The sequence below is a fragment of the Mesorhizobium sp. B2-4-14 genome, from assembly GCF_006442155.1.
In the GTDB taxonomy this organism is placed as follows: Bacteria; Pseudomonadota; Alphaproteobacteria; order Rhizobiales; family Rhizobiaceae; genus Mesorhizobium.
In genome coordinates, this window is record NZ_VFVA01000004.1 from 54,921 (window position 1) to 109,998 (window position 55,078).

General features: G+C 63.9%; 57 protein-coding genes, 1 tRNA gene and 1 pseudogene (2 of these 59 only partly in view). 28 read left to right on the forward strand and 31 right to left on the reverse strand.

The features are described from left to right. Together FJ938_RS05005 and FJ938_RS05010 are read left to right on the forward strand one after the other, a co-directional pair. Positions 1-40: the 3' portion of an aldo/keto reductase gene (locus tag FJ938_RS05005; RefSeq protein ID WP_140691708.1), read on the forward strand. It extends 908 nt beyond the left edge of the window; only the last 40 of its 948 coding nucleotides appear in the window; its start codon lies beyond the left edge, outside the window; the stop codon is at positions 38-40. An 89-nt stretch (positions 41-129) separates the two neighbouring features. Beyond that, positions 130-756, forward strand: coding sequence for a LysE family translocator (locus FJ938_RS05010; protein ID WP_140691710.1), 627 nt, complete (start codon positions 130-132; stop codon positions 754-756). A gap of 20 nt (positions 757-776) precedes the next feature. Here FJ938_RS05010 and FJ938_RS05015 read toward each other — a convergent pair whose 3' ends face one another. Both FJ938_RS05015 and FJ938_RS05020 read right to left on the reverse strand, forming a co-directional pair. After that, entirely contained in the window at positions 777-1,565 is a 789-nt protein-coding gene (locus FJ938_RS05015; RefSeq protein WP_140691713.1) for a 1-acyl-sn-glycerol-3-phosphate acyltransferase, read from the reverse strand. Between the two features lie 123 nt (positions 1,566-1,688). Next, positions 1,689-2,591 carry a LysR family transcriptional regulator gene (locus tag FJ938_RS05020; RefSeq protein ID WP_140691716.1) on the reverse strand — a complete coding sequence of 301 codons (903 nt, stop codon included), beginning with the start codon at positions 2,589-2,591 and terminating at the stop codon, positions 1,689-1,691. A gap of 120 nt (positions 2,592-2,711) precedes the next feature. On the opposite strand from FJ938_RS05020, the gene FJ938_RS05025 reads away from it, so the two are divergent. Both FJ938_RS05025 and FJ938_RS05030 read left to right on the forward strand, forming a co-directional pair. Continuing rightward, entirely contained in the window at positions 2,712-3,182 is a 471-nt protein-coding gene (locus FJ938_RS05025; protein WP_140691719.1) for a DUF1348 family protein, read from the forward strand. Between the two features lie 85 nt (positions 3,183-3,267). After that, entirely contained in the window at positions 3,268-3,897 is a 630-nt protein-coding gene (locus tag FJ938_RS05030; RefSeq protein ID WP_140691721.1) for a pyridoxamine 5'-phosphate oxidase family protein, read from the forward strand. An 18-nt stretch (positions 3,898-3,915) separates the two neighbouring features. Here the strand turns inward: FJ938_RS05030 and FJ938_RS05035 are convergent, their stop codons facing one another. From FJ938_RS05035 to ftsE, 3 genes are all read right to left on the reverse strand, one after another. Further along, entirely contained in the window at positions 3,916-4,638 is a 723-nt protein-coding gene (locus tag FJ938_RS05035) for a YdcF family protein (RefSeq protein WP_140691723.1), read from the reverse strand. A 122-nt stretch (positions 4,639-4,760) separates the two neighbouring features. Beyond that, positions 4,761-5,747 (reverse strand): ABC transporter permease, encoded by a 987-nt coding sequence (locus FJ938_RS05040; RefSeq protein WP_140691726.1) that lies wholly within the window; start codon positions 5,745-5,747, stop codon positions 4,761-4,763. Further along, complete coding sequence (ftsE, locus tag FJ938_RS05045; protein ID WP_027041732.1) at positions 5,740-6,399, reverse strand: cell division ATP-binding protein FtsE; 660 nt, start codon at positions 6,397-6,399, stop codon at positions 5,740-5,742. Before ftsE ends, FJ938_RS05040 begins: the two co-directional genes overlap by 8 nt. 252 nt (positions 6,400-6,651) lie before the next feature. Here ftsE and FJ938_RS05050 point away from each other — a divergent pair, with 252 nt between their 5' ends. The 3 genes from FJ938_RS05050 (at position 6,652) to FJ938_RS05060 (ending at position 8,375) form a co-directional block, all read left to right on the forward strand. After that, positions 6,652-7,296, forward strand: coding sequence for a hypothetical protein (locus tag FJ938_RS05050; protein ID WP_140692068.1), 645 nt, complete (start codon positions 6,652-6,654; stop codon positions 7,294-7,296). A gap of 22 nt (positions 7,297-7,318) precedes the next feature. Continuing rightward, positions 7,319-7,861, forward strand: a complete 543-nt coding sequence (gene hpt, locus FJ938_RS05055; RefSeq protein ID WP_140613087.1) for a hypoxanthine phosphoribosyltransferase — start codon at positions 7,319-7,321, stop codon at positions 7,859-7,861. A 142-nt stretch (positions 7,862-8,003) separates the two neighbouring features. After that, entirely contained in the window at positions 8,004-8,375 is a 372-nt protein-coding gene (locus FJ938_RS05060; protein ID WP_181165763.1) for a response regulator, read from the forward strand. Here the strand turns inward: FJ938_RS05060 and FJ938_RS05065 are convergent, their stop codons facing one another. Next, positions 8,376-9,323 (reverse strand): DMT family transporter, encoded by a 948-nt coding sequence (locus FJ938_RS05065; protein WP_140691729.1) that lies wholly within the window; start codon positions 9,321-9,323, stop codon positions 8,376-8,378. A gap of 224 nt (positions 9,324-9,547) precedes the next feature. Here FJ938_RS05065 and FJ938_RS05070 point away from each other — a divergent pair, with 224 nt between their 5' ends. Further along, positions 9,548-10,408 carry a LysR substrate-binding domain-containing protein gene (locus FJ938_RS05070; protein ID WP_140613084.1) on the forward strand — a complete coding sequence of 287 codons (861 nt, stop codon included), beginning with the start codon at positions 9,548-9,550 and terminating at the stop codon, positions 10,406-10,408. 107 nt (positions 10,409-10,515) lie between these two features. Continuing rightward, a complete protein-coding gene (locus FJ938_RS05075; protein WP_140691732.1) occupies positions 10,516-11,295 on the forward strand; it encodes a glutathione S-transferase family protein in 780 nt (259 codons plus the stop codon). Here FJ938_RS05075 and FJ938_RS05080 read toward each other — a convergent pair. The 5 genes from FJ938_RS05080 to argH form a co-directional block, all read right to left on the reverse strand. Continuing rightward, complete coding sequence (locus tag FJ938_RS05080) at positions 11,265-13,859, reverse strand: TIGR02302 family protein (protein ID WP_140691734.1); 2,595 nt, start codon at positions 13,857-13,859, stop codon at positions 11,265-11,267. The genes FJ938_RS05075 and FJ938_RS05080 overlap by 31 nt on opposite strands. A 212-nt stretch (positions 13,860-14,071) precedes the next feature. Continuing rightward, on the reverse strand, positions 14,072-15,010 hold the full coding sequence (locus FJ938_RS05085) for a threonine/serine dehydratase (RefSeq protein WP_140691736.1): 939 nt from the start codon (positions 15,008-15,010) through the stop codon (positions 14,072-14,074). 34 nt (positions 15,011-15,044) lie between these two features. Further along, positions 15,045-16,313, reverse strand: a complete 1,269-nt coding sequence (gene lysA / locus FJ938_RS05090; RefSeq protein WP_140691739.1) for a diaminopimelate decarboxylase — start codon at positions 16,311-16,313, stop codon at positions 15,045-15,047. A gap of 69 nt (positions 16,314-16,382) precedes the next feature. Further along, positions 16,383-16,589: a lipoprotein gene (locus tag FJ938_RS05095; RefSeq protein WP_140613079.1), complete on the reverse strand. Its 207-nt coding sequence runs from the start codon at positions 16,587-16,589 to the stop codon at positions 16,383-16,385. A gap of 115 nt (positions 16,590-16,704) precedes the next feature. Further along, on the reverse strand, positions 16,705-18,105 hold the full coding sequence (gene argH / locus FJ938_RS05100) for an argininosuccinate lyase (protein WP_140691741.1): 1,401 nt from the start codon (positions 18,103-18,105) through the stop codon (positions 16,705-16,707). A gap of 36 nt (positions 18,106-18,141) precedes the next feature. Here argH and FJ938_RS05105 point away from each other — a divergent pair, with 36 nt between their 5' ends. Beyond that, positions 18,142-18,822, forward strand: a complete 681-nt coding sequence (locus tag FJ938_RS05105) for a TlpA disulfide reductase family protein (RefSeq protein WP_140691743.1) — start codon at positions 18,142-18,144, stop codon at positions 18,820-18,822. Between the two features lie 8 nt (positions 18,823-18,830). Here FJ938_RS05105 and FJ938_RS05110 read toward each other — a convergent pair. Next, positions 18,831-19,103 (reverse strand): annotated as a pseudogene (locus FJ938_RS05110) (bifunctional diguanylate cyclase/phosphodiesterase); the annotation flags it as partial. A gap of 266 nt (positions 19,104-19,369) precedes the next feature. On the opposite strand from FJ938_RS05110, the gene FJ938_RS05115 reads away from it, so the two are divergent. The 4 genes from FJ938_RS05115 to FJ938_RS05130 all read left to right on the forward strand — a co-directional run bounded on the left by FJ938_RS05115 (position 19,370) and on the right by FJ938_RS05130 (position 23,768). After that, complete coding sequence (locus FJ938_RS05115) at positions 19,370-20,722, forward strand: extracellular solute-binding protein (protein WP_140610519.1); 1,353 nt, start codon at positions 19,370-19,372, stop codon at positions 20,720-20,722. A 125-nt stretch (positions 20,723-20,847) separates the two neighbouring features. Beyond that, positions 20,848-21,732 (forward strand): sugar ABC transporter permease, encoded by an 885-nt coding sequence (locus FJ938_RS05120; protein WP_140691747.1) that lies wholly within the window; start codon positions 20,848-20,850, stop codon positions 21,730-21,732. 7 nt (positions 21,733-21,739) lie between these two features. After that, positions 21,740-22,654, forward strand: a complete 915-nt coding sequence (locus tag FJ938_RS05125; protein WP_140691749.1) for an ABC transporter permease subunit — start codon at positions 21,740-21,742, stop codon at positions 22,652-22,654. A 13-nt stretch (positions 22,655-22,667) separates the two neighbouring features. Beyond that, positions 22,668-23,768: a sn-glycerol-3-phosphate import ATP-binding protein UgpC gene (locus FJ938_RS05130; RefSeq protein WP_140691751.1), complete on the forward strand. Its 1,101-nt coding sequence runs from the start codon at positions 22,668-22,670 to the stop codon at positions 23,766-23,768. A 67-nt stretch (positions 23,769-23,835) separates the two neighbouring features. Here the strand turns inward: FJ938_RS05130 and FJ938_RS05135 are convergent, their stop codons facing one another. From FJ938_RS05135 to FJ938_RS05145, 3 genes are all read right to left on the reverse strand, one after another. After that, positions 23,836-24,918, reverse strand: a complete 1,083-nt coding sequence (locus FJ938_RS05135; RefSeq protein WP_140610523.1) for an ABC transporter ATP-binding protein — start codon at positions 24,916-24,918, stop codon at positions 23,836-23,838. Then, a complete protein-coding gene (locus FJ938_RS05140) occupies positions 24,915-26,495 on the reverse strand; it encodes an iron ABC transporter permease (protein WP_181169008.1) in 1,581 nt (526 codons plus the stop codon). The genes FJ938_RS05135 and FJ938_RS05140 overlap by 4 nt, the downstream gene beginning before the upstream one ends. 174 nt (positions 26,496-26,669) lie before the next feature. After that, positions 26,670-27,677: an iron ABC transporter substrate-binding protein gene (locus FJ938_RS05145; protein WP_140691756.1), complete on the reverse strand. Its 1,008-nt coding sequence runs from the start codon at positions 27,675-27,677 to the stop codon at positions 26,670-26,672. Positions 27,678-28,005: 328 nt separating this feature from the next. Here FJ938_RS05145 and FJ938_RS05150 point away from each other — a divergent pair, with 328 nt between their 5' ends. The 3 genes from FJ938_RS05150 to FJ938_RS05160 all read left to right on the forward strand — a co-directional run bounded on the left by FJ938_RS05150 (position 28,006) and on the right by FJ938_RS05160 (position 31,343). Continuing rightward, positions 28,006-28,557 carry a sigma-70 family RNA polymerase sigma factor gene (locus FJ938_RS05150; protein WP_140610526.1) on the forward strand — a complete coding sequence of 184 codons (552 nt, stop codon included), beginning with the start codon at positions 28,006-28,008 and terminating at the stop codon, positions 28,555-28,557. Between the two features lies 1 nt (position 28,558). Further along, positions 28,559-29,197 carry an NrsF family protein gene (locus FJ938_RS05155; RefSeq protein ID WP_140691758.1) on the forward strand — a complete coding sequence of 213 codons (639 nt, stop codon included), beginning with the start codon at positions 28,559-28,561 and terminating at the stop codon, positions 29,195-29,197. Positions 29,198-29,336: 139 nt separating this feature from the next. Continuing rightward, positions 29,337-31,343 (forward strand): PAS domain S-box protein, encoded by a 2,007-nt coding sequence (locus FJ938_RS05160; protein ID WP_226890415.1) that lies wholly within the window; start codon positions 29,337-29,339, stop codon positions 31,341-31,343. A gap of 68 nt (positions 31,344-31,411) precedes the next feature. On the opposite strand, the gene FJ938_RS05165 is transcribed toward FJ938_RS05160, so the two are convergent. The 7 genes from FJ938_RS05165 to FJ938_RS05195 form a co-directional block, all read right to left on the reverse strand. After that, a complete protein-coding gene (locus FJ938_RS05165; RefSeq protein WP_140610529.1) occupies positions 31,412-32,290 on the reverse strand; it encodes a 3-hydroxybutyryl-CoA dehydrogenase in 879 nt (292 codons plus the stop codon). Between the two features lie 207 nt (positions 32,291-32,497). Then, complete coding sequence (locus tag FJ938_RS05170; RefSeq protein ID WP_140691763.1) at positions 32,498-33,427, reverse strand: electron transfer flavoprotein subunit alpha/FixB family protein; 930 nt, start codon at positions 33,425-33,427, stop codon at positions 32,498-32,500. A 24-nt stretch (positions 33,428-33,451) separates the two neighbouring features. Continuing rightward, complete coding sequence (locus tag FJ938_RS05175; RefSeq protein WP_140691765.1) at positions 33,452-34,201, reverse strand: electron transfer flavoprotein subunit beta/FixA family protein; 750 nt, start codon at positions 34,199-34,201, stop codon at positions 33,452-33,454. A gap of 181 nt (positions 34,202-34,382) precedes the next feature. Then, complete coding sequence (locus tag FJ938_RS05180) at positions 34,383-35,183, reverse strand: rhomboid family intramembrane serine protease (protein ID WP_140691767.1); 801 nt, start codon at positions 35,181-35,183, stop codon at positions 34,383-34,385. 32 nt (positions 35,184-35,215) lie between these two features. After that, positions 35,216-35,797 carry a cob(I)yrinic acid a,c-diamide adenosyltransferase gene (locus tag FJ938_RS05185; RefSeq protein ID WP_140691769.1) on the reverse strand — a complete coding sequence of 194 codons (582 nt, stop codon included), beginning with the start codon at positions 35,795-35,797 and terminating at the stop codon, positions 35,216-35,218. 19 nt (positions 35,798-35,816) lie between these two features. Further along, entirely contained in the window at positions 35,817-36,008 is a 192-nt protein-coding gene (locus FJ938_RS05190; protein ID WP_140610534.1) for a twin transmembrane helix small protein, read from the reverse strand. A gap of 26 nt (positions 36,009-36,034) precedes the next feature. Next, the gene (locus tag FJ938_RS05195; RefSeq protein ID WP_140691771.1) at positions 36,035-36,901 is read right to left on the reverse strand and encodes an SDR family oxidoreductase; all 867 of its coding nucleotides are present in this window, start codon (positions 36,899-36,901) and stop codon (positions 36,035-36,037) included. A gap of 58 nt (positions 36,902-36,959) precedes the next feature. Here FJ938_RS05195 and FJ938_RS05200 point away from each other — a divergent pair, with 58 nt between their 5' ends. Further along, a complete protein-coding gene (locus FJ938_RS05200) occupies positions 36,960-37,811 on the forward strand; it encodes a YihY/virulence factor BrkB family protein (RefSeq protein ID WP_140691773.1) in 852 nt (283 codons plus the stop codon). Between the two features lie 44 nt (positions 37,812-37,855). On the opposite strand, the gene FJ938_RS05205 is transcribed toward FJ938_RS05200, so the two are convergent. Further along, a complete protein-coding gene (locus FJ938_RS05205; RefSeq protein ID WP_140691775.1) occupies positions 37,856-38,752 on the reverse strand; it encodes an EamA family transporter in 897 nt (298 codons plus the stop codon). A 151-nt stretch (positions 38,753-38,903) separates the two neighbouring features. After that, on the reverse strand, positions 38,904-39,779 hold the full coding sequence (gene gluQRS, locus FJ938_RS05210; protein ID WP_140691778.1) for a tRNA glutamyl-Q(34) synthetase GluQRS: 876 nt from the start codon (positions 39,777-39,779) through the stop codon (positions 38,904-38,906). A 75-nt stretch (positions 39,780-39,854) separates the two neighbouring features. On the opposite strand from gluQRS, the gene FJ938_RS05215 reads away from it, so the two are divergent. Then, complete coding sequence (locus FJ938_RS05215; RefSeq protein WP_140691780.1) at positions 39,855-40,496, forward strand: DNA-3-methyladenine glycosylase; 642 nt, start codon at positions 39,855-39,857, stop codon at positions 40,494-40,496. Positions 40,497-40,684: 188 nt separating this feature from the next. Further along, positions 40,685-41,242 (forward strand): HNH endonuclease, encoded by a 558-nt coding sequence (locus FJ938_RS05220; protein ID WP_140691782.1) that lies wholly within the window; start codon positions 40,685-40,687, stop codon positions 41,240-41,242. Positions 41,243-41,405: 163 nt separating this feature from the next. Here FJ938_RS05220 and FJ938_RS05225 read toward each other — a convergent pair whose 3' ends face one another. Further along, complete coding sequence (locus tag FJ938_RS05225; protein ID WP_140692070.1) at positions 41,406-41,924, reverse strand: disulfide bond formation protein B; 519 nt, start codon at positions 41,922-41,924, stop codon at positions 41,406-41,408. Positions 41,925-42,005: 81 nt separating this feature from the next. Beyond that, positions 42,006-42,599 (reverse strand): YqaA family protein, encoded by a 594-nt coding sequence (locus tag FJ938_RS05230; RefSeq protein ID WP_140691784.1) that lies wholly within the window; start codon positions 42,597-42,599, stop codon positions 42,006-42,008. A 180-nt stretch (positions 42,600-42,779) separates the two neighbouring features. Between FJ938_RS05230 and FJ938_RS05235 the strand changes: the two genes are divergently transcribed. Then, positions 42,780-42,864, forward strand: a tRNA-Leu gene (locus tag FJ938_RS05235). 35 nt (positions 42,865-42,899) lie between these two features. Here the strand turns inward: FJ938_RS05235 and FJ938_RS05240 are convergent. The 3 genes from FJ938_RS05240 to secA form a co-directional block, all read right to left on the reverse strand. After that, a complete protein-coding gene (locus FJ938_RS05240; protein ID WP_140610543.1) occupies positions 42,900-44,180 on the reverse strand; it encodes a GNAT family N-acetyltransferase in 1,281 nt (426 codons plus the stop codon). Then, positions 44,180-45,580, reverse strand: a complete 1,401-nt coding sequence (locus FJ938_RS05245) for a lipopolysaccharide biosynthesis protein (RefSeq protein WP_140691786.1) — start codon at positions 45,578-45,580, stop codon at positions 44,180-44,182. The genes FJ938_RS05240 and FJ938_RS05245 overlap by 1 nt, the downstream gene beginning before the upstream one ends. A 333-nt stretch (positions 45,581-45,913) precedes the next feature. After that, positions 45,914-48,646 (reverse strand): preprotein translocase subunit SecA, encoded by a 2,733-nt coding sequence (gene secA / locus FJ938_RS05250; protein ID WP_140691788.1) that lies wholly within the window; start codon positions 48,644-48,646, stop codon positions 45,914-45,916. 261 nt (positions 48,647-48,907) lie between these two features. Here secA and FJ938_RS05255 point away from each other — a divergent pair, with 261 nt between their 5' ends. Then, positions 48,908-49,828, forward strand: coding sequence for a peptidylprolyl isomerase (locus FJ938_RS05255; RefSeq protein WP_140691790.1), 921 nt, complete (start codon positions 48,908-48,910; stop codon positions 49,826-49,828). Between the two features lie 55 nt (positions 49,829-49,883). Here FJ938_RS05255 and FJ938_RS05260 read toward each other — a convergent pair whose 3' ends face one another. Beyond that, positions 49,884-50,480: a TetR/AcrR family transcriptional regulator gene (locus FJ938_RS05260; protein WP_140691792.1), complete on the reverse strand. Its 597-nt coding sequence runs from the start codon at positions 50,478-50,480 to the stop codon at positions 49,884-49,886. 267 nt (positions 50,481-50,747) lie between these two features. On the opposite strand from FJ938_RS05260, the gene argJ reads away from it, so the two are divergent. The 5 genes from argJ to FJ938_RS05285 all read left to right on the forward strand — a co-directional run bounded on the left by argJ (position 50,748) and on the right by FJ938_RS05285 (position 53,918). After that, on the forward strand, positions 50,748-51,989 hold the full coding sequence (gene argJ / locus FJ938_RS05265) for a bifunctional glutamate N-acetyltransferase/amino-acid acetyltransferase ArgJ (protein ID WP_140691795.1): 1,242 nt from the start codon (positions 50,748-50,750) through the stop codon (positions 51,987-51,989). A 29-nt stretch (positions 51,990-52,018) separates the two neighbouring features. Next, on the forward strand, positions 52,019-52,771 hold the full coding sequence (locus tag FJ938_RS05270) for a GNAT family N-acetyltransferase (RefSeq protein WP_140692072.1): 753 nt from the start codon (positions 52,019-52,021) through the stop codon (positions 52,769-52,771). After that, a complete protein-coding gene (locus tag FJ938_RS05275; RefSeq protein WP_140691797.1) occupies positions 52,764-53,186 on the forward strand; it encodes a (deoxy)nucleoside triphosphate pyrophosphohydrolase in 423 nt (140 codons plus the stop codon). The genes FJ938_RS05270 and FJ938_RS05275 overlap by 8 nt, the downstream gene beginning before the upstream one ends. Positions 53,187-53,313: 127 nt before the next feature. Next, complete coding sequence (locus FJ938_RS05280) at positions 53,314-53,628, forward strand: hypothetical protein (RefSeq protein ID WP_140691799.1); 315 nt, start codon at positions 53,314-53,316, stop codon at positions 53,626-53,628. 110 nt (positions 53,629-53,738) lie between these two features. Continuing rightward, entirely contained in the window at positions 53,739-53,918 is a 180-nt protein-coding gene (locus FJ938_RS05285) for a Flp family type IVb pilin (protein WP_140691801.1), read from the forward strand. Between the two features lie 26 nt (positions 53,919-53,944). Here the strand turns inward: FJ938_RS05285 and FJ938_RS05290 are convergent, their stop codons facing one another. Further along, positions 53,945-54,817: a methyltransferase domain-containing protein gene (locus FJ938_RS05290; protein WP_140691803.1), complete on the reverse strand. Its 873-nt coding sequence runs from the start codon at positions 54,815-54,817 to the stop codon at positions 53,945-53,947. Between the two features lie 70 nt (positions 54,818-54,887). Between FJ938_RS05290 and FJ938_RS05295 the strand changes: the two genes are divergently transcribed. After that, positions 54,888-55,078 carry the start of a ComF family protein gene (locus tag FJ938_RS05295; protein WP_140692074.1) on the forward strand. 610 nt of this gene lie beyond the right edge of the window, so only the first 191 of its 801 coding nucleotides appear in the window; the start codon lies at positions 54,888-54,890; its stop codon lies beyond the right edge, outside the window.

A 55,078-nucleotide genomic window follows, 5' to 3' on the forward strand; every position in this document is an offset into this window, starting at 1 on the left:
CGCCGACGATATCGCCGAACTCGACAAGGCCAGCGGCTGAAGCTTCCCGCGCCGCCGCGCACGAACGTCCAAGACCACCCTCAAGTCTTGCCATACCGTCCTTCGCACACAGGGCAGGATGAGGTGCAAATGTTCGAACCGCTTCTTTCGCAGCCGGCCCCTTGGCGCCCGCTTCTGGCGCTTGTGCTTGCATCGACCGTCGTCATGGGCAGCCCGGGGCCGGCAACGATAAGCGTCACCGCCGCTGGCGCCGCCTTCGGCCTGCGCCACTCGCTGCGCTACACCTGCGGGATCGTGCTTGGCACGATCGCCGTGCTGCTGGTCGTGGCGACCGGGTTCATGGCGGCGCTTGCTTCGATGCCGGGGCTGGCGCCGTTGCTGGCTGCCGCGTCGGCGGCCTACATTCTCTATCTCGCTTTCAGGATCGCCACGGCGCCGCCGCTCGCGGCACGCACTGCCAAGGTGTCGCGCCCGACATGGCTGGCCGGGTTTCTGCTGGCGATCGCCAACCCGAAGGCCTATGTGGCGATCGCCGCCGTGTTCGCCGGTGCTTCTTCGAGCGAGGGCGATGCCGGGCTTGGCCTCTGGACAAAGCTCGGTGTTCTCGCCTTGATGATCGTTGCCATCCACGCCCTCTGGCTTGCCGCCGGGGCGGCGTTCGCCGGCATGTTGCGCAGGCCGGCGGCCTCGCGGATCATCAATCTGGTCTTTGCCGCGACGCTGGTGCTGACCACGGCGCTGGCGGTTTACGGCTGATTGCCAGCCGGGGCGTTCGCTTAAGCCTTGACGCCAAGTTCCCCCAGCCGCTTGATCGCCGCAGGCGGCAGGGCCGGAGGGTTTGGAGCGCGCGATGCGTCGACAAGAAGCTGGTCGCAGGCGGCTTCGGTCTCGCCGATCAGCCGCGCCATGAACTCATCCTTGGCCAGGCCCGGCGGTATGGGCGGCAGGAAACGCGCCTTGATGGTGCCGGGATAGCGCAGGAACTTGCGGCGCGGCCAATAGAGGCCGGCGACATGGGCGACCGGTACCACCGGAACGCCAAGCTGCGTATAGATTTCGACGATGCCGTATTTGTAGGCCGGCTCGTCGCCCGGCGCCCGGCGCGTGCCCTCGGGATAGATGATCAGCTGGCGTGGGTTGCGCGCCATCTCTTCCTTGGTCGCCGCGACCACCGCCTTCAAGGCTTTGGAGCGGCTGCCGCGATCAACCGGGATCATGCGCATCTTCATGATGTACCAGCCGAAGAAGGGGATCCAGGTCAACTCGCGCTTGAGAATGTAGAGCGGGTCCTGAAGGAAAGGGAAGAAGGCGATCGCGTCCCAGAACGACTGGTGCTTGGGTGCCAGGATAAAAGAGCCCTCAGGCAGGTTTTCCTGCCCGGTGATGTCGTTTTTGGTGCCGGCGATCTTGTCATAGAGCCACATGCAGCTGCGCGACCAGAATTTTGGTACGAACCAGGCACGGTGACGGGGGGACAGGAAATAGTAGGGCGTCCAGAGGATCATCTGGACGATCAGATTGACGTAGAAAGCGAAGTTGAACGCCAGCGATCTGACATAGAGCATCGGGGAGGTCCGGTGAGGAAGTGTGCGTTGGTTACACCAAGCGCGGGGAAAAAGGAAATGGCCCAGGCCTGTCCCGACCGATGCTGAAGCAAGGTCCGCAAACGCGGCCTTGATCCGGTCACGCTATCCCAATCGGGCCAGTCGCTCCTTCAGACGCGGGGCGGCGAAGTCGAGAAAGGCACGCAGCTTGACCGGCAACAGGCCGTGGCCCGCATGCACCAGGCTGACGGGCCACGGTTCCGGCTCGAATTCCCGCAGCAGGATACGCAACATGCCTGACCGCACCGCGGCATCGACCTGATAGGAGAGCACCTTCGTCGGCCCAACGCCGGCAATCGCGGCGTCGATCGCCGCTTCGGCGGTGTTGACCTGAAGCCGCGAACGGACCTGCACCGCGACTTCCCTCTTGCCGCTTGCGAAGGTCCATTGGGCGGCGGAGGCAAGCCCCTCGAAGGTGACGCAACTGTGCGCGTCCAGGTCATCCAAGCTCATGGGCGTGCCGTGCTCGGCCAGATAGGCAGGGCTGGCACAGACGACGCGGCGGATCGCGCCGACCCCAAGGGCAACAAGGCTCGAGTCTGGCAATTGTCCGATGCGAAGCGCCAGATCGAAATGGTCCTCGACCAGCTGGGTTACGCGGTCGGCCAGGGTGAGCCGGATGTTGACGTCGGGATAAGCGGCGAGAAAGCCGGTGACGACCGGCAGCACATGAAGGCGGCCGAAGACGACCGGGGCGGTGATGGCAAGCTCACCGGTCGGGGCGCTGTACTCGCCCGCCGCCGTGCGTTCCGCCTCATCGATATCGTCGAGGATACGTCGGCAGGCCGCAAGATAGGCTTCGCCGGCATTGGTCGGTGTCAGCCGGCGAGGCGAGCGGTTCAGTAGACGGGTGTTCAGATGGCGCTCCAGATCTGAAACCTTGCGGCTGACGGTCGCAAGCGGAATGCCGAAGCGGCGGGCCGCGGCGGAAAGGCTGCCTGCCTCCACCACGGCTACAAAGAGTGACATGGCCTCGAGACGATCCATTGCGGCTTCCAGAAAATGGAAGGATGGATTGCGAATATGCCATCTGCATTTAAATCGTGGAAGACCTTACATCTGATGAAACGGCTCGCACATGGCGGCCCTGTCAATGAAGGAACCGCGATGTCCGAGAGCCGTCCTCCGCTTCCCCCTTTCACCGCCGAAACGGCAGCACAGAAGGCGCGCATGGCGGAGGATGCCTGGAATTCGCGTGACCCGGCACGTGTCGCGCTCGCCTATACGACCGACAGCCGCTGGCGCAACCGCTCCGAGTTCCTGCAGGGGCGCGATGCGATCCAGGCTTTCCTGACACGCAAATGGACACGTGAACTCGACTACCGGCTGATCAAGGAGGTCTGGGCTTTCCATGGCAACCGCATCGCCGTGCGCTTCGCCTATGAATGGCACGACGACAGCGGCTCCTGGTTCCGCAGCTATGGCAATGAGAACTGGGAGTTCGACGAACATGGGCTGATGCGCCTGCGCATCGCCAGCATCAACGACCTGCCGATCAGCGAGGCCGACCGCAAGTATCACTGGCCGCTCGGGCGCCGCCCGGACGACCATCCAGCATTGTCTGAGCTCGGGCTTTAGAGCAACTCCAGGAAAAGTTTGAAACGGTTTCGGTCCGGAGTCGCGTCAACTGCCATAGGTCCCGTTGCGGGCAAGGAGGCTTTCGATGAACGCGCATGCATTCACCAGCGACGTCGCCTTTACGCCGACCGTCAAGGCGATCCAGGCGCGCAAAGGCTCGCGCCAGTCTTACGCCCGAGTTGAGGAGCGCGGCAGCTGGCAGGCTAATATCACGCCGGACCTTGCCGCCTTCATCGAAGCGCAGACCAGCGTGTTTCTGTCGACGGCCAACGGCGATGGCCAGCCCTACATCCAGCATCGCGGCGGGCCGGCCGGTTTTCTCAAGGTGCTGGACGAGAAGACGATCGGCTTCGCCGATTTTTCGGGCAACAGGCAGTTCATCACGCAGGGCAACCTGGCCGATAACCCGCGCGCCTTCCTGTTCCTAATCGACTACATGCTGCGCCAGCGTATCAAGGTTTGGGGCACGGCGCGCGTCGTCGAAAACGATGCCGAGCTGACGGCGAGACTGATGCCGCAGGATTACAGGGCGCGTCCCGAGCAGGTCATCCTGTTCACGGTTTCGGCCTGGGACGCCAATTGCCCGCAACATATTCCGCAGCGTTTCGAGGCAGCGGATGTGACGGCGGCCCTCGGTGAACGGGACAGGCGTATTCAACAGCTCGAGCAGGAGATTATGCGCCTGAAGGCGTCGAAAGGGAGAGACGAAGCGTGATGATGCAGCGCCGAGGGCTTAGCCGCCAGCCGCGGTCTCGGCCAGTGCGAGGCCGTCGGGCGTCTGCTTCACCGGCACGATGCCGCGTGCCAGCGCCAGCAGATATTTGTTGTACTCGGTGAACAGCACGCGCAGGGCCTGCGGCTTGGTCAGCCAGCCACCATTGTCGAGATTGGAATTGACCACCGGGTAGGGTTCCAGCTTGGCGCCATGCAGCAGCCGGCCCATTTCCAGGAGGCTGCGCGGCATATGGTAGTTGTTGGTGACGAGGATCACCGTGTTGTAGGCATGGCTTTCGACCCATTTGGCGCTTTCCTCGGCATTGCCGATCGTGTCGAGCGCGGCGCGGTCGATGTCGACGCAGCAGGAAAACAGCTTCTTGTCGCCACCGGTCGCGGCCTGCAGCTGGCGACGGCTGGCGGACGGGTGCACGCCACTGATCAGGAGACGCTCGCCCTTGCCGGACGCCAGCAGGTCCATCGCGGCGTCGAGGCGGGACTGGCCGCCGGTCAGCACGATAATGGCATCGGCCTTGGCCGGGTTGGCTGGCGTGGTCAAGTGGCTGACCTTGTTGGCAAACCAGCCGAAGCCGCCGGCAAACAATGTTGCGAGGATTAGGAGGGAGAGGGCGGAGAAACGCAGGGCGCTCCGTAAACGGCTGACCCTGCCGTGGGCGCGCGAACGAGCCACCAACGGCATCTGTCCAACCGTCCCGGTCGAATCCCGCACGTCCATAGCCATATGGTTAATCCCGAAATGGGGCCTTTGGTAGGTAAAAGTCGCACTTTGCGTTACGCAAATTCTCCATCCGTGATCGTTCTGCGTTCATCCCGGCCGTCGACCCAAAAGCGCGTCCCCTTTTTTCATGCATCGGGTTGGCGAACGTCGATGTCACTGAGATAGGCTACGACCGTGGCATGCGAGGTCGCCGCCGTCAGCGCGCCGATCACCAGCACCATCATGAGCACCCCGAGATAGCCTGCCGAGCCGATGGCGAAATTGCCGAACAGGGCGGTTGCCTGATCGGCTTGGGGCGTCGCCATGTTGCGCGACGACCACCAGGAAAAGACGACGAAGACCAGCACCGCCGCCGCGCCGCCGGCGGCCGCGCCCCTCATGCCGGTGACCAGGAAATGCCGGCGGAATTCGCGCGCGATGAACCGCGCCTCGGCACCGACGAAATGCAGCACCTCGATGATGTGACCATTGCCGGCCATGGCGCCGCGGGTTGCGAACACCACGGTCAGCACGGTCGCCGACAGCATCAAGACCAGCACGGCGATGCCGATGGTCACCGTGGTGCGGGCCATAGCCACCAGCCGGTCGACCCAGGTGCGGTGATCGTCGAGCGATGCGCTCGGCAGCTTCGGGGCGATCGCGGCGCGCATGGCGGCGAAGTCGGGTGGGCTGTTCTCGTCAATGGTGACGATGATCAGGCGCGGCACCGGCAGGTCGTCGATGTTGAGGCCCGAACCCAGCCACGGTTCGAGAAGCCTTGCCGTGGCTTCACGGTCGATGATCTTTGTCGACTGCACGCCGGGGAATTCGCCGGCGATCCGCGAAGCCTGGGCAAGCGCTGCTTCCATGTCGAGACCATCGACCGGTTTGATCTGGATCGTCGCCTCGCGCGAGATCTGGTTCTCCCAGACCGAGGCGGTGTCGCGCACCAGCGTCACCGCGCCGAAGGTGAGGCAGGACAGGAAGGTCATGATGGCGATGACCAGGACCAGCGCACGGCCGGCGATGTTTTGCGCCGGCACGATCGGCGCCATCCGGCGCTGGGCGCGCGGCCTTGCCTCGGCCAACTCGGCGTCACGGTCTTCCAGGTGTTCTGCGGACAGCTCAGTCATAGACATCCAGCCTTCCGCCAGCCAGGATCATGCGGCGTGCGTCGACCTGTTCCATCAGGCCAAGATCGTGGGTGGCGATGACCACGGCGGTGCCGAGCCGGTTGAGCTCGATGAACAGCCGCAGCAGGCGCCGCGCCAGGGGCGGATCGACATTGCCGGTCGGCTCGTCCGCCAGCAGGATCTCGGGCTGTTCGATCAGGGCGCGGGCGATCGCGGCGCGCTGCTTCTCGCCGCCCGACAGGACCGGCGGCAGCACATGCATGCGCTCGCCCAGCCCAACCCATTTCAACAGCTCGGTGACATCGGTGCGGTAGCTCGCTTCCTCGCGCCCGCGCACGCGCAGCGGCAGCGCGACATTTTCGTAGGTGGTCATGTGGTCGAGCAGGCGAAAATCCTGGAACACCACGCCGATGCGGCGCCTGAGATGCGGCAATTCGGTGCGAGAGATGCGCGAGCGGTCCTTGCCGAAGATGGTGATCAGGCCGCGCGTCGGTTTCAACGACATGAAGAGCAGGCGCAGCAATGTCGTCTTGCCGGCGCCCGAAGGGCCGCTCAGGAACTGGAAGGAGCGCTCCGGTATGTGCAGGGAAATGTCGCGGAGTATCTCCGGACCCATGCCATAGCGGAGGCCGACATTTTCGAAGCGAATCAATTTCGGCGACCTGAAATTCCTAGAGCATGATGCCGAAAAGTGTGAAGCGGCTTTCGGACGACATCATGCTCCACCTCTTTGATTTAGAACCGGCGAGCCGGCCCGTTCTGGGAAAAGACCATCGGCCGGCATGGTTAACCGGCGGTTAATTTCTATGCTCTTTCGGCGCGTCACGAGGGCTCCGGTGGTGAAACGTTAACCATTTGTGTTTACGCAAAAGAAACGAAAAGCGAACAGGTGCAATACTGGGCCATGATGGCTGACGAGCGAACCGCGCGCCCGGTTTCCGGCGAAATCATGACCGATCCGCCGGCAATTGCCGTGGCGCACCGGATCTGGCGCGGTCCGGCGCCCGATATCGTCGATGCCGATTATGTCGTGATGCCGCGGACAGCCGCGGCCACGCAAGCCAAACCACCGCAGCCGCGCCCGATTATCACGCCGCCCGTAGAGGGCATGGATATGCTGCGTAAGCCAGAGGCGCCGGCGGAGCGGCCGCCGGCCTCGCGCGGCGGACCGATCTTCTGGATCGTCGGCATCGGCGCCGCCCTTGCCGCCTTCTGGATCTCCGGCGGACATGCGTTGGTGCGCCAGGCGCCGTTACTGACCGGCGTGCAAGCTTCGGCATTGACCATTTCAGGCGTCACCTCGCGCGTCGACGCCTCCGGCGCGAATCCTGTGCTGTTCGTCGATGGCGAGGCCGCCAATGACGGCACGGGCCCGGCGACCCTGCCGCCGCTCGAAATCCGGGTGACGGGCAATGACGGGCGCACAACCCGCTATACGTTGGGGACATCCGGCCACGCGCTGGCCTCGGGCGAAAGATTCGGCTTTGCCAGCCGGCTCGGCGTGCCTAAGAACGGCGTAAGAACCGTTTTGGTCACTTTCGCCGAGTAGGCGATCATCGGGAAGGCCATCAATGCCCATCGTACGCAACAAGGACATCGAAGTCCTGTTTTCGGCATCGGCGATCGCGCGGCGCAATCTCGAGCTCGCCAAGGAGATCGCCGAGCACGATTACCATGATCTGCTGGTGATCTCGGTGCTGAAAGGCTCGTTCGTCTTCGCGGCCGACCTGATCCGCGCCATGCACGATGTCGGCCTGTCGCCCGAGGTCGAATTCATCTTCATTTCCAGTTACGGCGCCGGCACCACCAGTGGCGAGGTGAGGGTGCTGCGCGACATCGACAACGAGGTTGCCGGCCGCGACGTGCTGTTGATCGACGACATTCTGGAATCGGGCAAGACGCTGACCTTCACGCGCGACCTGATGCTGTCGCGTGGCGCCAGGAGTTGTTCCATAGCGGTGCTGCTCGACAAGCGCATGCGCCGCCAGACCGCGCTCAATGCCGATTATGTCGGCTTCGACTGCCCCGATTATTTCGTCGTCGGCTACGGCATGGATGTCGCCCACGCCTTTCGCGAACTGCCGTTCGTCGGTGTTGTGAAAGGCGATGCTTAGGATTTGTGGGAGCATTATCGCGAACCTGTAGGCGTGCTCAAAAATCGTCGTGGTAATTGTTCGATGCGGCGGTGATGGATTTCGCGGCTGCTGCGTTTCCGGTTCAGGAAAAGTCAACTTTTGCCCGCCAAATATGCCGGCCATGGCAAAGCTTCTGATCGTCGAGGACGATGAGTCCGTCCGCACCCTCGCAGCCCGCGCGCTCGAACGCGCCGGCCACACAATCGATATCGCCGCGGATGGCGCGCAAGGCCTTTCGCTGATCCGGGCCGCGAATGGCGGTTACGACCTCGTCGTTTCCGATATCCGTATGCCGGAGATGGACGGTATTGAGATGGCAATCGCGGCGGCCGCTCTTTTTCCGGCGATGAAGATCATGCTGATGACCGGCTATGCCGACCAGCGCGAGCGCGCCGAGGAACTGAACGGCATCATCCTCGATGTCGTGCAGAAGCCGTTCACACTGGCCGAGATCCGTTCACGCGTGGATAAGGCGCTGATCTGCTTCGCCTGATCAGGCTGGATCGGTGGCGGCGAGCGCCGGCGCCGTGCTCCGGCGCCGCCCTGCGTTGAGCGCCAGCAGGCCGGCGCCGATGATGAGAGAGGCACCGATCACGGTGGTCGGCCGCGGCACTTCGGCGAAGAACAGAAAACCCCAGAGCGGCGACCACAGGATGCCGGTGTATTCGAAGGTGGCAACGCGGTTGGCCGGCGCCAGCCGGTAGCCCTGCGATAAGAGAATCATGCCGGCCGAGGCGACGAAACCGCAGGAGGCCATCTTGAGGAAATCCGGCAGCGTCGGCCATATCCACGGCCGCACCAGAAACTCCAGGCTCGGGTGAACGGCGTGGGTTACGCCGGCAAGGTGAAACGTGGCGGCGACCGCGGCGGCGCCGACCAGATAAGCGCCGTTCTGATAGAAGGCCATGACGGTGGACGATTCGGTGTCGCCGATCTTGCGCGTCATCAGCTGCGAGAAGCCGTAGAGCGCCGCCGAGCCCAACGACAACAGCGCTGCCCCGTCGAACAGCCCGGCGCCGGGCCGCACCATCACGACAACACCGAGCAGCCCGATCAGTACGGTCGCCAGCGTCTGCCAGGAGACGCGCTCGCCAAGATAGGGTCCGGCCAGCGCCATGATGAACAGCGGCGCCATGAAATAGAGCGCAACGGCGTCGGCCAGCGGCAGGGCGGCGATGGCCAGATAGTACACCGTGTAGGAGGTGAACTGGATGAAGGCACGCACCGTCAGCAGGCCGAACCGTTTCGACAGGATCGCCCGCAGGCCGACATCGGCGTGGACGAGAACGATCAGGATCGGCAAGGCGATGACGGAACGGATCGCCATCACCTCGGTCACCGGATAACCGCTCGACACGGATTTGACCAGCGGGTCCTGCAGCGAGAAGACCAGCACACCCAGACACAGGCTCAGGATGCCGCGCACCATCCTATTGTGCATCTGCGTTCAGGCTCCTGCGCGTACGACCCGAAGCGTCCGACTTCGGATCAAAAAGAACCCGCCACCGTTTCGGGTAGCGGGCACGAGTGAGGACTCTTTGATTGGTCCACGGCTGATTTCGCAGCCGCATATCCAATGGGTCTGGCGACTATCGTTCGGCGTTTGACATGTTGCAAACGAATTGGAATGATGCCAGCAATCAAGTTTTCTTATGGCGGATTTCCATGCGGCCGACCCTCGACAGCGATCTCCTGCGCACCTTCGTGGCCATTGCCGAGACCGGCAATTTCACCAAGGCGGCGGAGCAGGCGGGCCGCACCCAGTCGGCCGTGTCGATGCAGATGAAAAAGCTTGAAGGACTGGTCGGCGACAGCCTGTTCGAGCGCGGTTCACGTGGCGTCGTGCTGACGCGGCGGGGCGGCGAACTCATCGTCAATGCCCGCCGCATCGTCTCGCTGCTCGACGAGACAGCGGCATCGATCACCGCGGCGCCGCTGGGCGGGCCGGTGCGCATCGGCATTCCCGAGGAATATGGCCTCGCCATCTTGTCACGCGCGCTCGGCGCGTTTTCGAAACGCCACGCCCAGGTCGAGGTTACCGTTCGCTACGCGCATTCGGGGGCACAGATCGCGGCCCTCGCCGCCGGTGAACTCGATCTGTGCGTGGTGTTCGAATGGCAGGATCCGTCCGGCGGCGAGGTGCTGATGCACGATCCGACCGTCTGGGTGACCTCGAACCTGCATCACATGCATGAAGAACGTCCGGTGCCGATCGCCCTCTACAACCGGGCAGGCTGGTGCAAGGATTTCGCCATCAAATCGCTGGAGCAGCGCGGCCTTGCCTACCGCGTCGCCTATATGAGCGACACCAATGGCGGGCTGAAGCTTGCCGTCACCTCGGGGTTGGCGATCGCGCCGATTTCGCGCAGCAACATTCCGGACGGCTGCCGTGAGTTGTCATCCGTCGATGGGTTCGGCGCCATCGATTCCTCGAATGTGGTGATGCATCGCAACCCGAACGCATCCGGCGAGGCGATCGACGGCATGCAAGAGGCGATCCGGGAAGCGTTCAGGCAAGGCGTCTGAATGCTTCGGCTGATCGCCGCCGCTTCGCGTCCTCTGTTGTCCGTCCTGACGGAAAGCTGTCAGGAGCCGCATGATAGAAAGGCCCGTCGCCAACTGGAGAATGATGAATGATCATCTTCTACCACAATCCCTGGTCACGTGCCTCCGGCGTCCATTGGCTGCTCGAGGAACTCGGTGTGCCGTTCGAATTCTCGCGCGTCGACATCCGTGCGAAAGAGGGCGTTCCTGAATCCTACCGGGCAATCCAGCCGAACAAGAAGGTGCCGGCCATCGACCACGACGGCACCATCATCACCGAACGCGCCGCGATAACCATCTATCTCGCCGATACCTTCGCCGAAGCCGGCCTCGCGCCCGCCATCGGCGATCGTGCGCGGGCCACTTATCTGACCTGGCTGGTCTATTCGGATTCCGTCTTAGATCCAGTGGTGGCCGCCAAGGCACATGGCAAAGAATTCATGGGCAGCCGCTATTCCTACGGGTCCTTCTCCGAGATGGTTGCCAATCTGGAGAAGACGCTTTCGTCGCGGCCGTATATCGCCGGCGACAAATTTACGGCGGCAGACACGCAAATCGGCAGTGGCGTCTATTTTGCGACAAACGTGCTGCGCGTGCTGCCCGAGCATCGGGTCTTCCGAGCCTATATGGATCGTCTTGCCGCCCGTCCGGCATTCCAGCGCTATTCGCGAAGGGAATGGCGCAGGCGGCCGGAATGCTCGACAGCCGCTGACGGCTTCTTCCGCTTCAGGATACGTCTTGATGGAAATGCAGCCGGTTGCCGAATGGACCGGCGACCACTTCGCGTTTCTGACGCAATTCCGGACGGAAAACGGCTCACACTTTTTCTGGTATCGCCCTATTTCAGCTCCAGTAGCCGTTCGAGATAGCTGCGCTCGATATCGGGGCTCAGCGCATTGCCGAGCCGCTTGCGGATCGCTTCCAGGATCTGGCGCGCGCGCTGGACGTCGATCTCGTCGGGCACTTTCACCGAATCGCCGAAATCGGGGCCTTGGCTGGCGCGTGGCCGGCCGAGCGGATCGCGGTCGGCATTCTGCTGGCGGCCGCCTTCCTGGCTGCCGCCCTGGTCGCCCTGCATGGCCTGCATCTGCTTCATCATGTCCTTGGCGCCCTTGCGCAGCGCCTCGAGCGCCCGGCCCTGATGACCGACGGCCTCATCGCCCTGCCCTTCGCCGAGCGCCTGCTCGGCGCTGCCCATGGATTTACCGGCCTCGCCAAATCCTTCATTGGGCTCCATGCCCATGCCTTCGAGGCCCTTCTTCAACTGCTCGAGATCGCTTTTCAGCTGCCCCTGGCCCTCCTGCAGCTGCTTCAGCGCATCGGCGAATTCCTGCGGCGTCATCGGCTTTTGCCTGGCGCGCGGATCCTGGTCTTGGCCCAGACCCTGCCTGTCCTGATTCTCGCCACTGCCTTGTCCAAGCTGCTCGTCGGGGTTCTGCCCGCGCTGGCGCTCGCCGCGCTGCATCTGGTCCATGCGGAAAGTATCGTTCATCATCTCCTGCTGGCGCCGCAGGATCTCGCCAAGCTTGTCCATCTGCTGGCGCATCTGGCTGTCCTGCTCGCCGCCCTGTTGCTGACGGCCGGCCTGGAGATTGTTCATCATGTCCTGCAACTGCGACAGCAATTGCTGCGCCTTGTCGCGATCACCCGACTTCGCCAGGTTCTCGATCTGGTCCATCATGCGGTCGATGTCGCTCTGGCGCAGTTCCTGGCCGTTCTGCTGCATTTGCGGTGCGTTCGGGTTCTGCTTGGCGCGTTCGGCGAATTCCTGCAGGAACTGGTTCATCGCCTCGCGCAGTTCCTTCATCGCCTTCTCGATTTCCTGGTCGCTGGCGCCGTTCTTGATGGCGTCCTGCAGCGCCTGTTGCGCCTGGCGCAGCCGCTTTTCGGCGGCCGAGAGGTTGCCCTCCTCGATGCCAAGCGCGATTTCCCAGAGATAGGCGACCTCGCTGCGCAGCTGATCGTCGTTCCCGGCCAGCTTCAGCCGGCTGCGCGCGCTCATTATGGCGAGGTAGTGGGACATGGTGTCGAACGTGTCTTCAGGCCGCAGCGTGATGGCGTCGATCAAGTCGAGCACGTGTGGCTTGGCATTGGTGTCAAGCGCCAGCAGGCGGCGCTGTTCGATCACCGCCCGCGCCAACGGGTTGGTGAACGGCCGCTCGGGCATCACCAGCGTCTTGGTCTCGCTGGACGCGGTGTGTCCGGCGTCGTCCGTGGCGACCAGCGTCAGCTTGATGCTGCTGCCGGCCCAGACATGCTCGGTCAGGTCCTTCGTGGTCCTGGCGGCATTCGACTTGCCGCCGCGGCGCGGCAGCGTCAGCGGCATATCGGGTGGGCCATAGAGCGGATGCGCACCCGGCGCTTGCGGATCGGCCAGCGCGAAGACCGCCTTGGCGGTGGCGGCGCCATAGTCGTCGTCGATCTGATAGTTGAGCTCGAAAGCGCCATTGGCGGCGCGCTTGGGCTCGCTGACGAAGCGGATCTGCGGTGGCTTGTCAGGGATCACGGCGAAGGCCCAGCGGCCGAGTTCGTCCTCGCCCGATTTCAGCGTGAGCGTGCCGTCGCTCGTCAGCTTGCCTGTGAACTGGCGCACCTTTGACGGCACCGCCGGGCCCGCGGCCGGCTTGGCCGAGGTGGCCTGAGGGCTGGCCGGATCGATGCTGCGCGCGCTGCCATCCTTGTCGGCATAGGCAAGCGTTTCCTCGCCCGAGCCACCGGTGACGCGCAAGGAGACGTCGCTACCCTCGGGGACATGAAAGGTCGGCGTCGCCTGGTTGGCGTCGGCGGTCAGGAAGATCGGCGGCTTGCCTGTATAGGCCGGCGGCGTCACCCAGGCGTCGATGCGCGGCGGCACGGCGTCGTGCATGCCACGGGCGCTGAACCCGTCGCCTATTCGGCCACCCGTCGGCCCGAAGGAGAAGGCAAAGGCGGTGACGAGCAAAAGTGCGACTACAGCGCGCAGCGCCCAGGGGTCGCGCTCCGGCACCCGCGTGCGCGGCACGTCGGCGCCGAGGCTGTCGAGCCTTGCGGCCATGCGCTTCTGGTGCTCGCGCCACAGCGCCTGCGAGAAGCTGCTTTCCCGGCCGCTTGGCCGGTCGGCCTGCGTCAGAACGGGGCTGTGCAGCAGCTTGTTGGCCGCCTCGATGCGGCGGTCGATCTCGGTCGCGGCGGGCATGCGGAAGAAACGCAGCGGATAGAGTGCGGCAAGCACTGCCAGGCCGAATGCGGCGACAAGGCCGATGCGTACCGCATCCGGCAGCCGGGAGAAAATGCCGAACCAGGAGGCAGTGAGGAACAGGCAGGCGACAATGACCAGCGGAAGCAGCAGTGGCCAACCGCGCTCGACCACCATCGAGATCCGCGTCGCCAGCCGGCTCAAGGCCAGGCGTCCGGCCAGTCCGCGATCGCTGCTGAAGATGGGTCGTTCCGTCATCGGCCCTTCCAAGAGCGTTCCCTTCCGAATGAACCGGAATGGGGCTCTATCTCTTTAAACATGATCTGTTGTCGAAAACCGGAGTCCTCTTTTCGGGATCATGCCGTGGGACCGGGCACGATAGCCCAAGCCTCACAACTCGAAGAATACCAGCAAACACGGCAAAGGCGAGGCAGTTTGAAAAAACGTGAACCCGGCCGAAATGGTTGCAATCAAAAATTGGCGGGGTTTGCGTTGGCGCCACAGACCAGAACGGCGATGCGCTCGCCTGATGCGGGCATATAGCGCCCGGACAGGATCGCGGCGAAGGCGACGGCACCTCCCGGTTCGGAAATGATGCGCGCCCGGTTCCACAGCGCCTTTTGAGCGGCAATGATGTCGTCGTCGCTGACCAGGATGGAGCGCTCGACGAAGGCTTCGGCGATCGGGAACATCATTTCGCCGACGCGCTTGGGCGCCAGGGAATCGGCGGCGATGCCTTCCGCGGGCGCGTCGACGGGCCGGCCGGCCTCGAAGGCGCGATGAAGCGTCGGCGCGCCCTCGGGCTCGACGGCGACGATGCGGATGCGGCCGGCATACCAGGCGGCGATGCCGCCGATCAGGCCGCCCCCGCCGACGGCGACCAGCAACGTGTCGATCTCAGGCAGGTCATCCTCGATCTCAAGCCCGAGCGTGCCCTGACCGATCAGCGTTTCCTCCTGGTTGAAGGCATGGATCTGCAAGGCGCCGGTGTCCTCGGCGAAGCGTTCGCTGGAGGCCAGCGCCTCGGCATAGCGGGCGCCGCCAACCACCAGGTCGGCGCCATAGCCGCGAATACGCTCCAGCTTGGCTTGCGGGCTCACTTCGGGAACGAAGATGGTCGCCTTGTGTCCGAGCCGCATGGCGGCGTAGGCGACCGCCGCGCCGTGGTTGCCGCCCGATGCGGCGACGACGCCGGCCTTGGGAACGGGTCTTTCCAGCAGGTTGGTGAAGGCGCCGCGCGCCTTGAACGAACCGGAATGCTGCAGGCATTCCAGCTTGAGGTCGATCGCCAGGGGCGGGCGATCGAAATCGGCCATGTCGACGCGCAGCACCGGCGTGTGCCTGATATAGGGACGGATGCGCGGTTCCATCGCGGCAATGCGCTCGCGTGTGACGGTGCTGTCTGGCATGGGTTCTCCCTTGACGTTTCCCTTGACAGGCCGGCTACTTCAGCCAGTCGGGGACCGAATCCAGCCCGATCAGGTCGTCATAGGTCAGGCGAGGGCGCACGACGTGGAAACGGTCGCCGTCGACCAGCACCTCCGGCACCAGCAGGCGGGTGTTGTAGGTGCCGGCCTGCACGGCGCCGTAAGCGCCGGCAGTGGACACGGCAACGAGATCGCCGGCCTTCAGCCTGGGCAGGTCGCGGTCGAGCCCGAGATAGTCACCGGTCTCGCAGACCTGACCGACCACGTCGACCATCATGCGGGGCACGTCGGCCGGCGGCTGCACGACCGGCCTGACGTCGTGGAAGGCATCGTAGAGCGTCGGCCGGATCAGGTCGTTCATGGCGGCGTCGACGACGAGGAAGTTCTTCGCGTCGCCTTCCTTCACGAAGATCACTTCCGAGACGAGGATGCCGGCATTGCCAACGATCAGCCGGCCCGGCTCGAACATCACCCTCAAGCCCAACTTGGTGACGTGCTTTCTGACGATCTGGGCATAGGCGTCGGGCAAAGGCGGCGGGCTGTTGTCGACGCGATAGGGAATGCCGAGGCCGCCACCAAGGTCGATATGCTCGATGGCATGGCCATCGGCGCGCAACGCGCCGACCAGATCCACCAGCAGGGCGAAGGCGTCGTCGAAGGGCTGCAATTCGGTGATCTGGCTGCCGATATGGGTGTCGATGCCGGTGACCTTGATGCCCGGAAGCGTTGCCGCGCGCGCATAGACCTGCCGCGCCCGCTGCCATGGAATGCCGAACTTGTTCTCGGCCTTGCCGGTGGAGATCTTCTTGTGGGTCTTGGCGTCGACATCGGGATTGATGCGCAGCGAGACCGGCGCCACCTTTCCGAGTGCCGTAGCGCGGGCCGACAGCAATTCGAGCTCGGGTTCCGACTCGACGTTGAAGCAAAGGATACCGGCTTCGAGGGCGAAATCCATCTCGCGCGCGGTCTTGCCGACGCCGGAGAACAGGATCTTGCCAGCCGGGATGCCCGCGGCCAACGCCCGGCGCAATTCGCCTTCCGAGACCACGTCGGCGCCGGCGCCGAGCTTGGCCAAGGTGCGCAGCACGGCCTGGTTGGAGTTGGCCTTCATGGCGTAGCAGACAAGCGCGTCGAGCCCGGCAAAGGCCTGGGCGAACACCCGGTAGTGCCTGGTCAAGGTGGCCGTCGAATAGCAGTAGAATGGCGTGCCGACCTGGGCGGCGATATCGGGGATGGCCACGTCCTCGGCATGGAGCACGCCGTCGCGGTAGTCGAAATGGTTCACGAGAGTGGTTCCGGAAAGTTGGGGCACGACGACATCGGGTTGGGAAGATCTGACCCGATCCCGTCGGCCCTAGATCAGCGGATCGAGAATGAACTTTTTGTCCCGGACCGGTTTTTCCGGCTCCGGCGGCAGGGGCTGTTTGGCTCTCTCGGCATCCTTGCGCGCCTGGACGGCCGCCTCGTACGGGGTGTCGAGACCGGCCTTGCGGCCGCAGGCGGTCACGGAGGCAAGAGCCGCCAGAAGCGTCAGCGTCACCAAAATCCTGCTTCCGGTCATCGATCCATCCGTCCGAAACGTTTGCCAGCCGCCGCTTTTAGCCGAGTTCTCAGCGCATTGCACCCCGGATATTGCGATCGCAATATCGGGATATTGCTCGTCGCAATATCCGGTATCACGCCTTTGCGATGCGCTTTTTCCAGGCGCGGATCTGCTTCCTCACCTCCGAAGGCGCCGTGCCGCCGAAACTGGTGCGGCTCTTGACCGAGTTCTGCACCGCCAGCACCGAGAAGATGTCGGATGTGATGCCGGAGTTGATCGACTGCAGGTCCTCCAGCGACAGCTTCTCCAAGCTCACCTTCTTCTCTTCGGCGAGCGCCACGGCGCGGCCGGTGACATGATGCGCCTCGCGGAAGGGCAGGCCGAGCGTGCGCACCAGCCAGTCGGCAAGGTCGGTGGCGGTCGCGTGGCCGGAGCCGGCGGCCTTCTTCATCGCCGCTGCGTTGACCGTCATGTCCGAGACCATGCCGGTCATGGCCGCCAGCATCAGGTCGAGCGTCTCGGCTGCGTCGAACACCGATTCCTTGTCTTCCTGCATGTCCTTGCCATAGGTCAAAGGCATGCCCTTCATCACCGTCAGCAGGCCGACCAGATGGCCGTTGACACGTCCGGTCTTGCCGCGCACCAGTTCGGCGGCGTCGGGATTCTTCTTCTGCGGCATGATCGAGGAGCCGGTGGAGAAACTATCCGACAGCCTGATGAAGCCGAACTGCGGCGTCGACCAGATGATGATCTCTTCGGCCAGCCGCGACAGATGCGTGGCGCAGATCGCCGCCAGGCTTAAGAATTCCAGCGCGAAATCGCGGTCGGAAACGCTGTCCAGCGAATTGCGCATCGGCTCGCGGAAGCCAAGCGCCCTGGCGGTCTGGTGGCGGTCGATCGGGAAGCTGGTGCCGGCAAGGGCGGCGGCACCCAGCGGGCTTTCATCCATCCGTTCGATGGCGTCGCGTACGCGCGACAGATCGCGCGAAAACATCTCGACATAGGCCATGCAGTGATGCCCGAATGTCACCGGCTGGGCCGCCTGCATGTGGGTGAAGCCCGGCATCACGGTCGCCGCATGCTCCTCGGCCCGCGCCAGCAATGCCCTGATCAATCCTTTCAGCGCTTCGGCGACGCGAAAACACTCGTCCTTGACCCAGAGCCTCAGATCCACCGCCACCTGGTCGTTGCGCGAGCGCGCGGTGTGCAGCCGGCCGGCAGCCGGACCGATCAGGTCGGCGAGGCGAGCCTCGACATTCATGTGGATGTCTTCCAGCTTGGTCGAGAACTCGAAGCTGCCAGCCTCGATCTCTTTCAGAATCGTGTTCAGCCCGTGAGCGATTTTTTCTTGATCGGCCGCCGAAATAATGCCCGTCTGCGCCAGCATCTCGCTATGAGCGATCGAGCCTCTGATGTCCTGCGCGTAGAGCTTGCGGTCGAACGAGATCGACGCGTTGATCGCTTCCATGATCGCGGCCGGACCCGAGGCAAATCGTCCGCCCCACATCTGGTTGCTGGTCTTCTTGTCGCTCATCGCTATAAACCCGTGCTTCGGAGCAGTTTGAGAAAAATGGCAGACGGAAACAGATTTTTCCCGGCCCCGCGCCTGATCCTCGCCGCCCTGGTGGCGGGAGTGCTGGCCGGCGCGGTCGCGGTATATGTCAGCGAGAGCCGGTCTGGCAACAACGCCGCGCCGCAAGCGGCGGTCGCCGGCAGCAGCGACGACGTCGCCTGCGCCGCCAAGAGTGACCGCGCCAAGAAGGTCGCGGCTGCCGCCACCGGCGAGGTCGCCGCCCTGTTGCCCGCCGATCCGCCGCAATCGATGAAGCGCCTGGCCTTCAACGGCCCGGACGGCAAGCCGATGACCATCGCCGACCACGCCGGCAAGACGGTGCTGCTCAACCTCTGGGCCACGTGGTGCGCGCCGTGCCGTGCAGAAATGCCCGCGCTCGACGCGTTGCAGAAGGAGAAAGGCAGCGACGCCTTTCAGGTCGTCGCCGTCAATGTCGATGCCGGCGACGATGTGAAGCCGAAGAAGTTCCTCAAGGAAACCGGTGTCGAGACGCTCGGCTACTATCGGGATTCGACCATGACGCTTTTCAACGACCTCAAGGCGCGCGGCCTGGCGCTCGGCCTTCCGGTCACCATGCTGATCGACGGCGAAGGCTGCCTGATCGCCCACATGAACGGTCCGGCCGAATGGTCGGGGCCTGACGCCAAGCGGCTCGTCGAGACGGCGCTGGGATCGTGAGCAAGAGGCTAGGCTGAGCGCACGCTTGGCTTGAGCAATATAGGGTTGTCGTCCTGGTGGTCAGCGGCGCGCACCGGAGTACGCTTGCCGTTGCCCTTCAGGTCGTCGAACGTCTCGATCGGCGTCGGCTTGCCGAGATAGTAGCCCTGGCCGATCTCGCAGGCCTCCGCGTCCGGGAACTTCAACTCGCCAGGCGTTTCTAAGCCCTTCGCCAGCACAGGCAGGCCGAGCCCACATCCCGGCCCCAGCACAGCGCGCACGATTGCCGCGAGCTGGCCGTTCGTGCGTCAGCTGCTGCACCAGCAGCATTCATCCATTTATCCGGCTAATCATTGTGACCCGTCTCGGGCTTTACGCCGGCGACGATCACCCTGGCTACCTAAGGCGCCGGTACGACATTTTCATGCTGGCGCAACCGCCGTGAGGAGGAACGAACAGCTGTGCAAAGGCCTGGGAGCCACAACAGAACTGTCACATACCTTCTCTAAGAGAGCGGGCAAGGACTTGCGCAAGACCCTTGTCATCAGCCACTCAAGAGGGAAAAACCATGACCATGATCAAGCGGGGCCTCGCTGCCCTTGCCGTCGGTGCGCTCGGTAGCGCGCTGGCGATGCCTGCCTTTGCAGAACCGGTAAAATTCGATTTCTGGTTCGGCCTTTCGGGCGACCTCGCCCGCGTCGTCGACACGATGTGCAAGAACTTCAACGAGTCGCAGAAGGACTACGAAGTCGTCTGCACCAGCCAGGGCAATTACGATGCCACGCTGCAGAACACCATCGCCGCCTTCCGTGCCGGCAAGCAGCCGACCATCGTCCAGGTCTATGACGTCGGCACCGCCACCATGATGCTGTCGGGCGCCTACAAGCCCGCCGACAAGCTGATGGAGGAAAACGGCTACAAGATCGACTACGCCGACTATTTCCCCGGCATTGCGCGCTACTATGCGACCTCGAAGGGCGAGATGCTGTCCTTCCCGTTCAACTCCTCGACTGCCCTGATGTACTGGAACAAGGACGCCTTCGCAAAAATCGGCAAGACCGAAGCGCCCAAGACCTGGGAAGACGTCGGCGCCGACCTCAAGGCGATGAAGGACGCCGGCTACGAATGCCCCATGGCAATCAACATCTCGGCCAACGAAAGCTGGCAGTTGATGGAGCAGTTCTCCGCGATCCACAATCAGCCGATCGCCACCAAGAACAATGGCTATGACGGGCTCGATGCCCGCCTGGAGGTCAACAAGACCAAGTTCGTCCAGTACGTCACCGACCTCAAGAAGTGGTATGATGCCGGCCTGATCAAGATCAAGTCGAAGGATCTCGGCCAGGACATGGTCCAGTCCTTCGCCTCCGGCACCTGCCAGATGATCCTGACCTCCGTCGGCGACCACGGCACCGTCGGCAGGACCCAGAAGGAAGGCATGAAGTGGGACGTCGCCGAACTGCCGGTCTATGCCGGCACCGAGCGCAAGAATTCGCTTGTCGGCGGCGCTTCACTGTGGGTGCTCTCCGGCAAGTCGGACGCCGAATACAAGGGCGCGGCCGCCTTCCTCAACTTCATCCACGACCCCAAGACCGCTTTGTTCTGGTCGACCAACACCGGCTACATCCCGGTGACCAAGTCGGGATTTGACTACATGAAGGCCGACGGTTTCTACGACAAGGCGCCCTACAAGGGCCGTGAAGTCGCGATCGCCAGCCTGACCGCGTCGGAGCCGACCGAAATCACCCGCGGCGTGCGCCTGGGCAACTTCACCCAGATCCGCGCCGAGTTCGGCACACAGATGCAGGCGATCTTCGCCAACAAGGTCAGTGTCCAGGAAGGCCTCGACACGCTGGTCAAGAACGGCGACGCCATCCTCGACCGCTTCCAGCAGACCTATCCGGGCAAGACCCTGCCCTGATAGCCGAATGCCAAAGGCCGCCCGTATTCTTCCGAGCATGACCATGCTTGGGTCGACGGGCGGCCGTTTCGCATATTAATCTCACCCTTGCTCCAGGCCAGCTGTGAAGCGGCATCGGCGGACCGATGGAAAAACGCGTTACCTTCAGCAGATCGACGATCGGCATCCTGTTCGCGGTGCCGCAGCTCCTTCTGATCTTCACGTTCTTCTACTGGCCGGCAGGCCAGGCCGTGTACTGGTCGCTGACGCTGCAACAGCCCTGGGGCGGCGGCAACATCTGGGTCGGGCTCGACAATTTCCGCTCGATCCTGGCCAACGCCGATTATTGGAACTCGATCACCGCCAGCCTTGTCTTTGCGGGGATCAGCACCGGCCTTGCGATGTTCATCGCGTTGGTGCTCGCCGCCTTGACCGACCGCCAGCTCGCCGGCTCACGCCTCTATCGCGTGGTGCTGATCTGGCCCTACGGTATTGCCGCGCCCGCGCTGGCGATGGCGTTCCGCTTCATCCTGGCGCCGGAGGCCGGCTTCATGGCCGTCCTCAACCAAGTCTGGCCCGGCTTCTGGGACCCTGGTCTCGACGGCGCCGATGCCATGGCTTCGATCATCGTCGCCTTCTCCTGGAAATATGTCGGCTATAACTTCATCTTCTTCCTCGCCGCCTTCCAGGCCATCCCGCGTTCGCTGATCGAGGCGGCGGCGATGGACGGATCCGGTGTCGTCAGGCGCTTCTGGGACATCCAGTTCCCGCTCATCACGCCGACGATCTTCTTTCTGCTGGTCATCAACATCACGGAAAGCTTTCAGGATTCCTTCGGCATCGTCGACATCATGACCTCCGGCGGCCCGGCGAACGCGACCAATCTGATGGTCTACAAGATCTATTCCGATGGCTTCAAAGGCCTGGATTATTCAGGCGCCGCCGCGCAGAGCATCATCCTGATGCTGCTCATCATCGTACTCACCATCTTCCAGTTCCGCTTCATCGAGCGGCGCGTGCATTACAGGTGAGATAGACATGGTCGAGCGCACCCCGTTCCTCAATTTCCTCACGCACCTGATCCTGTTCGTCGGGTTCATCTTTTGCATCGCGCCGTTCGCGGTCGTGGCGATCGCCGCGTCGCACAACCTCAAGGACGTCAACGATGTGCCGATGTCGCTGCTGCCGGGCAGCGACTTCTGGATCAACATGAAGACGGCCTGGACGACAGCCGATCTCGGTCCCAAGCTGTTTAACAGTTTCGTCATGGCTGCCGGCGTGGCGGCGGGCAAAGTGATCATCTCGGCGCTCACCGCCTTTTCGATCGTCTATTTCCGCTACCCCGGGCGCACGTTCATCTTCTGGCTGATCTTCGTCACACTGATGCTGCCGCTCGAAGTCCGCATCGTGCCGACCTACGCGGTCGTCGCCAATGTGCTGTCACCCTACCAGGCCATCCTCGACGTGACGGGCCTAAGCTGGCTGATCGAAAAAGTGTCGGGCGTGCAGGTCTCGCTCAGCCTCGGACTGCTCAATTCCTATACCGGTCTGATCATGCCATTGGTCGCCACGGCCACCGGCACGTTCCTCTACCGCCAGTTCTTCCTGACGGTGCCCGATGAACTGACCGAGGCCGCGCGCATGGACGGCGCCGGCGCCCTGCGCTTCTTCATTGATGTCCTGCTGCCGCTGTCGCGCAACAACATGGCCGCTTTGGGCACCATCATGTTCCTGTGGGCCTGGAACCAGTATCTTTGGCCGCTGCTTATCACCACCGATCAGTCGCATGCGACTGCGGTTACCGAGCTGAAGCAGCTCATTCCTAATGTCGGCGGCGCGCCGGAATGGCACATCGCCATGGCGGGCACGCTGATCGTCATGCTGCCGCCGCTGATCGTCGTGGTGCTGATGCAGCGCTGGTTCGTGCGTGGCCTTATCGCCACCGAGAAATAACGGGAGACAGAAGATGGCCTCCATCGCCATACGCGGCGTCACGAAGAACTACGCCAGGACGCAGGTCGTGCACGGGGTCGACCTCGATTTCGCCTCGGGCGAATTCGTCGTCATCCTGGGGCCGTCCGGTTGCGGCAAGTCCACGCTTCTGCGGATGATCGCCGGATTGGAGGAGATTTCCGGCGGCGAGATCGCCATCGACGGCACCGTGGTCAACAAGCTCGAGCCGCGTGAGCGCGGCTGCGCCATGGTGTTCCAGAACTACGCGCTCTATCCGCATATGAGCGTCGCCCAGAATATCGGCTATTCGCTGAAGGTCTCAGGCGTTCCTTCCGCGCAACGCAACCAGCGCATCCAGGCGGTTGCGCGCACGCTGGAACTCGAACATCTGCTCGACCGCAAACCTATGGCGCTTTCGGGTGGCCAGAGGCAGCGCGTCGCCATGGGCCGCGCCATGATCCGCGAACCGAAAGTGTTCCTGTTCGACGAACCGCTGTCCAATCTCGACGCCAAGTTGCGCGTCCAGATGCGGTCGGAAATCCGCAAGCTGCACCGCCGGCTCAACGCCACCTCCGTCTTCGTTACCCACGACCAGGTCGAGGCGATGACGCTTGCCGACCGGTTGGTGGTGATGAATGCCGGACGTGTCGAACAGGTCGGCACGCCGGGCGAAATCTACAGCCGGCCCGCCAGCCGCTTCGTCGCCACCTTCGTCGGTGCGCCGGCGATGAACATTCTGGAAGGCACGGTCGAACTCGATGGGCTGTCGCTGCTCGGCGGCAGCCGGCGTATCGTTGTTCCGCGCGCGGGTCTGCCGGTCGGCACGAAGGTCGCGATGGGCATCCGGCCGGAAGCCGTCCGGCTGGTGGCGCCAGACACCGCCGGCGCGCTCAAGGCCACCGTCGACCTGGTCGAGGAACTCGGCGCGGGGCGGGTCATCTACGTCGATTTCGACGGCGCACCGTTTTCGGTCATGACATCGGAGGCTGTCCACCCCAAGCCCGGCAGCGCCGTCGGCCTGAAGCTTGCGCCAGAGGACATGCATTTCTTCTCGTCGGAGACGGGAAGCCGCCTCGATGTCTTCAAGGCTTCCGTTCCCGAGCCGGCACTCTGATTTCCAAACCTTCGCGCGAGCGGTGACCGAACCTGCCGGGGCCCAAGCGCATCAGGCACTCGGCCGTTCAGGCCAGCACATGCGCCTTTCCCGACACGGTGAGCCGCACGATCTCTCCCACCGCGGGTGCATCCATGCCCGGCTTGCGCAGGATCAGCGGCGTGTTGCCGATGGCGGCGGCGTCCGGCGGGTCGGGATTGTTCATCAGGCGCACCGCGATGGTGCACATAGAGCCTGCGAATTCGGATTCCACCACCTCGCCAAAGAGCATCTCCGGGGTGCCCGACATGCCCTCGCGCGATGTCCTCTTCAATCCGATCTGCTCCGGCCGCAGCATGATGCGGGCGACATCGCGTCTATCTGATGTGTCGACGGCGATGCGGCCTAGCGGTGAGTTGGCGAAACCGCCTGCCACCTTTGCCGGCAGGATGATGGCGTCGCCGAGGAACTCGGCGATCATCCTGTCCTTCGGTTTGAAATAGAGCTCACGCGGCGTGCCGACCTGCGAAAACTTGCCTTCGCGCATCACCGCCACTTGGGCAGCGAAGGACAGCGCCTCGGCCTGGTCGTGCGTGACCAGGATGGTGGTGATGCCGGCCGCTTCCAGAAGCTCGGCCACCGCCTTGCGCATCGAAGCGCGCAGACCGGTGTCGAGCGCCGAGAACGGCTCGTCGAGCAGCATCAGCCGCGGCTTCATCGCCATGGCGCGGGCGAGCGCCACCCGCTGCTGCTGACCGCCGGAGAGTTCGTGCGGGCGGCGCTTGAGCACGGCCTTGTCCAGCCCGACGATATAGGCGAGTTCGACGATGCGCTCGGCGCGCTTATCCGCGCCGCGGTCCATACCGAAACCGATATTGTCCGATATGGTCAGATGCGGGAAGAGGGCGCCGTCCTGCGCCACCACGCCGATGCCGCGGCGATGCGCCGGGACGGCCGCACCACCATTGGCCAACACCTCGCCGTCGAGCACGATGCGGCCCTGGTCTGGCGCCTCGAAGCCGGCGATAAGCCGCAGCAGGGTGGTCTTGCCGCAGCCGGACGGGCCGACAATCGCCGTGCGGCTGCCGCTGGCGACATGGAGGTCGACGCCGTCGAGGGCCGCGACCGGGCCGTAGTGCTTTTTCAGGCCGCTGATTTCGAGAAAGCTCATCGTCCGGCCATCCGTTTTGACTGGACATAGAGCAGCCAGGTCAAAGGCAGCGACATCGCCACCATGATGAAGGCATAAGGCGCCGCCGAGGCATAGTCGATCTCGCCGCTGTAGGACCAGAATGCCATTGCCAGCGTGCGGGTGCCGTTTGGCGCCAACATCTGGGTCGCGGTCAGTTCGTTCATGATGCCGAGCGCCACCAGCGCCATGCCGGCCGCGGCGCCGGGCGCCGACAGGCGGATCGTCGTCGACCAGAGTGCGTTGAGCGGACGCCGGCCAAGGCTGGACGCGGCGCGTTCGAGCTCGACCGGTGCCTGGGCGATTGATGCGCGCAGGCTGACCAGGGCACGCGGCAGGAACATGAGGGCATAGGCCACCAGGATGGTGAACAGGGTCTGGTAGAGCGGCAGGGCGACGCGCACGGTGATGGTGACCAGCGCCAGCGCGATGACGATACCCGGTAGCGAGCCGACGATGTAGTTGCAACCCTCCAGCAGGCGCTGCAACGGTCCCGGCGCGCGGATCGAGATCCAGGCCATCGGCATGGCGGCGACCGTCGCAAGCAACGCGCCGGCAAGCGACAGGAATAGCGTCTGGCCAAGCGCCAGGCCAATTTCATCGAGACGCCAGACATCGGCGCCGCCGGCGACGAGCCAGCGGCCGATGGTGATGAAAGGTACGCCGAGCGCCAGCAGCGTGATGACCATAAGCAAGGCGAGGCTCGGAATGGTGGCGCGGCCGAGGCCCTTGCGTTGCTGGTAGCGCGCCGCGCCGGAGCCGACACGGGCATAACGCTCCTCGCCGCGCACCAGCACTTCGAGGCCCAGGAGCACAAAGCAGCAACACACCAGAACGCCGGCCAGCATGTTGGCGGCCGGTCCGTTGAAGGTCGACTGGAACTGGTCGACGATCGCCGTGGTGAAAGTATCGAAGCGGATGAAGACGTAGAGGCCGTATTCGGCCAGCAGGTGCAATCCGACCAGCAGCGAGCCGCCGCAGATGGCGAGCCTGAGCTGCGGCAACACGACACGCCAGAACACCCGCCAGGGTCCAAGGCCAAGCGCCGCGGCCGCGTCCTCCAGGGCGGGATCGAGGCGGCGCAGCGCCGCCGAGACCGGCAAATAGAGGAAGGGGAAATAGGCGATCACGGACACCAGCACGCCGGCCCACAGACCGTGCAGCCCGGGCACCATGGTGATCCAGGCATAGGAGTGGACGAAAGCGGGAATGGCGAGGGGCGCCACGCATAGCCAGGCCCAGAACCGGGCGCCGGGCAGGTCGCTGCGTTCGGTCAGCCAGGCCAGCGCCACCGACAGGATGATGGCGATCGGCACGGCCAGCAGCACCAGAAGGCCGGTGTTGACCAGCAGTTCGCCGACACGGGGCCGGAAAACCAATGCCGAGACCGTGTCCCAGCCGGTCTGCACCGCGACCCCCACGATGAAGGCAAGCGGCAGCAGCGACAGCAGCGAGACGAAGATGGCGGCGGTGACGAGCCACGGCGCCGCCCGCCGCCGAGCCTTTCGGCCCATGCGCGCAGGCAGGCCCGGGTGTTCGAGATCGATCGCGGACTGCATCAGGTCAGGCACCGCGCCGTTGCCGCCCGGTGGCAGCAATCGAAGGACCGCAATCGCGGTCGGGAATACAGCGTGTCGTCATCGACGAATGCCATCTCGAAAAACAAAAGCACTCCCGCCGAAAATGAATTCCGGCGGGAGCATGGTCGGTTGTCCTTTTAGGACGAACGATAACTAAAGCAAGCCGGCTGCCGTCATCAGGTCGGTGACCTTCTTCGAGTTCAAGGTTGTCGGATCGACCTTGGGCGCCTGCAGATCGGCCAGCGGCACCAGCTTCGGATTGGATTCGGCACCTTTGCCGACCGCGTATTCGAAGGAGTCACCGTTCTTGAGAACGTCCTGGCCGCCCTTGCCGGTGACCCACTTCAGGAAGGCCTGTGCTTCCTTCGGATGCTTGCTCGAGGCGAGCACGCCACCACCGGAAATCGAGACGAACGCGCCCGGATCCTGGTTCTTGAAATAGTGCAGCTGGACATTCTTGCTGTTTTCACCGGTCTTGGCCTGATCGCCAAAGTAGTAGTAGTGATAGATCACGCCGCCTTCGATCTCGCCGGCGTTGACCGCCTTCATTACCGTGCTGTTGCCCTTGTAGGCCGTGAAGTTCGTCTTCATCGCCTTCAGCCAATCGGCCGTAGCGGCCTCACCCTTGAGCTGCAGAAGCGCGCTGACGATCGCCTGGAAATCGGCGCCCGACGGCGAGGCGGCCCAACGGCCCTTCCAGCTAGGATCGGCGAGATCAAGCATCGACTTCGGCAGCTGGTCGGCGGTCAGCTTGGTCTTGTTGTAGGCAAAAACGGTGCTGCGCGCCGCAACGCCAACCCACTTGCCGCTTGCCGGATGGAAGTCCTGCGGAACCTGGGCCAGCGTGTCGGCATCGACCGGGGCGAACAGGCCTGCGTTCTCGACCAGCGCCATGGCCGGCGAATTCTCCGTCAGGAAGACGTCGGCGGGCGAAGCAGCACCCTCGGCGACGATCTGGTTGGAGAAGTCGCTGTCGCCGCCATTGCGCAAGGTGACGTTGATGCCGGTTTCCCTGGTGAACCCTTCGGCCCATTCCTTGGCGAGGCTTTCATGCTGGGCGTTGTACACGACGATGCCGGCATCTTCGGCCATCGCCGGACCGCCGATCAGGCCGATTGCAAGTGCCGTGGCGCCGGCAAGGGCTAGAAGGGGAGATTTCATAAGGTGCTCCTCGGGTTTCCCGCATTGCGGATGCGCCCGAGTATCAAATCATGAATGCACTAGTCAAGATTGAAAGGCGTCCGGCTGATCGGTTTCGCATGTCAAGACGTCAGTAACGGGTATCACCCGATACAGGGGGGCGATGGCGGGCCTCTGGACTACACGCTTCAACGGGCCGTGGCGATCGGGGAGTTTGACAAATCGGCATGGCATTCCGGTGGGCCATCCCGCACACTTTCGTGTCTTGCCCGTAGTTTGGCTTGGACATTATTTCGCCGGCCACGTAACAAATCAACGCCGAGGCGCGAAAACCGGGGAGTGAACTCTTGTGAGCGGCAAGGACGAGGCCGAGCTTTCCCGGCTGTTGCGAGCCGCCATCGCGGGAGATGAAAAGGCCTATGCCGACTTTCTCCACCGAATTGCCGCGCTGGTGCGCGGCTTTGTCAGGCGCAAGATCGTGCAGGGCGGGGTCGATCCCGAGGATGTCGTGCAGGAAACCTTGCTGGCCATTCATGTTAAACGGCACACCTGGCGCCAGGACGCGCCGGTGCTGCCCTGGGTCTACGCGATCGCCCGCTTCAAGCTGATCGATGCATTCCGGCGCCGCGGACGGCGCATCGAGATCGATGTCGACGAAATCGCCGAGACATTCGCCGAACCGGAGACCGAGACCGTCAGCGAGCGCGATATCAATCGGGCGCTGGACGGGCTGCCGCCAGCCCAACGGTCCGTGGTGTCTTCCATCTCGGTGGATGGCCGCTCGATCGGCGAGACGGCGGCGAAGTTCGGCATCAGCGAGACGGCGGTGCGCGTGTCGCTGCATCGTGGGCTCGCCGCGATAGCCAAGCGATTCGGTCAGGGGCGATCCGGGCGGGAATGACATGAGGACGGACGATCTCATCAAGGCGCTCGATGCCGATGCCCGCAGCAAGGCGATGCCATTGCGCTCGGCCTGGTGGCTGGCCGCCGGCGCGGCCGTCGTGATCGCCGCGATCGTTTTCCTGTCGACGATCGGTCCGCGCCCCGATTTCATGGCGGCCGCGCATACTATGCGCTTCCTGTCCAAGTTTGTTTTCACCACCGTGCTTGCCATCAGCGCTTTCGCCTCGATCCGCGCCCTGTCGACGCCGGGTGCGGCGACGGGCCGGGCAATGGCGGGGATGATCGCCGCGCCGCTGCTGGTCGCGGTGGCGGTGGTTCTGGAACTGTTCGCAGTGCCCGAGGCCGATTGGAGTACCAGGATGATCGGCTCCAACATGATGATCTGCATGAGCTTCATCCCGCTGATCGGCATTGGCCCGCTGGCCATCTTCCTGGGAATGCTGCGCTATGGCGCGCCGACACGGCCGGTGCTTGCCGGCGCGGTGGCGGGGCTGCTTGCCGGCGGGCTGGCGGCGACCTTCTATGCCGCACACTGTTTCGACGACTCGCCGCTCTTTGTCGCCACCTGGTACACGATCGCGATCTCGGCTCTCGCTTTGCTTGGTGCGCTTGGCGGGCGTTTTTTCGTGCGCTGGTAGCATACTCCAAGCAACCGCAAGCCGTGCACACTGATCCTTAATCATGCCGGCAATTGTTTGCCGGTTCCCGATCTTGCCAATACCCCGGCGCAACCATTCCTTAAAATCGATCCTTCAGGGTTTTGACGGGAAAAAGCGATTGCCCACGGGGGTGGCACGGGTCGTGATATTGCGGGGATTGATCGGGCTGAGGCTCCACAAGCGTGCAGCGCTGGCGTTGCTTGTGGCCGCTCTTGCCGTGGTGGGGGCGCCGTTCGTGGTGTCGAGGCTGAACCTTGGCGCGGAAGCACTGAGAGTTTGCCTTCAAATATCGGTCGCGTTGACAGTATGCGCACTGTTCTTCGCTTACCTGTTTATCGTTCGCATCTCCGACGACCGGCGCCAGATCGCGGAGAGCGAACAGCGCTTCCGCCGGGCCATGGAGGACTCGGCGATCGGCATCGCCATCGTGGCGCTTGACGGGCGTATCCTTCAGACCAATCCAGCCTTTGCCGCCATGCTTGGCTACAGCCGCCAGGAGATCGAGGCGCTGACCTTTTTCCAGATCACGCATCCCGACGATCTGCATATCGGGCGGGAAACGATGGACTCCATGAGGGCGGGCAACGTTGACGCCTTCCACTTCGAAAAGCGTTATCTGCGCAAGGACGGCACACCCGTCTGGGCGCGTCTTGCCGGCTCCGTCATCCGCGATGAGAGAAGCGGACATCCGCTCTATCTCGTCTCGCAGATCGAGGACATCGACGCGCGCAAGCAGGCCGAGGCGCGCATTGCCGAAGCCGAAACGCGCTGGAATTTCGCGCTCGCCGGCGCGGGTCAGGGTGTCTGGGACTTCGATAAGCGCAAGGGCGGCACGACCTATTCCTCGACCTGGGTCAAGATGCTCGGTTTCGAGGAAGGCGAACTCGACGGCGATCCGGACCGCTGGCTGACGATGATCCATCCCGACGACCGCCAGGCCGTCGCCGAAGCGGACCGCGCGCATCTTGATGGCCAGACGCCGTTCTTCGAAGCCGAGTTCAGGATGCGCCACAAGGACGGTCACTGGATCTGGATCCTCGACCGCGGCAAAGCCATCGAGCGCGACGAGGACGGGCGGCCGATCCGGGCGATTGGCAGCCTGACCGATATCACCCGGCGCAAGGAGGCCGAAGAGCGCCTGACGGTGTCGGCGGCAATGCTGGCCGACGAGAAGGAGCGGCTCAGGGTGACGCTGCAGTCGATCGGCGATGCCGTCATCTGCACCGATGCGGCGAACCGTGTGACCTTCATGAACCCGGTTGCCGAGAAGCTGACCGGTATTTCCGGCGAGGCCGCTCTCGGCAAGACGCTCGGCCATGTCTATCGGGCGGTTGACGAGGAGACGGGCCACAGGATTGGTGCGACGCGGCCCGCGATCGGCGCGGAGGCGCCCTCCGACCAGAACAGCCGGGCCGTGCTGATCCGCCGCGACGACACACGCTGCAGCATCCGTCAGGTCGTGTCGCCGATCATGAACGAGCGCAATGAATTCTGCGGCCTGGTCATTGTCTTCCAGGACTTCACCGATGCGCGTGCGTTGCAGCGGCAGCTTGCCCATGCCGCCGCGCATGACGCGCTGACCGGCCTTGCCAATCGATCGAGCTTCATCCGCACCATGGAGGGGCTGGTCGAGCAGGCGCGCAAGGAGGACGGCACGATGGCTGGGGGCATCCACCAGTTCATGTTCATCGACCTCGACCATTTCAAGCTGGTCAACGACACTGGCGGCCACGCCGCTGGAGACGCACTGCTGAAGCGGGTCGCCGAGGCCATGCGCGGCGTGCTTGGCCCTGAAGACATCGTCGCACGCCTGGGCGGCGACGAATTCGCCGTCATCCTGAAATCGGGCTCGATCGCGGGCGCCAGGATCGCGGCGCGCTCCATAATCGATGCGATAGCCGGCCTGAACTTCACCTGGGATGGTCGGCCGCATGCGATCGGCGCCAGTATCGGGCTGGCGGCGATCCGCGCCAATTGCGGCGAGGTCGATGAGATCATCGCGAGGGCCGACGCCGCTTGCTATGCGGCCAAGGCGGCCGGCCGCGGATGCCTTTCCGTGGCGCCGGATGGCAACCTCATGAACGACAGGTCGGAACCGCCCAAGCCGCTCGCCGTGGCATCGTAGGCCGCGGACGCGTCGAAGCGGTTCATCGTTTCACCGAAACGCCGAACCCTTCCATTTCTCGACTTTGACTAGCGCGTCGGAACGGGGTGCTCGCCGCGATAGTCGTAGAAGCCGCGCCCGGTCTTGCGGCCGAGCCAGCCGGCCTCGACATATTTGACCAGCAGCGGGCAAGGCCGGTATTTCGAATCCGACAGGCCGTCATGGAGCACCTGCATGATCGACAGGCAGGTGTCGAGGCCGATGAAATCGGCGAGCTGCAGCGGCCCCATCGGATGGTTGGCGCCGAGCCGCATGGCGGTGTCGATGGCATCGACCGTGCCGACGCCTTCATAGAGCGTGTAGATCGCCTCGTTGATCATCGGCAGCAGGATGCGGTTGACGATGAAGGCCGGGAAATCCTCCGAGACGGTGATCGTCTTGTCGAGCTGCTTCACATAGGTCTTGGCGGCCTCGAAGGTCTGGTCCTCGGTGGCGATACCGCGCACCAGCTCGACCAGTTTCATCACCGGCACCGGGTTCATGAAATGTATGCCGATGAAACGCTCCGGCCGGTCGGTCTGCGCGGCAAGCCGCGTGATTGAGATCGACGAGGTGTTGGTCGCCAGGATGGCCTCGGGATTGAGCTGTGGACAGAGCTGCGCGTAGATCTTGCGCTTGACGGTCTCGTCCTCGGTCGCCGCCTCGATCACCAGATCGGCGCCGGCAAGATCGGCCATGGCCGGTGCCGACGCAATGCGCGCCATCGCCTGGTTGCGCAGCTTTTCGTCGAGTTTGCCAGACCCCACCTGACGAGCCATGTTGCCGCTGATGGTGGCGATGCCCTTCTCGATACGGTCAGGCGATATATCGTAGATCAGCACCTTGTAGCCCGAAAGCGCGGAGACGTGGGCGATGCCGCCGCCCATCTGGCCCGCGCCAATGATGCCGATCGTCTCGATCTTGCTCATGACCCCGATCCCGTCCGGAGCTTTCCGCTTGAATCGCGAAAATGCTCCATCTTTTGTTTTTCCGCAATTCCGGACGCAAAACCGCTGCGGGTTTGCTGGAATTGCACTAAGCCCTTCTGGCCCGCTTTTTGTGCAGTGCAAACTAAAAGGGCGGGGCGACTTAGTCTACCCCGCCCCTGACAATTTAATACGCTTTGGCAGAGAGCGTCAAAGCGCCTTCTGCAACTCCGGCAGGACAACGAAGAGATCGCCGACGAGGCCATAATCGGCAACCTGGAAGATCGGTGCCTCCTCGTCCTTGTTGATGGCGACGATGACCTTGGAGTCCTTCATGCCGGCGAGGTGCTGGATGGCGCCGGAAATGCCGACAGCGATGTAGAGATCGGGAGCCACGACCTTGCCGGTCTGGCCGACCTGCCAGTCGTTCGGGGCGTAGCCGGCATCGACGGCCGCGCGGGATGCGCCGACGGCAGCGCCGAGCTTGTCGGCGACCGGCAGGATGACCTCCTGGAACTTCTCCGAGGAGCCGAGCGCACGGCCGCCCGAGATGATGATCTTGGCCGAGGTCAGTTCCGGACGGTCGGTCTCCGACAGCTTGTTCTCGACGAAGGTGGACAGGCCGGGATTGGCCGCGGCCTTGACGGTCTCGATCGCGGCCGAGCCACCCTCGGGAGCCGCCTGGAAGGACGCGGTCCGCACGGTGATGACCTTCTTGGCGTCGGTCGACTGCACGGTCTGGATGGCGTTGCCGGCATAGATCGGCCGCTTGAAGGTATCAGGCGAAACGACCTCAATGATCTCGGACACCTGCGCGACATCGAGCAGCGCCGCGACACGCGGGGCGACATTCTTGCCGGTGGAAGTCGCAGGCGCGATGATGGTGTCGTAGCCGCCCGCGAGCGACACAATGAGAGCGGCCGTCGGTTCGGCGAGGCGCTCGGCGAGTTCGTCGGCCTCGGCGAGCAGCACCTTGCTGACCCCCTTGAGCTTGGCGGCTGCATCCGCCGCGCCATTGGCGCCCTTGCCGGCCACCAGCACATGCACGTCCGAGCCGATCTGCAATGCAGCCGAGAGCGCCTTGGCGGTCTGGTCCGAAAGGGTGGCGTTGTCGTGTTCGGCGATGAGGAGAATTGCCATTTTATCTGTTCCTTTCCCGATCGCTTACAACACGCCGGCTTCGTTCTTCAGCTTGTCGACCAGTTCGGCGACGCTCTTGACCTTGACGCCCGCCTTACGGCCGCCCGGCTCCTCGGTCTTGATGACCTTGAGGCGCGGCTTGACGTCGGCGCCGTAGTCGGCCGGGCTCTTCTCGTCGAGCGGCTTCTTCTTGGCCTTCATGATGTTGGGCAGCGAGGCATAGCGCGGCTGATTGAGGCGAAGGTCGGCGGTGACGATCGCCGGCATCTTCAGCTCCACGGTCTGCAGGCCGCCATCGACCTCGCGGGTCACCTTGGCCTTGTCACCTTCAAGCACCACTTTGGAGGCGAAGGTGCCCTGCGCCCAACCGAGCAGAGCCGCCAGCATCTGGCCGGTCTGGTTGGAGTCGTCGTCAATCGCCTGCTTGCCGAGGATGACGAGGCCGGGCTTCTCGGCCTCGACCACGCCCTTCAGCACCTTGGCGACGCCGAGCGGCTCTGTCTGCTCGTCGGTTTTGACCAGGATGGCGCGGTCGGCGCCCATGGCAAGCGCGGTCCGGAGCGTTTCCTGCGCCTGCTGCGGGCCGATCGAAACGACGATGATTTCTTCGGCCTTGCCGGCTTCCTTCAGGCGGATCGCTTCTTCCACCGCGATCTCGTCGAACGGGTTCATCGCCATCTTGACGTTGGCGAGTTCCACCGCCGAACCATCAGCCTTGACGCGAACCTTCACATTCGCATCGACAACCCGCTTCACGGGCACAAGGATCTTCATTTGCCTGTCACCTCTTCACGCTAGTTGGGCGCGCTATAGCAGCCTGCGCCCTTTCTGAGTTGTCGAAAGCCGACATTCCGGATGGAAATTCTGGTCTCCGACCGCCTTGGGCTCTGACGGAGACGTTTCCGTAGTTGGGGCAACCCCTGACGTCAATACGCTGAAAGGGCCTCAAATCGGTTCAGTTTGGGCCAGAAAGGTTTCCTCGGCCCCAGCGCGCCGTGGTGGCCGGCGGTTCGGCCGCCACTGGCTCAGCGGGAACCGACGGCTGGTCGGGTAGGGGAGCCACAGTATCATCGTCGGCGGCGTGAAACAGCGGCACGCCGCGGCTGCGCAAGACCAGCACCAGAATCGCCCCGGCGATGATGCCGCCGATGTGGCAGGCCCAGGAAATCTGGTCCTCGCCGCCGGCGGCGAACATGACGATCTGAAACAGCACCCACAGGATGAGCGGGATAAAGGCCGGAATGCGCAGGGGGATGCGGGCAAAGGCAAGCACCCAGACCTTCACCCTGGGATAGAGGATCAGGTAGGCGACGACAACGCCGGCGATGGCGCCCGAGGCACCAATCAGCGGCACCTGCGAGTCCCAGGCGACGAGGCTTTGGAAGGCTGCTCCGGCAACTGCGCACAGGAGATAGAAGATGAGGTAGCGGATGTGGCCGAGCGCATCCTCGACATTGTCGCCGAACACCCACAAAAACAGCATGTTACCACCGAGGTGGAAGATGTCGGCATGCAGGAAGGAATAGGTGAGATAGCTCAGGCTTTCCGGAATGACCACAAAGCGGGGATCGAGCTCAGCCGTGTCGTGAACCACGGCGGGAATGAAGCCGAGGCCGAGCACGGCGGCATTGGTGAAGTTCTCGCCGCCGAGCGCGGTGGCGCAATAGACCAGCGCATTGGCCACGATCAGGCCGATCGTGACATATTGCAGGCGGATGTGGCGGAGCCTGTTGGTGTCGTAAAGCGGGATGAACATCGGTCCCCGGTCCCCTCCCGCCTTTCGGATATTTAGCGGTTCTTGCCGGGAATCCATAGCACGTCGGCATTTCCATTGTCATTGACCGCCCTGGCGGCGACAAACAGGAAATCCGAGACGCGGTTGACGTATTTCAGCCCGTCGCGGTTGACATGTTCCCCCGGATCCTGGGCGAGCGCGACCATCAGCCGCTCGGCCCGCCGTGCCACGGTGCGGGCGAGATGCAGGGCGGCGGCCGCAGGCGTGCCGCCGTTCAGCACGAAGGATTTGAGTGGCTGGAGATCCTTGTTGAGAAAGTCGATGTCCTTCTCGACGCGATCGGTCTGCGCGGGGGTGATCCGCAACGCCTCATAGCCGAGCGGCTTGCCATCGTCGGGCACCGCGAGATCCGCGCCGAGGTCGAAGAGATCGTTCTGGATGCGCGAGAGCATGGCGTCGATCGCCGGATGGGTCTGGGCGGTGTGGACGCGCGCCATGCCGATGCAGGCATTGGCTTCGTCGACCGTGCCGTAGGCGTCCACCCGCAGATCGGATTTCAGCCGCCTTTCACCGGTGCCGAGCCCCGTGGTGCCGTCGTCGCCGGTGCGGGTGTAGATCTTGTTGAGCTTGACCACGTCGCCTCCCGAAAGGCCGTCACTTGCGGGTGAAATAGACGGCCAGCAGAATCAGCGCCAGCGCCACGGCCTGCAGCATGACGCGTGCCTGCATCAACTTGTTCGAAGTGACGCCGGAACCGCCGCGCATCATGTTGATAAGCCCCCGGATCAGAACGATCACCACGGCGGCCATGACCAGAATGGCGAGGATGTTGAAGACGGATGCCATTGTTGCGTTTCCAGTTCTCTTGTTGTTCAGGCGCGTTTGGCCATCAGGCGGTAGAGTATCGATGCCGGCAGGATGCGTTTGAGCGCAGCGCCGATCCTGGCCGGCACCGTTACCACATAGTGCGGGCGCGGGCTCCGTGACAGAAGTGCATGACGCAGAGCCTTGTGAACCATCTCCGGCCCGGGCTTCAGCGCCGATTGGCTGCCGCCGGCGCGCAGCCGCTTCAGCTGCGCCTCATAGTCCAGCCGATGCACGGAATTCTCGTAGTCGATATTCCTCAGGAACCAGGGCAGGCCATTGCTGGCGATCTTCGATTTCACCGGCCCCGGCTCGATCAGCGAGACATGGACACCGCTGCCTGTCAGTTCCTGACGCTGGCAAAGCATCAGTGCCTCAAGCGCATGTTTCGATGCCGAATAGGCGCCACGAAAGCGCACCGGCACCAGGCCGAGAATCGATGAGCAATGAATGAGGCGGCCGTGGCCCTGGCGGCGCATCACCGGCACGATGCGGCGGGTCAAGTCGTGCCAGCCGAAGAAATTGGCCTCGAACTGCGCCTTGAGCGCCGCGACGGTCAAGTCCTCGACCGCGCCGGCCTGAGCATAGGCGCCGTTGTTGAACAGCGCGTCGAGCCGGCCGCCGGTGCGGCCGAGCACCGCTGGCACCAGGGCGGCGATCGAGTCCGGCTCGCTGTAGTCGAGATAGAAGGCCTCGATGCCGTCAGCCTCGAGTGCGGCAATGTCTTCAGGTCTGCGCGCCGTGGCAAATACCCGCCAGCCCTCGGCCTTCAATGCCCGGGCGCAATAGGCGCCTATGCCTGAAGACGCACCGGTGACGATGACGGTGCGCAACTGCGCCGCTGCAGAATTCGTGGTTTGAAGAAGGGTTGCCATTTGCCGCATTCACTTCCCATATTCGCGGCGTCGAGACAATCGAAGGGAGCGCGCGTTCTTGCTGCGGAATATTGTCGCCCTGCGCCGCGTGCTCTACGACGCGATCGGCCATTTCACCACCGATGATGGCTGGGCGATGGCCAGCCATCTGGCGATCACCTCGCTGATGGCGCTGTTTCCGTTCCTGATCTTCGCCACGACGCTGGCCAGTTTCCTCGGCGCACAGGCCTTCGCCGACACGGCCGTGCATCTGGTCTTCGACACCTGGCCGGATCAGATCGCCAAGCCGATCGCGCGTGAGGTGCTGAACGTGCTGACCGTCAGGCGCAGCGATTTGTTGACCTATGGCGTGCTGCTTGCCGCCTACTTTGCGTCCAACGGCATCGAGGCGCTGCGCACGTCGCTCAACCGGGCCTACCGCGTCACGGAAACGCGCGGCATCATCCATCGCCGGGTGCAGAGCATCTTCTTCGTGCTGATCGCCACCGCCGGTTTTCTTGCGATCAGCGTGCTGCTGGTGTTCGCGCCCTTGCTGGCGCGGCTGGCGGAAGCCCATTTCGAATGGATAAAGCCTTATACGGGGACGATCACGCTATGGCGCTACGTCATTGCCTCGACCGTCATCATCGGTGGGCTGTTTGCCGTGCATTACTGGCTGCCGGCCGGCAAGCGCCGCTTCGTGTCGCTGGTGCCGGGCATCATCTTCACGCTGGCCGCGTGGCTTATCGGCTCGACGATGTTCGCCACCTATCTCGATCATTTCTCATCCTATGTGACGACCTATGCCGGCCTGGCCTCGATCATGATCGCAGTGGTTTTCCTCTACATCGTCTCGGCGATCTTCATTCTTGGCGGCGAGCTCAATGCCGCCATCAGCCGCTATCTCGAGGCACGGGCAAGGGTCGGCTGAACCAAGCATGATCTGTTCCGAAAACCGGTTCCCACCTTTCGGGATCATGCCTTGGTCGGCTCAACCTGTGTCTTGGTCTGCCGAGCCGTTGCCAGGGCAACGCCGAAGGTGGTGATCGCCATGCCGGCAATCTGCAGCGCGTTGAGCTGCTCGTTGAACAGGGCCCACGCGATGACGGCGGTCACCGCGGGCACCAGATAGAACAGCGAGGCCACTTTCGACATCTCGCCGTCGCGGATCATCACCATCAACAGGAAGATGGCGCCGACCGACAGCACCAGCACCAGCCAGGCCATGGCGAAGATCAACTCGCCATTGATGACGACGGTGTGCGTTTCGAAGGCAAGCGCGGCCAGGATCATCAGCGCCGCGCCGCCGACATATTGCCACATCGTCGCCGCCACGAGGTTGCCGCCGGAAGCAAAACGCTTCTGCCAGATGGTGCCGGCGGCCATGCCGAGCACGGAGATGAGCGAGGCGGTCAGTGTCGCGGCCGTGACCCCGCCGCCGAGGGCGCCCAGTTTCGGCCACAGCACGATGACGACGCCGATCAGACCGACGGCGAGGCCGGCCCAATGGCGCGGCAGGATGGCCTCGCCCAGGAATTTGCCGGCGAGCACCGCCGTGATCAGCGGCTGCAGTCCGACAATCAGCGCCGAAAGCCCCGCAGGCATACCCCTGTGGATGGCCCAGAACACGGCGCCGAGATAGACGCCATGCATGAGGATGCCGGCGCCGGCCGCATGCAGCGCCTCTTCGCGGGTGGCTCTTTTCGAACCCAGAATGACCGTCAGGACAGCAAAAAGGACCGCCGCCAGGACGAAGCGCACGGCGAGAAAGGTGAAGGGTTCCGCCCAAGGCATGGCGTAGCGGGCGCCGATGAAGCCGGTCGCCCACAAGACGACGAAGGTGGCGGGGATGAACCGCTTGATGCTGTGCATGTTCCGGGGATCGCCACGCTGATGAGACTTGAACCGTGGCGATGCTCTAGTCCGGTTCAGGCCGGCGCGCAAAACGAAACGATTGATCCATGCATCACCGGAATTCAACGGCTGGTGCGAGCGATATGCGGCTTTCCAGTACTTCGCAGGCTCAGAGACCAACCATCCGCCTGATATCGTCCGGCGATGCTCCGGCATCGCGCAACGCGGCAAGGCCGGTATCGCCGCGACTCTTCGACAGCTTCCGCCCGTCCGGCCCGAGGATAAGCCGATGATGGAAATAGGCCGGCTGCGGCAAGCCAAGCAATTCCTGGAGCAGGCGCTGCACTCCTGTCGCGGAGAACAGGTCCTGTCCGCGCACGATATGGCTGACGCCTTGCAGGGCGTCGTCCATGACGACGGCAAGGTGGTAGCTGGTCGGGATGTCGCGGCGCGCCACGATCACGTCGCCCCACTCTTGCGGGCGGGCCTCGACCGAGCGCGTCGCCGATAGCGTCTCGTCGCTGAATTCCGCCCATGCGAGGTCCTTGCCGACACGCGCCAAGGCGCCGCCGATATCCAGCCGCCAGGCGAAAGGTTGGTTATCGGCGATGCGCCGCTTGCGCTCTGTCATCGGCAGCGCCTTGTCGGTCGGAGGGTAGAGCGGCACGCCGTCGGGATCGCGCGGCCAGTCGCGCCCGCGCTTTTCGCAGCCGATGATAAAGGCGCGGATCTCGCCACGGCTCATGAAGGCGGGATAGACAAGCTCCTCGCGGATCAGCCGGTCGAGCACCGCCTCGTACTCGGCGAAATGTTCGGACTGGCGGCGCACCGGCTCCTCCCAGCCAAGGCCCAGCCACTTCAGATCGGCGAGCACGCCAGCCTCGAATCGCGGCGTGCAGCGCGTCGTATCGATGTCCTCGATGCGCAGCAGCAGGCGTCCGCCGGAGGCATTTGCCAGCCTCTGGTTGAGCAGCGCCGAATAGGCGTGGCCAAGATGCAGGTCGCCATTGGGGCTGGGCGCGAAGCGGAATGTCAGGAGCGTCATGTCTCAGGCGGCAATCGGGTTGTGCGGCGGTTTTGGCAATTGCTACTTTGCGGCACATTCGCGGACAAGGATACCATGCAACGCATCACGACACTGGACGACATTGCGCGCGGGCTGGATGCGCTCTGCATCATCGACCCGCGCCTGGAAAAGGTGCGCGGCATGGCCGGCGAGGTACCGCTCAGGCTTTCCGAGCCGGGGTTCAGGAGCCTGGCCTCGATCATCGTCTCGCAGCAGGTCTCCCGCGCAAGCGCCGATGCGATTTTCGGCCGGCTGACAAGGCTTGTCGATCCGCTGACGCCGCAGGCGATCCTGGCCGCCGACGAGGACATGTTTCGCGAGGCCGGCCTGTCGCGGCCCAAGCAGCGCGGCCTGATCGCGGTCGCCCAGGCGGTGGCCGATGGTCTCGACCTCCATCACCTGTGTTCGCTCGACGCAACCGAGGCGATCACCACGATGACCGCTGTGGCTGGCATCGGACCCTGGACAGCCGAAGTGTACCTTTTGTTTGCCGCGGGGCACCCCGACATCTTCCCGGCGCGCGACGTCGCCCTGCAGGCTGCTGTCGGCCATGCGCTCGGCATCGACCCGCGTCCGCCGGAGAAAACGCTGATCGCGTTGGCCGAATCATGGATCCCGTGGCGAGGTGTCGCATCGCGGCTTTTCTGGTCCTATTATCGCGAAACCAAGGGACGCGACGCCACGCCGCCTGCCTGAATCCGCAAAAAGGCATGAAAATCACGCATTTTTGGCACTTCGGGCAAACGACAATCCGCTTCACATCCCTGTCATGTCGGGCTTACAGTATCCGCGCCGAACGGTGGGTCTTTTGAAGCTGCACGTGACCCTTTCCGAAAGTCGAATTCGATTTTCGGGGTCATGTGCGAACCTAGGAGGTCAACAAGGTGACGGTTGCCGTATCTCCGGATGGGCTTCCAGCGCTGGTGCTGAATGCGGATTACCGTCCGCTCAGCTATTACCCCTTGTCGCTCTGGTCCTGGCAAGACGCCATCAAGGCGGTGTTCCTCGATCGGGTGAATATCGTCGCCGAATACGAGCATGCGGTTTCCTCGCCGACCTTCTCGATGAAGCTGCCGAGCGTGGTCAGCCTGAAGGCCTATGTGAAGCCCTCCAGGCATCCGGCCTTCACCCGTTTCAACGTGTTCCTGCGCGACCGCTTTCAGTGCCAGTATTGCGGCACGCCCGAGGATCTGACCTTCGACCACGTCATCCCGCGCCATCGTGGCGGTGCCACGACATGGGAGAATGTCGTCGCCGCCTGCTCGCCTTGCAATTTGAGGAAGGGCGGCATGATGCCGTCGCAAGCCAAGATGTGGCCGCTGCAGAAGCCCTATCAGCCGACGGTGCACGATCTGCACAATAACGGCCGCCTGTTCCCGCCGAACCATCTGCACGAAAGCTGGATGGATTATCTCTACTGGGATGTCGAACTCGAACCATAGAGTTCGACACAAACCCGCTATGCCGGCCGTCTGGCGCGGCTCTCTGCGCTTCCGGTGCTCACGTACTCAAGTACGCTCCGCTCCGGTTCTCGAAAGCCGAGCCATCCGACTCAGCCTGCCGAATTTTTGCTCGAACTCTGCGTCGAGCAGCTCAATTAAGTGCTCAATCGCGGGCAAGCGCGCCGCGGAAGGCGACGGCGGCGAGGATAAGGCTGGCAATGGCGTTCCAGCCGGCGAGCGACAGGCCGAGGATGCGCAGCGCGGCCTTGTCGCAGGAAGGCGGCACGAATTTGTCGAGCGCGTCGAGCACGCCCTTGCCGCCAGTGTCGACCGGACCGGCGCCCGCCGTGCAATCGGCCGGACCTTGCCACCAGGCCCATTCGACGCCGGAGTGGTAGACGCCGAGATAGAAGCCGTAGAGCATCAGCAGGCCGGCAATGCCCAGCAGGCCGCGCGTCAGCCATGCGGGCGCACGCAGCAGCGATGCAATCACTGCCAGCACCATCAAAGGCGCGCCGATATAGTAGGGGGTGCGCTGTTCCAGGCAGAGGTGGCAAGGGATGTAGCCGCCAATATACTGGAAGCAGAGCGCCGAACCGACCGTGGCGGCCATGGCGACGGCGAGAAACAGGGCGGTCCGCATGCGCTGGCGTCCGGTATCGGCATTCATCGTCGCTGTCATGGGTCTTTCGTCCATTGTGTTCGCCGCCGGCCAGGTCGGCTCGCCGCTCTTCCAAAAGCATTGCGCCGTTAGAGAGAGGGTTCAGAGGGCGTACTTGATCACGATATAAAGCAAAATCAGGGCGACCGCGGCGGCGCTGGCGATGAGGCCGAGACGCTTTTCGATGAATTCGCGGATCGGTTCGCCATAGCGGCGCAAAAGCCAGGCCAGCAGCAGGAAGCGGCCGCCGCGGGCCACGATGGCCAGCACGATGAACAGGGCCAGGTTGACGCCAAGAGCGCCGGACAGGATCGTCACCACCTTGATCGGCGGCAGATGGGCGGCACCCGAGGTGACCAGCATCAGGGCGATGAACTCAATGCTTACGCCCGACGACGCCCGCAACTGCTCGAATTCGTCGTATTTGCCATAAAATTCAAGGATGGGGCGCGCCAAGGCGTCATAGGCGTAGTGGCCGATGAACCAACCGGCAATGCCGCCCAGCACCGAGGCGACGGTGGCGACGAAGGCATAGCGATAGGCGCGATCCGGCCGCGACAGGGCCATCGGCAGATAGAGCACGTCCGCCGGCACCAGGAACACCGAGCTCTCGACGAAAGCGATGAAGGCCAGCCACCATTCGGCGGATTTGCGCGCCGCCAGTGACAGCGTCCAGTCGTACAGTCCGCGAAGCATCGGCTCTCCTATGGAACGGCTCGTCTGTCTAGAAAGGTTTTTCGCGCCGCACAATGGCCGCGGTCTTACAAATTGGAAAGGTGCCGTCTGGTCGCGGCTGTGAGCTGGTCTGCAAATTGGACAGTTGACGAACAGCCCTCCAACCGTATAGTCCGCGCCCATCCAGGCCGCCCGGCCTGAGCCCCTATGGCGGAATTGGTAGACGCGCTCGACTCAAAATCGAGTTCCGCAAGGAGTGCTGGTTCGATCCCGGCTAGGGGCACCAAATTCCCTCGCACGCCTTCGGCGAATTCGATTGGCTCAGCGCCGCCTCAGCAGGCTCTTCATCCGGTTGCGCAGCAGACGCGCCATGTTGCGAGTCTCGCGGTAGAGGTGCAGCTGCGAGGCGGCCTGGCGGGCGAGGCGGTCGGCGTCCGGCGTCAGCCCGATCACCAGTGTGCCGATCGGCTTGCGCTCGCTCCACAGCCTGCTCATCACCGGATGGTCGGGCACGGCGCAGGAATCGGTCATCATGATGTTGGGGTCGTCGAGATGCTGCCTGGTCACCTCGATCATCAGCAGCGTGCCGGGCGAATAGGTGGCAAGCGTCTCGTCATAGGCCGTCTTCCAGGTATAGGCGACGCCGGCCTCGACGAAGACGATCAGGCAGGCGATGGTGCGGCCGTCGAGCGTCAGCGAATGAATGCGGCACATGTCCTGTTCGGCGAGCCTGTGCACGGCCTCGCGGGCGAACGCGGCGCGGTAGCGGTCGATCGCCATGGCGGTGCGCTCGCGGCCCTTCCAGCCGGCCGCCTCCAGCGTCAGGAAGCTTTCGATTGCGTGGCGGATCTCTTCGGGACCGCGCGCCACGATGTGCTCCAGCCTGCCGAGGTCGGCAAGGCGTCGCTTCAGGCGGCGGAGCTCGCGATAATGGTGCGCGCGCAGTGAGGTCTTCAGATAGGCGTCGCCGTCGGCTTCGCTCTCCAGCACGGGGCGTGGGGTCTCACCGGTAGTGATCAGCGTCAGGCCGCGCGTCTCGGCCACCGTGCCAAGCAGGCTCGCCACCGGACCGTCCAGCCTGATGTCGGGCAGGACGAAGACTTTCGGCAGCTTGAGATGCGGGCGCGACAGCATCGAGAAGAAATCCTCGAGGACGCCGACCGGATCGTCGCGGTCGATCAGCGGCGTGCCGAGCGGGCCGAACAGGCTCGACCAGGTGCGCATGGCCGGCACGCCGAGCGGCACCACCGGCCGTTCCACCGAGAACGGCACCAGAAGGCGCAGCCGGTTGCGGTATTCGTCGCCGTCGCGGATCACCGCCAGGCGCACCTCGCGGTCCTCCAGCCGGGGCATGGCCGGCGCCAGGAAACGCGGGTTGAAGAAGACGTTCGGCTCGATCGTACGGGTACAGAGGTAATCCAGTTCCTCCACCAGGTCGAAGCCGGCCGACGCCGGATAGATGGCAAGCTTGCGCTCGGGCCGGTTGTTGGCAAGGATCTCGATATGGGCTGGGTCGGGGTCGCGCGCCAGCCCGGCAAGGCCCGACACCATGGCGCCGGCGGGGCCGCCGCTGGTTTCCTCGAGCAACGGGATGGCGGCCATCAGGTGGCTCCTTCGGCTGGCACGAAGATCGCCATGACGATGCCGAGCTTGCGCCAGACCGTGAAGGACAGCGCGCTGGCCTCGAAGATCATGGCAAAGGCGGTGGCCATGGCCGCGCCCCACAGGCCGAAAAGCGGGATCAGCACCACGTTGAGGCCGATGTTCAAGGCCAGCGTCATGGCATAGACGGCGGCGCAGATATTCTGGTTGCCGCTCATGGTGAGCAGGCTTTCACAAGGGCCGACGGCCGCCCGCGCCACGACGCCGAAGACAAGTAGGAACAGCAGCGGATAGCCTGTCGTGAATTCGGGGCCGAACAGCACCAGCATGGGTTCGCCGAGCGCCAGCACCAAGAGCGCCATCAGCAGCGAAGGCCAGAAGGTCCACGACACCGTCTCGCGGGCGAAAGCGGCGAGCTTTTCCGGCTCGCCATGGGTGAACTGCGCATAGCGCTGGGCAACACCCGCCTTGACGGCGAAATAGACGAAATGCACCAGCGCCAGCGTCTTCACGGTGGCGAAATAGACGGCAACGTCGTTGGGATCCATATAGGCGCCGACCATCAGCACGTCGGCGTTGGTGAGCAGGAAGAAGAACCCTTCGACCAGGAAGATCGGCAGCGAGACGATGAACCATTGCGCGAAATGCACCTTCATCGGCCCGGCCGGGATCTGCCTTTCCATGCGCTGGGTGACGCCGATCAACTGAGCGAGCGTGGTGACGTAGGTGGCGGCGATCGAGGCGAAGATCGCGGTTCTGGCATCAGGGGCGTAGCCGGCGAAGAGCATCAGCGCCATGAACAGCAGGATCAGCACCGGCCGCACCAGGTAGGTCGGCGACAGGGCAAACAGCGCCCAGCTGTTCGCCCTTGCCTGGCCTTGCAGCAGATCCGAGAGCGCGATCATCGGCAGGCAGATGACGCCAAGGATGAACGGTATCACGTAGTAGTTCTCGATCCAGGGCGCGGCCAGCCAGACGCCGAGCGCGCCGAGCCCGGCGATCATCGTCGAGGCAATCAGCACGAAGAGGCGACTGGCCACGACGATGCCGCGCAGTTCGTCCATCCGGCCGCGCTCGCGGTACTCGGGGATGAAGCGGATGACCGAGGTGTGGAAGCCGAGGCAGGCGAGATTGCCGACGATGACCATCGTCACCCAGACAAGCACGAAGATGCCGTACTCGAACGAGCCCATCCAGCGGGCCATCAGCACCTGGCTGACGAAAGCGATGACGGCGCTGACGATACGGATCGAGAAGGCGATGACCGACATGCGGCCCGCCTCGCCGCGCTCGTCGGCGGTGAACAGCACGGCGTCGATGCGGTCGAGCAGCGGCCCCACGCGCAGCGCCAAACGCTGCGGCAAGAACCGCCCGGCAGTCGTGGTCGCGGAAAAGCGCACCCCGATTACTCTCCGTTTTCCGCCTGTTTTTCGGACCTTGGTGTAGCGGAGACACCTTAAGAAAACGTGGGCGGAGAGCCTTCCTTCTCCCCGTCACTCCACGGGGAGAAGGTGCCGGCAGGCGGATGAGGGGCGGCGCTAGTCTACGGAGATTGCACTGATGGGCCGGGTGAGGAGAATTAGATTAGCTATAGACGAACCGGCTTGCGCAGTCCGGCATGTCATCTCCCGGTTGGGGACATGCGATAATCGCGGGACTTCGCGCCGCCCCTCATCCGCTCTTCGGGCACCTTCTCCCCGTATAGGGACGGGGAGAAGGAAAGCGCTGCGCCGTTATGCGAAGGCGCCGTGGCAGTGCTTGTATTTCTTGCCGGAACCGCAGGGGCAGGCCTCGTTGCGGCCGACCTTGCCCCAGGTGGCGGGGTTCTTCGGGTCGCGGTCTTCCGGGGCGACGATGGCGCTGGTCTCCTGGCGCACCAGAAGGGCAGTCTCACCGCCGTCGAAATCATTCTCGCCGGTGCTGCCGTCGATATGCGTGCCGAACATGTCGGGCGCTTCCGGAGGCGGGGCTTCGGCGGCCTGGCGAACCAGTTCGACGCGCATCAGCTGCGCGGTGACGGCCTGGCGCAGATTGCCGAGCATCGCCTGGAACAGCTCGAATGCCTCGCTCTTGTATTCCTGCAGCGGATCGCGCTGGGCGTAGCCGCGGAAGCCGACGACCGAGCGCAGGTGGTCGAGGTTGACGATGTGCTCGCGCCACAAATGGTCGAGCGTCTGCAACACGACCGAACGTTCGACATAGGTCATCACCTCAGGCCCGAACCGCTCGGCGCGCTCCTTGGAGGCGGCGTCGGCGGCAGCGGAAATGCGCTCGCGGATGTCGTCCTCGGCGATGCCTTCTTCCTTGGCCCACTCCTCGACCGGCAAGTCGAGATTGAGGAATTCGGCGACCTCTGCCTTCAGGCCAGCGACATCCCACTGCTCGGCATAGGCATTTTCGGGGATGGCCTTGGCGACGATCTCCTCGATGACGCCTTCGCGCATCTCGGTAATGGTTTCCGACAGGCCTTCGCCGTCCATCAGCTCGATGCGCTGTTCGAACACCACCTTGCGCTGGTCGTTCGAGACGTCGTCATATTTCAAGAGGTTCTTGCGGATGTCGAAGTTGCGCGCCTCGACCTTCTTCTGCGCCTTTTCCAGCGCCTTGTTGATCCAGGGATGGATGATCGCCTCGTCTTCCTTGAGGCCGAGCTTCTGCAGCATGCCGTCCATGCGCTCGGAGCCGAAGATGCGCATCAGGTCATCCTGCAGCGACAGGAAGAATTTCGAGCGGCCAGGGTCGCCCTGGCGGCCGGAGCGGCCGCGCAATTGGTTGTCGATACGGCGCGATTCATGGCGCTCGGTGGCGAGAACGTAGAGGCCGCCGGCGGCCAGCGCCTTTTCCTTCAGGCGCTCGACGTCGGCGTTGATTTCCCTTTCGCGTGCTTCGCGCTCGGGGCCCTCAGGCATGTCGCCCAGTTCCTCGGCGATGCGCATCTCGGCATTGCCGCCAAGCTTGATGTCGGTGCCGCGGCCGGCCATGTTGGTGGCGATGGTGATGGCGCCGGGCTTGCCGGCCTGGGCGACGATCGCCGCTTCACGCTCGTGGTGGCGGGCGTTCAGCACCTCGAAATCCTTAAAACCTTCCTTGCGCAGGCGCTCGGCGAGCTGCTCCGACTTCTCAATCGATGTCGTGCCGACCAGCGTCGGCTGGCCCTTGGCGCTGGCTTCGCGGATCTCCTTGACGATCGCCTTGTATTTCTCCTCGACCGTCCGGTAGACCTCGTCGTCCTCGTCCTTGCGGATGACCGGCAGGTTGGTCGGGATTTCGGTGACCTCGAGGCCGTAGATGTTGCCGAATTCCTCGGCCTCGGTCAGCGCCGTGCCTGTCATGCCGGAAAGCTTCTTGTAAAGGCGGAAGTAGTTCTGGAAGGTGACGGAAGCGAGCGTCTGGTTCTCCGGCTGGATCGCCACGTGCTCCTTGGCTTCGAGCGCCTGGTGCAGGCCTTCGGAATAGCGGCGACCGGGCATCATGCGGCCGGTGAACTCGTCGATGATGACGATCTCGCCGTTGCGCACGATATAGTCCTTGTCGCGCTGGAACAGCCGGTGCGCCTTCAGCGCATTGTTGACATGGTGGACGATGGCGACGTTCTCGACATCGTAGAGCGACTCGCCCTTCAGCAGGCCGGCATCGCGCAGCAGGTTCTCCAGCTTCTCGGTGCCTTCCTCGGTGAAGATCGAGGTCTTCTGCTTCTCGTCGATCTCATAATCCTGCGGCTGCAGCTGGATGATGAAGGTGTCGATGGTGTTGTACATTTCCGAACGATCCTCGAGCGGACCGGAAATGATCAGCGGCGTGCGCGCTTCGTCGACCAGGATGGAATCGACTTCGTCGACGATCGCGTAATTGTGGCCGCGCTGCACCATCTGGGCGCGCTCGTATTTCATGTTGTCGCGCAGGTAGTCGAAGCCGAGCTCGTTGTTGGTGGCGTAGGTGACGTCGGATGCGTAGGCGACGCGACGCTCCTCGTCGGACAGGCCGTGGACGATGACGCCGACCGAGAGGCCGAGGAATTTGTAGACGCGGCCCATCCATTCGGAGTCGCGCGTGGCGAGATAGTCGTTGACGGTGACGACATGGACGCCATTGCCGGCAAGCGCGTTGAGATAGACCGGCAACGTCGCGACCAGGGTCTTGCCTTCGCCGGTCCGCATTTCGGCGATGCCGCCATTGTGCAGCACCATGCCGCCGATCAGCTGGACGTCGAAGGGACGCATGCCCAGCACACGGCGCGCCGCCTCGCGGACGGTGGCGAAGGCCGGTACCAAAAGGTCGTCAAGGCTGGCGCCGTTGGCGATGTCCTGGCGGAATTTCTCCGTGCGGCCGGCAAGCTCGGCGTCGGAGAGCGCCCGCATCTCGTTTTCCATGGCGTTGATCGCCTCGACACGGGGCCGGGTCGATTTGACCCGACGGTCGTTGGAGGAACCGAAAACCTTACGGGCGAGACCGCCGAGACTGACCATTCAATGGCCCTTTCGATAGAATTCTCAATCTTGAGATGGGCGCCGGCCGGCCCCATCAAATCCGCGTGAACGCGCCGCCTGAATACGGGCAAACACAAAAAGCGCCCGGAAAACGGTTCTGGACGCCAAGTCGTTGGACAGATAAGAGGGGGCTCAACTGATGTCAACGCCGCGCTGGCCCTGGCGGTCGCGCCAAATTCCGCCACAATCTGGCTGATCTGGAACCCATCCTCCTTACAATCCTTCACCGGAGTCATTCCAATGCCCTTGTTGTTCCGCCGTGCGTCGCTTGCCAGCCTTGGCCTGGCCTTCGGCCTGTCGGCTCTTTGCCTCTCCCCGCTGATGGCCCAGGAGACCGCTCCTGCTGCTCCGGCCGACGCGGCGGCACCCGCGGCGAAGCCGGTCGATCCGAATGCCGTCGTCGCCACCGTCAATGGCCAATCGCTCACTGAAGCCGATCTGGTGCTTGCCGAAGGCGAGCTGTCGCAGCAATTCGCGCAACTGCCGCCCGAACAGCGCCGCGCCGCCGCACTCTCCGCTGCCATCGAGATCCGCGTCATGGCCGCCAAGGCCGTCACCGACGGTCTTGACAAGGATCCAGACTTCCAGCGCCGCATGGCCTTCCTGCAGCAGCGCGCCCTGCATGGCGAGATGGTCGAGAAGGGTGTTGTCGACAAGGTCACCGACGCTGAGGTTCGCGCCCGCTACGACCAGGAGATCGCCAACACGCCGCCGGTCAACGAGGTGCATGCCCGTCACATCCTCGTGAAGACGAAGGAAGAGGCCGAGGCCATCATCAAGCAGCTCGATGGCGGCGCCGATTTCCAGAAGCTCGCCAACGAGCACACCAGCGATCCTTCAGGCAAGTCCAATGGCGGCGACCTCGGCTGGTTCGGACCCGGCCAGATGGTGCCGGAGTTCGACAAGGCGGCCTTTGCGCTCGAGGTCGGCAAATACACCGAGCAGCCGGTGCAGTCGCAGTTCGGCTGGCATGTCATCAAGCTCGAGGACAAGCGCGCCAAGCAGCCGCCGGCTTTTGACGACGTCAAGGACCAGGCAAAGCAGGCCGTCATCCGCGACAAGTATTTCGCGCTGGTCAAGTCGCTGCGCGCGGGCGCCAAGGTCGAGATCCCCGACGCCAAGCTGAAGCAGGCCGTCGATACGCTGGAAAGCGGCAAGTAAGCCTTAAAGGCTTTTTCAAAAGGGGCGCGGCAGCGAAGCTTGCCCCGCCCTTTGTTTATTGGGCGGCCGCTATGCCTTTCAGGAGATAGCGGACCACCGTGCGGATCGTTGCCTCGGGCTCGTCGAGCCGGTTGATCAGGAGATGCCGCCAGGCATAGGAAGCCAGCAGGTCGGCGACCACGGCCGGATCGATGTCGCCCGCGACCTCACCTCTTGCCTTGGCGCGCTCGATGATCTGACCGGTGTGGGCGCGGCGCCCGCCGGCATAGCCGGCAAGGGCCGCGGCCGCGGCTTCATCCGACTGCGCCTCGGCAATCAGCGACCTGAACACGCTGCCCGACGATGTCTCGCGCCAGTGGAAGAACAGGTTCTGCAGGAAGCCGACGAGATCCTCTTCCAGATTTCCGGTATCGGGAACGTCGACGCGCTTCTGGCGCTGATAGACTTCGAGCAGCAGCGCGGCCTTGCTTGGCCACCAGCGATAGATGGTCGGTTTGCCGGCGCGGGCGCGCCGCGCCACCGCCTCGATCGAGAAGCCGGCATACCCGGCCTCGACAAGCACTGCCTCGGCGGCCTCCAGAATGGCATCCGCACTGTCAGGATTGCGCCGCGCACCGATCGATTTGCGCGCCGTATCCGCCTCCTCGGCCATTCCTGTCGTCCTCGTTTCAATTTCCGGGCGATGATAAGTGATCCGCCGATGAAACGAAACGACCCGTTTTTTAGCGTGAGAGCGCGTTCGTCATCAGGACGCCGGTCCTTACATCGCATGCGATGTCTCCGGCACGATGCGCCATCCCTCGTCGGTCTTGAATGGAGCGGGTTTCCCGCCCCGCAGGCCTGGCGAAAACGCCCTTGCGCCGGCGCGCCGTATCGGGCAAACCGGCCTTCCCTTGCGATTTTCCCGCCCGAGGTTGCCATGTCCACCACGATTTCACCGCTCGCGCCGAAGAAATATCCCGAGATGCCTGTCGTCGAAGGGGTGCGCATCGCCACCGCCGAAGCGGGGATAAAGTACAAGAACCGCACCGATCTGCTGGCGATGGTCTTCGACGCGGGCACCACGGTCGCCGGCGTGTTCACGAAGTCGAAATGCCCCTCGGCGCCGGTCGATTTCTGCCGGCAGAACCTTGGCGCCGGCAAGGCCCGGGTGCTGGTCGTCAATTCCGGCAATGCCAACGCCTTCACCGGCAAGAAAGGCCGCGAATCCACCGCGCTGACCGGCGAGGCGGCGGCCAAGGCGGCCGGCTGCACGGCGGGCGAGGTTTTCCTGGCCTCGACCGGTGTTATCGGCGAGCCGCTCGACACAACCAAGTTCAGTCATCTGCTCGCCGGGCTGGTCAGCGACGGCAAGCCGGACCTGTGGACCGAGGCGGCAAAGGCCATCATGACCACGGACACCTATCCGAAGGTGGCGACGCAGATGGTCAAGCTCGGCGACACCGACGTCACCATCAACGGCATTTCCAAGGGGGCCGGCATGATCGCGCCTGACATGGCGACGATGCTTTCCTTCATCGCGACCGACGCGCCGATCGCCGCACCGGTGCTGCAGGATCTGTTGTCGCGGGGCACGGCCAAGACCTTCAATGCGGTGACCGTCGACAGCGATACGTCGACCAGCGACACGCTGCTGCTCTTTGCCACCGGCAAGGCCGCGAAGCGCGGCGCGCCTGAGATCACCGACCCTAGGGACGCCCGGCTCGGCGCGTTCCGTCGGGCGCTCGGCAAGGTGCTGAAGTCGCTGGCGCTGCAGGTGGTGCGCGACGGCGAGGGCGCGCGCAAGCAGGTCGAAGTCACCGTCACCGGCGCGAAATCGGCCCGCTCGGCCAAGCGGATCGCGCTGTCGATCGCCAATTCGCCGCTGGTCAAGACCGCCGTTGCCGGCGAGGATGCCAATTGGGGCCGCGTCGTCATGGCCGTCGGCAAGGCCGGCGAGCCCGCCGATCGCGACCGGCTGTCGATCTGGTTCGGCGACAACCGGCTGGCCTATGAGGGCGAGCGCGACCCGGCCTATTCGGAAGAAAAGACCTCGGCCTACATGAAGCGCGACGATATCCGCATCCGCGCCGATATCGGCATCGGCAGCGGCAAGGCGACGGTGTGGACCTGCGATCTCACCAAGGAATATGTCGCCATCAACGGCGATTACCGGAGCTGATCGCCTTGGTCTCGCGCCATCCGGCAAGCATGCTCGCAACCGTGCGCCGCTACGAAGCGGCCGGCTTTCGCGCGTGGCCGGCGGCCGCCGTCCACTATGACGGCACCTGGGTGGTGCGGCTGACCGCCGGCCACCCGGCCAAGCGGCTGAATTCGGTCAATCCGCTCGATCCCGGCGACATCCAGCACATCGCCGATCGCATCGGCCGCGCCAGCCGCCGCTTCGATGCCTATGGCCGGCCGCTGACGTTCCGCATGTCGCCGCTGTCGGGTCCCGATCTGGCCAGCCATCTCGACAAGGAGGGCTGGAGCCGGTTCGACGAATCGCTGGTCATGCGGCTGTCGCTGGCTGATGCCCATCTCGACGCCGCCATGGATCAGATTCCGCTCAAGGACATCAGCCGCTTCATCGGCGCGTCGCTCAAGGTCAGCGGCTCCGACGTTTCGCTGCGGCCTGGCCTGTCGGAGATCATCGGCGCCATCCAGCCGGAGGCCGGGCTGTTCGCCCTAGAGGATAACGCGGAGCCGCTGGCAACGCTGATCTGCGTGCATGATGGCGATCTCGCCGGACTGTTCGAGGTCGCCACCGACAAGTCGGCGCGCAACAAGGGGCACGGCCGCAACCTGATCCTGTCGGCGCTGAAATGGGCACGGCTGCGCGGCGCGCGGGAAGCCTGGCTGCAGGTCGAGGCGGGCAATGCGCCGGCGCTGGCGCTCTACCGCACGCTCGGCTTCGAGGAAGTCTATCGCTATCACTACCGCCGGCCGCCCGGCCATGAATGATCTGGTCGATCCCGGCAAGCGCCTGCTCCTGGTTGCTGCCTGTGCTCTGGTCGACACCGACGGTCGCGTGCTTTTGGCGCAGCGGCCGCAAGGCAAGCAGCTTGCCGGCCTGTGGGAGTTTCCCGGCGGCAAGGTCGAGCCCGGCGAGACGCCGGAACAATGCATCATCCGCGAACTGCATGAGGAGATCGGCATCGAGACCGAGATCCCGTGTCTGGCGCCGCTCACCTTCGCCAGCCATTCCTATGACGACTTCCATCTCCTGATGCCGCTGTTTGTCTGCCGCCGCTTCCGCGGCATCGCCCAGCCCAGGGAAGGGCAGGCACTGAAATGGGTGCGGCCAAAGCAGATGCGCGACTACCCGATGCCGCCGGCCGACGCGCCGCTGATTCCGTTCCTCATCGATCTCCTCTGAGGATCGGTGAACTGATCGGTACCACGGTCCATGTCAGCCGGCGTTAATGGAAGATTTATCTCATCATGAAAAATAGATGCATGGCCGTATTTGTCGCGGTCGCCGCCGAATCGCAGGGAGCGATAGCATGAGCCTGGACAGGGATTGGGATTCGATCCGGCCCGACCGCGGCTTCCGTGCCGCCGATGCCGGGATGGGCATCTTGCGCGTCACGTTGCTGTTCGGATCGGCCGCGGTGGCGCTGGCGCTGATCGCGACGCCTTTCCTCGACAGTCAGACGCGCTCGCAGTCGGCTCGCGACGGTTTTCCCGGTCTCGACATGACGGCCACCGGTTCGATCAGCCATCGCAGCACCTATACGGTGCGCCGCAGCGTGCTGCAGCCGGAGCCCGGTTCGGTCTGCATCATCGGGTCGGACGGCAAGACCAGCGGCGACTGTTGAGATGGTTAAGACATTTTAACGGGAGCGGCTGTTTCACCGCCTGTTAAGCCTTTGCTATTAACCTTTCTTAACAGATCGGCGGTAAGGTCCTGGCAACGGGGATCGAGGCCATGAAAACAGTGCTGCTGCGTTTTCTGAAGGACGACACCGGCGCCACCGCCGTCGAATACGCCCTGATCGTCACCGTGCTGTCCCTGACCATCATCGGCGGCATCGGCCAGGTCTTCAACTCGATTACCTGGCTGTTCAGCGACAACACCAGCCGGCTTGCGAACGCCTTCGCGCCTTGACCCTGGCTGTCCGCGCGGCGGACAGATCAATGCCCTTCAGGTCCTTCCAGCACAGCCTTCAGCGAGACCTTGGCTGAACCAGGCTTCAGCGGTTTTTGCTGTGACGCATCGGGTGCCCAGCCGGACATCCAGACCATCGAGAAAGTTGCCCGGATCCGACCGTCGGGGTCGGAAAAACGCTCGGCGTAGATTTCCGCGGCGCGGGCAAACAGCCTGCGAAGCCCCGGTCGCCGGCTGCGATCGGCCAGTGCGCTGGTTTCGCCCATGCCGCGCAGATCGGCCATCAGGGCAAACAGGTTGGCATAGCGCACCGTCACCGTCTCGACGTCGGCGACCGGCAGGGCGAGACCAGCGCGCTGCAGCAGCGCACCGGCGTCGCGCACATCGGTGAACGGGATGACGCGCGGGCTGGCGCCCCCGTAAAGCTCGGTCTCGGCCGCAAGCAGGCTTTCGCGCAGCTCGCCGAGCGTACCTGCACCGGCAAAGGCACCGAGGAAAAGCCCATCCGGCCGCAGCGCGCGGCGGATCTGGATCAGCATGCCGGGGATGTCGTTCATCGCCTGCAAGGACAGAAGCGACACGGCCAGATCGAGACTTTGCGGTTCGAACGGCACGGTCTCCAGGGGCGCGATCAAGCCGACACTGCCGATGAGGAAGGCGGCGTCTGTCTCGACGCGGACGATGTCCCCAACCTTGCCGCTCGCGGCTAGAACGTCGGCTGCCGCCGGCGTCTGGCAAAACAGCACCGCCGCCTTGCCGAACCGGCGTTCGACGGCACCCAGCCGGTCGGCAAGGTCCTCAGCGGCGCGGTTCATCAGGAAATCGGCGCCGTCGACAGGATGAGCAAGCGCGCGCCGCTTGTGCGCCAGCCATAGTGAGGTGTCCATTATAGGCTGCAAGGGGCGGATCCTTGTTTGTCCCTGCCGTGATATGGTTGGGCACTGATCTAGTTGGTATAATGGCATGCAGGTGGCCGATCCGATGTCCAAGATCAAGTCCATCGACATCAGGAGCCTGGCCCGATCGGCTCTCGGCTGGCCGTCGCGCATCCTGTTTCCGCCCGTCTGCGCCGGCTGCCGCCGGCATGTCTCGCAGCCCGGCGTACTGTGCGGCGCCTGCTGGCCGAAGCTCAGGCTGCTGGAACGGCCCTGGTGCCCGGT

Bases quoted from the DNA above. Each gene is read 5' to 3' on its own strand.
- argJ (WP_140691795.1), top strand. From the start codon at position 50,748: ATGTCCACCACGATTTCACCGCTCGCGCCGAAGAAATATCCCGAGATG.
- FJ938_RS05025 (WP_140691719.1), top strand. From the start codon at position 2,712: ATGTCCGAGAGCCGTCCTCCGCTTCCCCCTTTCACCGCCGAAACGGCA.
- FJ938_RS05115 (WP_140610519.1), top strand. From the start codon at position 19,370: ATGACCATGATCAAGCGGGGCCTCGCTGCCCTTGCCGTCGGTGCGCTC.
- FJ938_RS05280 (WP_140691799.1), top strand. From the start codon at position 53,314: ATGAGCCTGGACAGGGATTGGGATTCGATCCGGCCCGACCGCGGCTTC.
- FJ938_RS05125 (WP_140691749.1), top strand. From the start codon at position 21,740: ATGGTCGAGCGCACCCCGTTCCTCAATTTCCTCACGCACCTGATCCTG.
- FJ938_RS05020 (WP_140691716.1), bottom strand. From the start codon at position 2,591: ATGGATCGTCTCGAGGCCATGTCACTCTTTGTAGCCGTGGTGGAGGCA.
- FJ938_RS05270 (WP_140692072.1), top strand. From the start codon at position 52,019: ATGCTCGCAACCGTGCGCCGCTACGAAGCGGCCGGCTTTCGCGCGTGG.
- FJ938_RS05050 (WP_140692068.1), top strand. From the start codon at position 6,652: ATGATGGCTGACGAGCGAACCGCGCGCCCGGTTTCCGGCGAAATCATG.
- FJ938_RS05030 (WP_140691721.1), top strand. From the start codon at position 3,268: ATGAACGCGCATGCATTCACCAGCGACGTCGCCTTTACGCCGACCGTC.
- FJ938_RS05175 (WP_140691765.1), bottom strand. From the start codon at position 34,201: ATGAAGATCCTTGTGCCCGTGAAGCGGGTTGTCGATGCGAATGTGAAG.
- FJ938_RS05075 (WP_140691732.1), top strand. From the start codon at position 10,516: ATGATCATCTTCTACCACAATCCCTGGTCACGTGCCTCCGGCGTCCAT.
- FJ938_RS05095 (WP_140613079.1), bottom strand. From the start codon at position 16,589: ATGACCGGAAGCAGGATTTTGGTGACGCTGACGCTTCTGGCGGCTCTT.
- FJ938_RS05085 (WP_140691736.1), bottom strand. From the start codon at position 15,010: ATGCCAGACAGCACCGTCACACGCGAGCGCATTGCCGCGATGGAACCG.
- FJ938_RS05130 (WP_140691751.1), top strand. From the start codon at position 22,668: ATGGCCTCCATCGCCATACGCGGCGTCACGAAGAACTACGCCAGGACG.
- FJ938_RS05205 (WP_140691775.1), bottom strand. From the start codon at position 38,752: ATGCACAGCATCAAGCGGTTCATCCCCGCCACCTTCGTCGTCTTGTGG.
- FJ938_RS05195 (WP_140691771.1), bottom strand. From the start codon at position 36,901: ATGGCAACCCTTCTTCAAACCACGAATTCTGCAGCGGCGCAGTTGCGC.
- FJ938_RS05070 (WP_140613084.1), top strand. From the start codon at position 9,548: ATGCGGCCGACCCTCGACAGCGATCTCCTGCGCACCTTCGTGGCCATT.
- FJ938_RS05140 (WP_181169008.1), bottom strand. From the start codon at position 26,495: ATGCAGTCCGCGATCGATCTCGAACACCCGGGCCTGCCTGCGCGCATG.
- FJ938_RS05275 (WP_140691797.1), top strand. From the start codon at position 52,764: ATGAATGATCTGGTCGATCCCGGCAAGCGCCTGCTCCTGGTTGCTGCC.
- FJ938_RS05120 (WP_140691747.1), top strand. From the start codon at position 20,848: ATGGAAAAACGCGTTACCTTCAGCAGATCGACGATCGGCATCCTGTTC.
- FJ938_RS05170 (WP_140691763.1), bottom strand. From the start codon at position 33,427: ATGGCAATTCTCCTCATCGCCGAACACGACAACGCCACCCTTTCGGAC.
- FJ938_RS05145 (WP_140691756.1), bottom strand. From the start codon at position 27,677: ATGAAATCTCCCCTTCTAGCCCTTGCCGGCGCCACGGCACTTGCAATC.
- gluQRS (WP_140691778.1), bottom strand. From the start codon at position 39,779: ATGACGCTCCTGACATTCCGCTTCGCGCCCAGCCCCAATGGCGACCTG.
- FJ938_RS05040 (WP_140691726.1), bottom strand. From the start codon at position 5,747: ATGACTGAGCTGTCCGCAGAACACCTGGAAGACCGTGACGCCGAGTTG.
- FJ938_RS05180 (WP_140691767.1), bottom strand. From the start codon at position 35,183: ATGTTCATCCCGCTTTACGACACCAACAGGCTCCGCCACATCCGCCTG.
- FJ938_RS05060 (WP_181165763.1), top strand. From the start codon at position 8,004: ATGGCAAAGCTTCTGATCGTCGAGGACGATGAGTCCGTCCGCACCCTC.
- FJ938_RS05065 (WP_140691729.1), bottom strand. From the start codon at position 9,323: ATGCACAATAGGATGGTGCGCGGCATCCTGAGCCTGTGTCTGGGTGTG.
- FJ938_RS05260 (WP_140691792.1), bottom strand. From the start codon at position 50,480: ATGGCCGAGGAGGCGGATACGGCGCGCAAATCGATCGGTGCGCGGCGC.
- FJ938_RS05080 (WP_140691734.1), bottom strand. From the start codon at position 13,859: ATGACGGAACGACCCATCTTCAGCAGCGATCGCGGACTGGCCGGACGC.
- secA (WP_140691788.1), bottom strand. From the start codon at position 48,646: ATGGTCAGTCTCGGCGGTCTCGCCCGTAAGGTTTTCGGTTCCTCCAAC.
- FJ938_RS05230 (WP_140691784.1), bottom strand. From the start codon at position 42,599: ATGCTTCGCGGACTGTACGACTGGACGCTGTCACTGGCGGCGCGCAAA.
- FJ938_RS05255 (WP_140691790.1), top strand. From the start codon at position 48,908: ATGCCCTTGTTGTTCCGCCGTGCGTCGCTTGCCAGCCTTGGCCTGGCC.
- FJ938_RS05010 (WP_140691710.1), top strand. From the start codon at position 130: ATGTTCGAACCGCTTCTTTCGCAGCCGGCCCCTTGGCGCCCGCTTCTG.
- FJ938_RS05035 (WP_140691723.1), bottom strand. From the start codon at position 4,638: ATGGCTATGGACGTGCGGGATTCGACCGGGACGGTTGGACAGATGCCG.
- hpt (WP_140613087.1), top strand. From the start codon at position 7,319: ATGCCCATCGTACGCAACAAGGACATCGAAGTCCTGTTTTCGGCATCG.
- argH (WP_140691741.1), bottom strand. From the start codon at position 18,105: ATGAGCGACAAGAAGACCAGCAACCAGATGTGGGGCGGACGATTTGCC.
- FJ938_RS05240 (WP_140610543.1), bottom strand. From the start codon at position 44,180: ATGGCCGCCATCCCGTTGCTCGAGGAAACCAGCGGCGGCCCCGCCGGC.
- FJ938_RS05285 (WP_140691801.1), top strand. From the start codon at position 53,739: ATGAAAACAGTGCTGCTGCGTTTTCTGAAGGACGACACCGGCGCCACC.
- FJ938_RS05155 (WP_140691758.1), top strand. From the start codon at position 28,559: ATGAGGACGGACGATCTCATCAAGGCGCTCGATGCCGATGCCCGCAGC.
- FJ938_RS05105 (WP_140691743.1), top strand. From the start codon at position 18,142: ATGGCAGACGGAAACAGATTTTTCCCGGCCCCGCGCCTGATCCTCGCC.
- FJ938_RS05215 (WP_140691780.1), top strand. From the start codon at position 39,855: ATGCAACGCATCACGACACTGGACGACATTGCGCGCGGGCTGGATGCG.
- FJ938_RS05165 (WP_140610529.1), bottom strand. From the start codon at position 32,290: ATGAGCAAGATCGAGACGATCGGCATCATTGGCGCGGGCCAGATGGGC.
- FJ938_RS05015 (WP_140691713.1), bottom strand. From the start codon at position 1,565: ATGCTCTATGTCAGATCGCTGGCGTTCAACTTCGCTTTCTACGTCAAT.
- FJ938_RS05190 (WP_140610534.1), bottom strand. From the start codon at position 36,008: ATGGCATCCGTCTTCAACATCCTCGCCATTCTGGTCATGGCCGCCGTG.
- FJ938_RS05135 (WP_140610523.1), bottom strand. From the start codon at position 24,918: ATGAGCTTTCTCGAAATCAGCGGCCTGAAAAAGCACTACGGCCCGGTC.
- FJ938_RS05225 (WP_140692070.1), bottom strand. From the start codon at position 41,924: ATGACAGCGACGATGAATGCCGATACCGGACGCCAGCGCATGCGGACC.